At 70.5% G+C, this 57671-nt stretch carries 47 protein-coding genes (2 of these 47 cut by a window edge); 31 read left to right on the top strand and 16 right to left on the bottom strand.

Translation table 11 applies throughout. From position 1 onward, the window contains the following. Together IF64_RS0106065 and IF64_RS0106060 are read right to left on the bottom strand one after the other, a co-directional pair. Positions 1-67: the 5' end (the start) of a LytR/AlgR family response regulator transcription factor gene (locus tag IF64_RS0106065; protein ID WP_036875816.1), read on the bottom strand. The gene continues 764 nt to the left of window position 1, outside the view; 67 of the gene's 831 nt are visible here — the first part of the coding sequence; the start codon lies at positions 65-67; the stop codon falls past the left edge of the window. After that, the gene (locus IF64_RS0106060) at positions 64-1134 is read right to left on the bottom strand and encodes a sensor histidine kinase (protein ID WP_030531019.1); all 1071 of its coding nucleotides are present in this window, start codon (positions 1132-1134) and stop codon (positions 64-66) included. Before IF64_RS0106060 ends, IF64_RS0106065 begins: the two co-directional genes overlap by 4 nt. Before the next feature lie 260 nt (positions 1135-1394). Between IF64_RS0106060 and IF64_RS0106055 the strand changes: the two genes are divergently transcribed. The 7 genes from IF64_RS0106055 (at position 1395) to IF64_RS0106025 (ending at position 7871) form a co-directional block, all read left to right on the top strand. Beyond that, positions 1395-1751: a DUF3040 domain-containing protein gene (locus tag IF64_RS0106055; protein WP_084705686.1), complete on the top strand. Its 357-nt coding sequence runs from the start codon at positions 1395-1397 to the stop codon at positions 1749-1751. A gap of 304 nt (positions 1752-2055) precedes the next feature. Further along, positions 2056-3519 (top strand): trigger factor, encoded by a 1464-nt coding sequence (tig, locus tag IF64_RS0106050; RefSeq protein ID WP_030531017.1) that lies wholly within the window; start codon positions 2056-2058, stop codon positions 3517-3519. 108 nt (positions 3520-3627) lie between these two features. Continuing rightward, a complete protein-coding gene (locus IF64_RS0106045) occupies positions 3628-4233 on the top strand; it encodes a ClpP family protease (RefSeq protein WP_084705685.1) in 606 nt (201 codons plus the stop codon). Between the two features lie 25 nt (positions 4234-4258). Then, on the top strand, positions 4259-4885 hold the full coding sequence (locus tag IF64_RS0106040) for an ATP-dependent Clp protease proteolytic subunit (protein WP_030531015.1): 627 nt from the start codon (positions 4259-4261) through the stop codon (positions 4883-4885). A 223-nt stretch (positions 4886-5108) separates the two neighbouring features. Next, entirely contained in the window at positions 5109-6404 is a 1296-nt protein-coding gene (clpX, locus tag IF64_RS0106035) for an ATP-dependent Clp protease ATP-binding subunit ClpX (RefSeq protein ID WP_030531014.1), read from the top strand. Positions 6405-6500: 96 nt separating this feature from the next. Further along, positions 6501-6806 carry a hypothetical protein gene (locus IF64_RS0106030; protein WP_051757512.1) on the top strand — a complete coding sequence of 102 codons (306 nt, stop codon included), beginning with the start codon at positions 6501-6503 and terminating at the stop codon, positions 6804-6806. Positions 6807-6905: 99 nt separating this feature from the next. Next, the gene (locus IF64_RS0106025; RefSeq protein WP_246134742.1) at positions 6906-7871 is read left to right on the top strand and encodes an anti-sigma factor RsbA family regulatory protein; all 966 of its coding nucleotides are present in this window, start codon (positions 6906-6908) and stop codon (positions 7869-7871) included. Between the two features lie 33 nt (positions 7872-7904). Here IF64_RS0106025 and IF64_RS0106020 read toward each other — a convergent pair whose 3' ends face one another. After that, positions 7905-8789, bottom strand: coding sequence for an alpha/beta hydrolase (locus IF64_RS0106020; protein WP_030531011.1), 885 nt, complete (start codon positions 8787-8789; stop codon positions 7905-7907). Beyond that, on the bottom strand, positions 8776-9603 hold the full coding sequence (gene fdhD / locus IF64_RS0106015) for a formate dehydrogenase accessory sulfurtransferase FdhD (protein WP_030531010.1): 828 nt from the start codon (positions 9601-9603) through the stop codon (positions 8776-8778). The genes IF64_RS0106020 and fdhD overlap by 14 nt, the downstream gene beginning before the upstream one ends. Before the next feature lie 108 nt (positions 9604-9711). Between fdhD and IF64_RS0106010 the strand changes: the two genes are divergently transcribed. The 5 genes from IF64_RS0106010 (at position 9712) to IF64_RS0105990 (ending at position 17411) form a co-directional block, all read left to right on the top strand. Further along, positions 9712-11061, top strand: a complete 1350-nt coding sequence (locus tag IF64_RS0106010; RefSeq protein WP_030531009.1) for an L-lactate MFS transporter — start codon at positions 9712-9714, stop codon at positions 11059-11061. Further along, positions 11058-11180, top strand: coding sequence for an MFS transporter small subunit (locus IF64_RS28050; RefSeq protein WP_048808053.1), 123 nt, complete (start codon positions 11058-11060; stop codon positions 11178-11180). The genes IF64_RS0106010 and IF64_RS28050 overlap by 4 nt, the downstream gene beginning before the upstream one ends. Positions 11181-11351: 171 nt before the next feature. Next, on the top strand, positions 11352-13940 hold the full coding sequence (locus tag IF64_RS0106000) for a M14 family zinc carboxypeptidase (RefSeq protein WP_036875815.1): 2589 nt from the start codon (positions 11352-11354) through the stop codon (positions 13938-13940). A gap of 58 nt (positions 13941-13998) precedes the next feature. After that, positions 13999-14670 carry a GOLPH3/VPS74 family protein gene (locus tag IF64_RS0105995; protein ID WP_030531007.1) on the top strand — a complete coding sequence of 224 codons (672 nt, stop codon included), beginning with the start codon at positions 13999-14001 and terminating at the stop codon, positions 14668-14670. Positions 14671-14735: 65 nt separating this feature from the next. Beyond that, positions 14736-17411: a valine--tRNA ligase gene (locus IF64_RS0105990; RefSeq protein ID WP_030531006.1), complete on the top strand. Its 2676-nt coding sequence runs from the start codon at positions 14736-14738 to the stop codon at positions 17409-17411. Positions 17412-17530: 119 nt separating this feature from the next. On the opposite strand, the gene IF64_RS0105985 is transcribed toward IF64_RS0105990, so the two are convergent. After that, positions 17531-18442 carry an SGNH/GDSL hydrolase family protein gene (locus IF64_RS0105985; protein ID WP_030531005.1) on the bottom strand — a complete coding sequence of 304 codons (912 nt, stop codon included), beginning with the start codon at positions 18440-18442 and terminating at the stop codon, positions 17531-17533. Between the two features lie 635 nt (positions 18443-19077). Here IF64_RS0105985 and hflX point away from each other — a divergent pair. After that, a complete protein-coding gene (gene hflX / locus IF64_RS0105970; protein WP_030531003.1) occupies positions 19078-20499 on the top strand; it encodes a GTPase HflX in 1422 nt (473 codons plus the stop codon). A gap of 5 nt (positions 20500-20504) precedes the next feature. Beyond that, entirely contained in the window at positions 20505-21728 is a 1224-nt protein-coding gene (locus tag IF64_RS0105965) for a hypothetical protein (protein ID WP_084705683.1), read from the top strand. A gap of 30 nt (positions 21729-21758) precedes the next feature. On the opposite strand, the gene lexA is transcribed toward IF64_RS0105965, so the two are convergent. Further along, positions 21759-22466 carry a transcriptional repressor LexA gene (gene lexA, locus IF64_RS0105960; protein ID WP_030531001.1) on the bottom strand — a complete coding sequence of 236 codons (708 nt, stop codon included), beginning with the start codon at positions 22464-22466 and terminating at the stop codon, positions 21759-21761. A gap of 592 nt (positions 22467-23058) precedes the next feature. Here lexA and IF64_RS26455 point away from each other — a divergent pair. From IF64_RS26455 to IF64_RS25915, 4 genes are all read left to right on the top strand, one after another. Beyond that, a complete protein-coding gene (locus IF64_RS26455) occupies positions 23059-23613 on the top strand; it encodes a hypothetical protein (protein WP_145600392.1) in 555 nt (184 codons plus the stop codon). A gap of 819 nt (positions 23614-24432) precedes the next feature. Further along, positions 24433-24894 (top strand): transcriptional regulator NrdR, encoded by a 462-nt coding sequence (gene nrdR, locus IF64_RS0105950; RefSeq protein ID WP_030530999.1) that lies wholly within the window; start codon positions 24433-24435, stop codon positions 24892-24894. 79 nt (positions 24895-24973) lie between these two features. Next, positions 24974-27841: a vitamin B12-dependent ribonucleotide reductase gene (locus IF64_RS0105945; RefSeq protein ID WP_030530998.1), complete on the top strand. Its 2868-nt coding sequence runs from the start codon at positions 24974-24976 to the stop codon at positions 27839-27841. 405 nt (positions 27842-28246) lie between these two features. Next, positions 28247-28822: a hypothetical protein gene (locus IF64_RS25915; protein ID WP_048808058.1), complete on the top strand. Its 576-nt coding sequence runs from the start codon at positions 28247-28249 to the stop codon at positions 28820-28822. Positions 28823-28906: 84 nt separating this feature from the next. Here IF64_RS25915 and IF64_RS0105930 read toward each other — a convergent pair whose 3' ends face one another. After that, entirely contained in the window at positions 28907-30925 is a 2019-nt protein-coding gene (locus tag IF64_RS0105930) for a prolyl oligopeptidase family serine peptidase (protein ID WP_030530996.1), read from the bottom strand. Between the two features lie 29 nt (positions 30926-30954). Further along, complete coding sequence (locus IF64_RS25230; protein WP_051757510.1) at positions 30955-31875, bottom strand: hypothetical protein; 921 nt, start codon at positions 31873-31875, stop codon at positions 30955-30957. Between the two features lie 275 nt (positions 31876-32150). Between IF64_RS25230 and IF64_RS0105920 the strand changes: the two genes are divergently transcribed. Next, positions 32151-33914, top strand: coding sequence for a Xaa-Pro dipeptidyl-peptidase (locus IF64_RS0105920; protein ID WP_030530994.1), 1764 nt, complete (start codon positions 32151-32153; stop codon positions 33912-33914). Between the two features lie 194 nt (positions 33915-34108). After that, positions 34109-35272: a DUF4192 domain-containing protein gene (locus IF64_RS0105915; protein ID WP_030530993.1), complete on the top strand. Its 1164-nt coding sequence runs from the start codon at positions 34109-34111 to the stop codon at positions 35270-35272. A gap of 40 nt (positions 35273-35312) precedes the next feature. Here the strand turns inward: IF64_RS0105915 and galE are convergent, their stop codons facing one another. The 3 genes from galE to IF64_RS0105900 form a co-directional block, all read right to left on the bottom strand. Continuing rightward, complete coding sequence (gene galE, locus IF64_RS0105910) at positions 35313-36308, bottom strand: UDP-glucose 4-epimerase GalE (RefSeq protein WP_030530992.1); 996 nt, start codon at positions 36306-36308, stop codon at positions 35313-35315. A 324-nt stretch (positions 36309-36632) separates the two neighbouring features. Further along, complete coding sequence (gene galK, locus IF64_RS0105905) at positions 36633-37811, bottom strand: galactokinase (protein WP_036875814.1); 1179 nt, start codon at positions 37809-37811, stop codon at positions 36633-36635. Then, positions 37808-38500, bottom strand: a complete 693-nt coding sequence (locus IF64_RS0105900) for an iron-dependent transcriptional repressor DtxR (protein WP_030530990.1) — start codon at positions 38498-38500, stop codon at positions 37808-37810. Before IF64_RS0105900 ends, galK begins: the two co-directional genes overlap by 4 nt. A 259-nt stretch (positions 38501-38759) precedes the next feature. On the opposite strand from IF64_RS0105900, the gene IF64_RS0105895 reads away from it, so the two are divergent. Next, positions 38760-39821 carry a sulfurtransferase gene (locus tag IF64_RS0105895; protein ID WP_084705681.1) on the top strand — a complete coding sequence of 354 codons (1062 nt, stop codon included), beginning with the start codon at positions 38760-38762 and terminating at the stop codon, positions 39819-39821. Between the two features lie 19 nt (positions 39822-39840). On the opposite strand, the gene IF64_RS0105890 is transcribed toward IF64_RS0105895, so the two are convergent. Then, positions 39841-40554 (bottom strand): cupin domain-containing protein, encoded by a 714-nt coding sequence (locus tag IF64_RS0105890; protein WP_036875813.1) that lies wholly within the window; start codon positions 40552-40554, stop codon positions 39841-39843. A 194-nt stretch (positions 40555-40748) separates the two neighbouring features. Then, positions 40749-41609 (bottom strand): LysR family transcriptional regulator, encoded by an 861-nt coding sequence (locus IF64_RS0105885; protein WP_030530987.1) that lies wholly within the window; start codon positions 41607-41609, stop codon positions 40749-40751. A 121-nt stretch (positions 41610-41730) separates the two neighbouring features. Between IF64_RS0105885 and IF64_RS0105880 the strand changes: the two genes are divergently transcribed. Both IF64_RS0105880 and IF64_RS0105875 read left to right on the top strand, forming a co-directional pair. Beyond that, the gene (locus tag IF64_RS0105880) at positions 41731-42903 is read left to right on the top strand and encodes an acetoin utilization protein AcuC (protein WP_030530986.1); all 1173 of its coding nucleotides are present in this window, start codon (positions 41731-41733) and stop codon (positions 42901-42903) included. A gap of 14 nt (positions 42904-42917) precedes the next feature. Next, a complete protein-coding gene (locus IF64_RS0105875; protein ID WP_084705680.1) occupies positions 42918-45740 on the top strand; it encodes a bifunctional acetate--CoA ligase family protein/GNAT family N-acetyltransferase in 2823 nt (940 codons plus the stop codon). On the opposite strand, the gene IF64_RS0105870 is transcribed toward IF64_RS0105875, so the two are convergent. The 3 genes from IF64_RS0105870 to IF64_RS0105860 form a co-directional block, all read right to left on the bottom strand. Further along, positions 45721-47313, bottom strand: coding sequence for a long-chain-fatty-acid--CoA ligase (locus tag IF64_RS0105870; RefSeq protein WP_030530984.1), 1593 nt, complete (start codon positions 47311-47313; stop codon positions 45721-45723). The two genes, IF64_RS0105875 and IF64_RS0105870, sit on opposite strands and share 20 nt — an antisense overlap. Further along, positions 47310-48416 (bottom strand): acyl-CoA dehydrogenase family protein, encoded by a 1107-nt coding sequence (locus IF64_RS0105865; protein ID WP_030530983.1) that lies wholly within the window; start codon positions 48414-48416, stop codon positions 47310-47312. The genes IF64_RS0105870 and IF64_RS0105865 overlap by 4 nt, the downstream gene beginning before the upstream one ends. A gap of 100 nt (positions 48417-48516) precedes the next feature. Further along, on the bottom strand, positions 48517-49698 hold the full coding sequence (locus IF64_RS0105860) for an acyl-CoA dehydrogenase family protein (protein ID WP_030530982.1): 1182 nt from the start codon (positions 49696-49698) through the stop codon (positions 48517-48519). A 305-nt stretch (positions 49699-50003) separates the two neighbouring features. Here IF64_RS0105860 and IF64_RS0105855 point away from each other — a divergent pair, with 305 nt between their 5' ends. The 8 genes in view from IF64_RS0105855 to IF64_RS0105820 are tightly spaced (at most 29 nt apart) and all read left to right on the top strand, a layout consistent with a single transcriptional unit that may run on beyond the window. Continuing rightward, positions 50004-51092, top strand: coding sequence for a Zn-dependent alcohol dehydrogenase (locus IF64_RS0105855; RefSeq protein ID WP_030530981.1), 1089 nt, complete (start codon positions 50004-50006; stop codon positions 51090-51092). Between the two features lie 14 nt (positions 51093-51106). Further along, positions 51107-52015 carry a 3-oxoacyl-ACP reductase gene (locus tag IF64_RS0105850; RefSeq protein WP_030530980.1) on the top strand — a complete coding sequence of 303 codons (909 nt, stop codon included), beginning with the start codon at positions 51107-51109 and terminating at the stop codon, positions 52013-52015. Then, positions 52012-53526 (top strand): aldehyde dehydrogenase family protein, encoded by a 1515-nt coding sequence (locus tag IF64_RS0105845; RefSeq protein WP_030530979.1) that lies wholly within the window; start codon positions 52012-52014, stop codon positions 53524-53526. Before IF64_RS0105850 ends, IF64_RS0105845 begins: the two co-directional genes overlap by 4 nt. A 9-nt stretch (positions 53527-53535) precedes the next feature. Then, the gene (locus tag IF64_RS0105840) at positions 53536-54306 is read left to right on the top strand and encodes a glucose 1-dehydrogenase (protein ID WP_030530978.1); all 771 of its coding nucleotides are present in this window, start codon (positions 53536-53538) and stop codon (positions 54304-54306) included. Positions 54307-54335: 29 nt separating this feature from the next. Beyond that, positions 54336-55124 carry an MlaE family ABC transporter permease gene (locus IF64_RS0105835; protein WP_030530977.1) on the top strand — a complete coding sequence of 263 codons (789 nt, stop codon included), beginning with the start codon at positions 54336-54338 and terminating at the stop codon, positions 55122-55124. Positions 55125-55140: 16 nt separating this feature from the next. Continuing rightward, positions 55141-56025 carry an MlaE family ABC transporter permease gene (locus tag IF64_RS0105830; protein ID WP_030530976.1) on the top strand — a complete coding sequence of 295 codons (885 nt, stop codon included), beginning with the start codon at positions 55141-55143 and terminating at the stop codon, positions 56023-56025. Next, complete coding sequence (locus IF64_RS0105825) at positions 56022-57587, top strand: MCE family protein (RefSeq protein ID WP_030530975.1); 1566 nt, start codon at positions 56022-56024, stop codon at positions 57585-57587. The genes IF64_RS0105830 and IF64_RS0105825 overlap by 4 nt, the downstream gene beginning before the upstream one ends. After that, a protein-coding gene (locus IF64_RS0105820) for an MCE family protein (RefSeq protein WP_030530974.1) crosses the window boundary here: on the top strand, positions 57584-57671 show its 5' end (the start). 947 nt of this gene lie beyond the right edge of the window; only the first 88 of its 1035 coding nucleotides appear in the window; the start codon lies at positions 57584-57586; its stop codon lies off the right edge, out of view. The genes IF64_RS0105825 and IF64_RS0105820 overlap by 4 nt, the downstream gene beginning before the upstream one ends.

The raw sequence follows: 57671 nt of genomic DNA, 5'->3' as shown, positions 1-57671 counted from the left end.
CGACGGCCAGCACGCGCAGTCCGCTCGCGGCGGTGTGCAGCGCCTGCGGGTTCTCCTGCACCGTCATGGCACGACCCCCGGCTGGAATCGCGGGACGCGTGCCACCACCCGGGTGCCCGCGTCCTCGGCCGTCTCGATCACGAGGCCGAACCACGGCCCGTACACGTTGCGCAACCTCCGGTCCACGTTGGCCAGTCCCATTCCACCTGCGTCGGCGTCGCCTGCCAGGAGCCGCTGTGCCAGTTCCGGATCCATGCCCGCTCCGTCGTCCTCGACGCTGATGACGCAGTCCGATCCTTCCGCCTCGCCGAGCACGTGCACCGTGCCCCCCTCGGTCCGGCGTTCGATCCCGTGCCGCACCGCGTTCTCCACCAGCGGTTGCAGCACGAGATAGGGGATCGCCACGGCCAGCACCTCCGGCGCCACCCGCACCTGCACCTTGAGCCGGTCGCCGAGCACCGCGCGCTGCAGGGCCAGGTACGTCTCGATCGCGTGGAACTCGTCGGCCACCGTCGTGTACTCGCCGTGGCTGGCGAGGCTGTAGCGGATGTAGTCGGCGAAGTCGAGGAGCAGCTCACGCGAGCGTGCCGGATCGGGCCGCACCAGCCCGGCGACGACCGTGAGTGCGTTGTAGACGAAGTGCGGCGAGATCTCGGCGCGCAGCGCGCGCAGCTCGGCCTCGGCGGCCTCCTCGGCCGACGCCTCCAACCTTCCCCGTTCGAGCGCCGCCACGAGCAGCGCGGTGACCTCGCGCAGCGCCGACACGCGGGTCGTGCCCGCGACGACGAGGACACCCGCGAGCTCGTCGTGCACGATCAGCGGCTCGGCGACCACCTCGGCGTGCCTGCGCCGGCTCTCCGTGTGCAGCACGTCGTCGACCAGCTGGGCGGTGTCCACGTCCCGCGGAAGGGAACCCGACAGGGTGAGGCGCCCGGACAGATCGGCCAGCGCGACCCCCTCCGAGGCGAGCAGACGCCGGATCGCCCGCGTCGCCGACCGCACCCGGGGCCCGGTCAGCCCGTCGGCCAGATCCTCGGTCACGTGCCGGGCGACCTCGAGGATCGCCGCCGGGTCGCGCAGACGCCGCGACCAGACGATCCCCCTCTGGGGACCCTCCTGCGCGGGGACGGACATGCGCACTCCCGGTTTGCACCCGACGACATCGTCCGCCGGTGGGCCCGTCCGCGGCATCGCACCCGGCGTTCACACCGACGGTGTGAATCTAGTCGCCCCGGTGCGCGAGCGTGAAGGGCAGCCGATCGGCGCGGCCCGGCCCCGTCCGGAGCCGCGGGCGGGAACCGAGCGCACACGGGCGGGAACCCGCCGAAGTCGAGGCCCTCCGGGACTGTCCGCGGCGCGGAAGGTGATCCATAATCGGTGGTGGGTGATGCCGTATGGGCCTCCGGGACGAAGAACGGCGACAGCTCGCCGACATCGAACGCCGGTTGGGCGAGGACGATCCGCGCCTTGCCCAGCGTCTGACCACACTGCGGCCCGGACTGCCGCGCGTGCTCTGGACGATCGCCGCCCTCGCCGCACTGTTCATCGCGGGCGGAGTCCTCGTGGCCGTCGGTACCGGCGCCGACGCCCCCGTCGTCGTGGTCCTCGGCGTCGTGGTGGCCGTGGGCGTGCCCACGTTCATCATCTGGCGCCGATGGCTCCGGCGGCTCCGCCCACCGGCCGACCCCGCCGACTCCGCGGCCGGCGGCGAGACGGGCGGACGGCCGGGACGCGAACCGGACGGACGGTGACGCACCGGACGGCCCGCCTCCGGCGGTGTCCCTCCGGTGCCGTCCGGGCGTGGCTCGGTGCCCCGCGCCCACGCCCGCAGCGCCGCGCCCACCCGGTGAGGGGCGGCCCGGCCGCGCGGGTGAGGGGCGGCCCGGCCGTCGCGGGCCCGCTGACTTAGACTCGGACTCCGGTTCCCCCACGTCCACCTGCGGTGGACACCGGTGAACCCACGAACCACGCGTACGCACCCCGCGCCCCGGCGTGTACGGCGCGTACGCGACACGAGTACACAGTCCGATACACCTGTCCGCCTAGGAGAAAACGTTGAAGAGCACCGTCGAGCAGCTGAGCCCGACGCGCGTGAAGATCAATGTCGAGGTGCCGTTCGACGAGCTCAAACCGAACTTCGACCGCGCCTACCGCAAGATCGCTCAGCAGGTCCGGATCCCCGGCTTCCGCCCGGGCAAGGCCCCCGCGCCCGTCCTTGAGAGCCGGATCGGCCGTGCTCCGGTGCTCGACGAGGTCGTCAACGAGGCCATCCCCGCCAAGTACATGGAGGCCGTGCAGACCGGCGACGTCCGCACCCTCGGCCAGCCCGACTTCGAGATCACCAAGCTCGAGGACAAGGACGTGCTGGAGTTCACCGCCGAGGTCGACGTCCGTCCGGAGATCACGATCCCGGACCTGGACGACCTGTCGGTCACCGTCTCCGACATCGAGGTGACCGACGAGGAGGTGCAGGCCGAGCTCGACAACCTGCGCGCCCGCTTCGGCACCCTCACCGGTGTCGAGCGCCCGGCCCAGAACGGCGACTTCACCTCCATCGACCTGTCCGCCACCGTCGACGGCGAGGAGGTCCCCGGGGCCTCCACCACCGGCCTGTCCTACGAGATCGGCTCCGGCCAGCTCATCGACGGCATCGACGAGGCGCTCATCGGCCTGTCCGAAGGCGAGTCGAAGACCTTCACCACGCAGCTCGTCGCCGGTGAGTACGCCGGCAAGGACGCGGAGGTCACGGTCACGCTCGGCAGCGTCAAGGAACGCGAGCTGCCCGAGGCGGACGACGAGTTCGCCCAGATGGCCAGCGAGTTCGACACGATCGACGAGTTGACCGCGGACCTGCGCGAGCGCATCAGCCGCTCCAAGCGCATGCAGCAGGGCGTCGAGGCGCGGGACAAGGTGCTCGAGCAGCTGCTCGAGCGCGTCGAGGTCCCCGTGCCGGAGAAGGTCCTGCAGGGCGAGATCGACAACGCCAAGCACGACGCGATCCACCCGTACGACCACGACGAAGAGGCCTACAAGAAGGCGCTCGAGGCCGAGGGCCGCGACCCGCAGGAGTGGGAGGACGAGGTCCGCGCCGAGGCCGAGAAGTCGGTCCGCACCCAGCTGCTGCTCGACACCATCGCCGACGAGCGCGAGGTGCAGGTCGGTGACCAGGAGCTGACCGAGCGGATCATCTACCAGGCCCAGCGCTTCGGCGTCAGCCCCGACGAGTACATCCAGCGTGCCCAGCAGTCCGGCCAGCTCGGTGCGATCTTCGCCGACGTGCGCCGTGGCAAGGCGCTGGCGACCGTCGTCCGCGGCGCCACCGTCACCGACGAGTCCGGCGAGGCGCTCGACCTGACCGAGCTGTTCGGACCGGAGGACGACGAGGAAACCCCCGAGGTCCCCGAGGTCGTCGAGGCCGTCGAGGGTGCGGCCGCCGACAGCGACGGCGAGGAGACGGACGCCGAGGAGACGGACGCCGAGGGCGAGGCCGCCGACGCGGCACAGTCCTCGGACAAGTGATTTCTCTTCATGCTCTGAGCGAACTCGGGCGGCGTCAGGCATTCTGCGCCGCCCGAGTTCGTTAGGGTCGGATGCAAGATCTGAGACTTCGAAAAAAGGCAGGCAGACGTGACGCAGCACATGCCCGAGGGGCGCACCAGCACCGCGGGACTGAACCTGACCGACTCGGTGTACGAGCGGCTGCTCCAGGAACGCATCGTGGTGCTGGGTTCCGAGGTCAATGACGAGGTCGCCAACCGCATCACCGCGCAGCTGTTGCTGCTGTCGGCCGAGGACTCCCAGGCCGACATCCGCTTCTACATCAACTCGCCGGGCGGTTCGGTCACCGCCGGGTTCGCCATCTACGACACGATGCAGCTCATCGAGCCGGACGTGGCGACCTACGCGATGGGCATGGCGGCCTCCATGGGCCAGTTCCTTCTGTCGTCGGGCACGCCCGGCAAGCGGTACGCGCTGCAGCACGCGCGCATCCTGATGCACCAGCCGTCGGCCGGCGTCGGCGGCACCGCGTCGGACATCGCCATCCAGGCCGAGGTGTTCGGCAAGTGGAAGCAGGAGCTGGCGCGCATCACGGCCGAGCAGACCGGCCAGACGGTCGAGCAGGTCCTCGCCGACGGTGACCGCGACCGCTGGTTCACCGCGCAGGAGGCACTGGACTACGGCTTCGTGGACCAGGTTCTCACCCGCGAGAACCCGACTCCGAGCGCTAACTGACCGGGATCGGAGAAGGAGAACACCGATGAACAACTTCCAGCTTCCTCAGTCCCGGTACGTGATGCCCTCCTACGTGGAGCGCACCAGCTACGGGGTCAAGGAGTCGAACCCGTACAACAAGCTCTACGAAGAGCGTCAGATCATGCTCGGCGTGCAGGTGGACGACGCCTCCGCCAACGACGTGATGGCCCAGCTGCTGCACCTCGAGCACGAGGACCCGGACCGCGACATCACGATCTACATCAACTCGCCCGGCGGTTCCTTCACCGCTCTCATGGCGATCTACGACACGATGCAGTTCGTGCGGCCCGACATCCAGACCGTCGTGCTCGGCCAGGCCGCGTCCGCGGCGGCCGTGCTGCTGGCGGCGGGCACCAAGGGCAAGCGCATGGCGCTGCCGAACTCGCGCGTGCTGATCCACCAGCCGGCCACCGAAGGCACCTACGGCCAGGTGTCCGACCTGGAGATCCAGGCGGCCGAGATCCAGCGCATCCGCCGCCTCATGGAGACGACGCTGGCTCAGCACACCGACAAGAGCGAGGAAGAGGTCCGCAGGGACGTCGAGCGCGACAAGATCCTGACGGCCGAGGAGGCCAAGGAGTACGGGATCATCGACGAGGTCCTCGCGTACCGCAAGGGCGCAGGGAAGTGACCCACAGCCCGCCGGGCGGGAGCGTGTCGTCGCCAGACACGCCCCCGCCCGGCGGGCTATCGTGTCGGGAAGACCGTCCGAGTTGATGCGGCGGGCTCCCATCGGTCCCGGGTGACGGGTACCGTCAAGAGACAGCGCGTGGCGCCTGTTCACTGTGTTCACCAGGCGGCACCGAGACGAGTCAGGTGCGCCTGACGCACCGGAGGGGACGAGGTCAACGGCCATGGCACGCATCGGCGAGGGCGGCGACCTGCTCAAGTGCTCGTTCTGCGGTAAGAGCCAAAAACAGGTGAAGAAGCTCATCGCCGGACCCGGGGTCTACATCTGCGATGAGTGCATCGATCTCTGCAACGAGATCATCGAGGAGGAACTCGCCGAGGCGGGCGACGTCAAGCTCGACGAACTGCCCAAGCCCGCGGAGATCCACGAGTTCCTCGAGCAGTACATCATCGGCCAGGACGAGGCGAAGCGCGCGCTGGCCGTCGCGGTGTACAACCACTACAAGCGCATCCAGTCGCAGGGCAAGACGGGCCCCAAGGACTCGAAGGACGAGCCCGTCGAGCTCGCCAAGTCGAACATCCTCATGCTCGGGCCGACCGGCTGCGGCAAGACCTATCTCGCCCAGACGCTCGCGAAGATGCTGAACGTCCCGTTCGCTATCGCCGACGCGACGGCGCTGACCGAGGCGGGCTACGTCGGCGAGGATGTCGAGAACATCCTCCTCAAGCTCATCCAGGCCGCCGACTACGACGTCAAACGCGCCGAGACGGGCATCATCTACATCGACGAGGTCGACAAGATCGCCCGCAAGTCCGAGAACCCGTCCATCACGCGTGACGTGTCGGGCGAGGGCGTGCAGCAGGCGCTGCTGAAGATCCTGGAGGGAACGACCGCGGCGGTGCCCCCGCAGGGCGGCCGCAAGCACCCGCACCAGGAGTTCATCCAGATCGACACGACCAACGTGTTGTTCATCGTCGCCGGTGCCTTCGCCGGGCTGGAGCAGATCGTCAACGAACGCGTCGGCAAGCGTGGCCTCGGCTTCGGCGCGGAGATCCGTACCAAGCAGGAGATCGCGCAGAGCGACGTGTTCAGCGAGACGATGCCGGAGGACCTGATCAAGTTCGGGTTGATCCCCGAGTTCATCGGCCGAGTGCCGGTGATGGCGAGCGTGACCAACCTCGACAAGACGGCGCTGGTGAAGATCCTGACCGAGCCGCGCAACGCCCTGACGAAGCAGTACACGAAGCTGTTCGAGATGGACAACGTCGAGCTCGAGTTCACCGACACCGCGCTCGAGGCCATCGCCGACCAGGCGTTGCTGCGCGGCACCGGTGCGCGTGGACTGCGGGCGATCATGGAGGAGGTTCTCCAGCCGGTCATGTACGACATCCCGAGCAGGGAGGACGTGGCCAAGGTCGTCATCACCGAGCAGACGGTGCGGGAGAACGTGAACCCGACGATCGTGTCGCGGCAGCCGTCCCGTCGTCGCAGCGGTGAGCGCGGGGAGAAGTCCGCCTGACCAGGTGGACTTCCCGCACTCCGAGACACAATCCGCACATGACGACATCGCAGGACTCGGCGGCACGCGCGGCCTGCGCCGTGAATGCCTGGGGACATGGTGAGCGAATCCGGTGACGTGACGGCACGTCTGGTCGAAGCGCTCCGGCTGAGGCACCCGCGGGTGCAGCTGGTGCTCGCCGCCGCGCTGGGCGTGTTCATGCTGGTGTGCGTGGCCGCGATGATCACGCGCACGTCCCTGTGGCCGCTCCTGCCGCTGGCCTCGTTCGGGCTGGCCTCCTTCGGGGCGTGGCGGGCGCGGGGCGCATCCGACGACCGGCAGCGCCTCGGCTGGACCGCGCTCGTCGCGGCAGGGGTCGCGCTGGGATTCTGGTTGCTCGGCATCATCAACCGCGTGTGGTGAACCCCGTCGGAACAGTCCTCGGATGCGAGGTTTCGGCGCGTCGGTAGCGGGCTATCCGCTCCCCGGTAGGGTGCGTCGACGCGAAGAGGAATCCAGGCTGTGGTCAGCAGCAGCGGGATCGACGGTTCCGGTGTACGGGAATCCCTCGGGCTTTCGCACCAGGCACTGGTCTACCGGAACGACGTCGGCTATCTGAACACGATCGTTCCGTTCGTCCGCGACGGGATCGCGGCCGGTGAGCCGGTGGCCGTCGCGCTGCCGGGTGTACGCCTGGCGGCCGTGCGGCGCGCGCTCGGCACCGCCGACGCCACCGCCGTGGACCTCGTGGACATGGCCGAGGTGGCCCGCAATCCGACCGGGATCATCGGTGGACTTCTGCGCCCGTTCGCGGACGGGTACACCGGACACGTCCGGCTCGTCGGTGAGCCGATCTGGTCCGATCGGACCAGCACCGAGTACCTGGCGGCCCTCGAACACGAGGCGCTCATCAACGACGCGTTCGACGGCAGGCGCGCGACGATCCTGTGTCCCTACGACGCGACCACGCTCGCACCGTCGATCATCGCCGACGCGGCCGCCACCCACCCGGAACTGATCGACGAACACGGCCCCCACGCCAGCGGTACCTACGTGCCCGCCGGTGTCGTCGCGGGCTGCAATCGGCCGTTGACCCCGCCACCCGACGTCCCGGCGTTCGGCTTCGACCTGCACACGTTGGCCGAGGCCCGCCGGTACGCCACCGCGCACGCCGAGTGCTACGGGATCGCCCGGCATCGGCTCGAGGACGTCGCCGTCGTGGTGGGGGAGCTGACCGCCAACAGCGTCCAGCACGGCGGCGGATCCGGGACCCTGCGGGTGTGGCGGGAGCAGGACCCCGAGGACGGGGACTCGGTCGTGTGCCAGGTGGACGATGCCGGGCGGCACACCGATCCGCTCGCCGGCCGCGTGCCGCCTCCGCCCGACCGGCTGGGCGGCCGTGGTCTGTTCCTCGTGAACCGGCTGTCCGATTTGGTCCGTACCCACCGGGGAAGCGACCACACGGCCACCCGCGTCTGGTTCCGCTGACCCTGTCCGATCCCGCCGCGTCACGGGCGGGGGTCAGCTGCGCAGCTCGTCCAGATTCGGGGCGTGCCCGCCGAGGAACCGGACGACGTCCGGCACGACTCCGGTGTAGAAGTCGCCCGTGTGTCCGCCTTCGCCGAAATACACCACGTCCGGGCGGGCCTTGCGGACGAACCGCCGCGTGCCGTCGACGAACCAGTCGGACGTGCCGCACCACACGCCGAGTGCGGCATCGCCGAGGGCGTCGACGTTGCGCAGCGGATCGAGTTCGGCCCACTCGTCGGCGTTGCGGAACGCATCGCGTTCCTCCATCTCGGACCACTCGGTCATCAGCGCGGGAGCCACCACGCCCGCCGCCGTCACCGGATTGCCGCGTTCGTGCCGGAAGCGGGTGTAGACCAGCGCCCCGAACCCGCCCATCGACGTTCCGGTCACCGCGAACGGCTGCCCGTCGAGGCCGCCGAGGCCGCGTTCGGCCAGCCATCCGGGCAGTTCGTCGAGCAGCATGGCCATCGGATCGTCGCCGGGTGTCGACTCGTGCCAGTAGGAGTACTCGCCGCCGTCGACCGCGACCACGCCGAACGGCCGTACCGTGCCCGCGGCCACCTCCTGCGCCAGGTGCGGGACGAGGCCGTTCGGCGACGACCGCCGCGCGGTGCCGCCGCGCGCGTGCAGCTGCACCACCATGGGCAGATGCCGGGACGGCACGGCGCTGGGCAGCATCAGCACCATGTGCACGTGCTGGCCACGTGCCCGCGAGTAGACCTGTTCGGAGTGGATGTCGGGGGTGATCCGGGTCAGCGTCCCCTGCGCCGACGACGAGCCGCACAGTGTGGCGAATCCCGCCGTGGCGAGGGCCGCCGTCCCACCCAGCAGGAACGACCTCCGACTGGGCGATGCGGCAGCCCTATGTCTCGGCAACGCGGTTCCCTCCCGTGTAGATGTTCATGCTCGAGCCTCGCAGGAACCCGATCAGCGTCATACCCTGCTCGTCCGCCAGCTCCACGGCCAGTGAGGACGGAGCGGAGACGGCGGCCAGTAGCGGGATACCCGCCATCGCGGTCTTCTGCACCAGTTCGAACGAGGCACGTCCGGACACGAGCAGTCCACGGTCGTGTCCGGGCACGATCCCGTCGAGGAGTGCCTTGCCGAGCACCTTGTCGACCGCGTTGTGCCTGCCGACGTCCTCGCGTACGTCCGAAATCGTGCCGTCGGCGGTGAACAGGGCCGCCGCGTGCAGCCCGCCGGTCGAGGCGAACACCTTCTGCTTGGCGCGCAGTGTGTCCGGCAGTGTGGCGAGCATCTCCGGGGTCACGCTCAGCGAGGCGCCGGCGGGGGAGAAGCGGGTGCGCAGTTTCACCGCGTCGAGTGCCGCCTTGCCGCACACGCCGCACGAGGACGTCGTGTAGAAGTTCCGTTCCACGCCCGGATCGGGTGGTGCGACGCCGGGGGCGAGTGCGACGTCGAGGACGTTGTACGTATTACGTCCCTCGTCGTCGGTCCCCGCGCAGTACCGTGCCGTGGAGACGTCCTCCCTGGCGCCGATGACGCCTTCGGACAGGAGGAATCCGTGTGCGAGTTCCACGTCGTGGCCCGGCGTGCGCATCGTCACGGCGAGGGGTGATCCGGACACGCGCAGTTCGAGCGGTTCCTCGGCCGCGAGCGCGTCCGGCCTGGTTCGCGCCGTGTTCTCGGTGAGCATGCGCACCGGTCGGCGCACCGTCACTCTGCCCATCAGGGCGTCACTCCAGACATCGGTCGGGGGTTCGGGCTGTGCGCGGGCGGGCCGTTGGCATACGGTGGCCGCGCACACCTATGACTCCAGCGTAGGAGAGTGACGGACTTGGCCATCGGATTCCTCGACCGTTCTCGCACGATCGCACCGGCTGACTGGAGCCGGTGGCTGGTCCCACCTGCCGCGCTGGCCGTGCATCTGGCGATCGGGCAGGTGTACGCGTGGAGCGTGTTCAAGCCGCCGCTCGAGGGCTCCCTCGGGTTGAGCGGGACGCAGAGCGCGCTGCCCTTCCAGCTCGCGATCGTGATGCTGGGGCTGTCGGCCGCGTTCGGCGGCACCCTCGTGGAACGCAACGGCCCGCGCTGGGCGATGTTCGTGTCGATGACCTGCTTCTCGTCGGGTTTCCTCGTCTCGGCGCTCGGCGTGGCGACCGAGCAGTTCTGGCTCGTCGTGCTGGGCTACGGCGTCGTGGGCGGTGTCGGGCTCGGGATCGGGTACATCTCCCCGGTCTCCACGCTGATGAAGTGGTTCCCCGACCGGCCCGGTATGGCCACGGGAATCGCCATCATGGGCTTCGGTGGCGGGGCGCTGATCGCCTCGCCGTGGTCGAGTCAGATGCTCGACTGGTTCGGCACCGAGTCCGGCGGCATCGCCACGACGATGCTGGTGCACGGCATCGTCTACTTCGGATTCATGTCGCTGGGTGTGTTCCTGGTGCGCGTCCCGGCTCCCGATTGGACACCGCCGGGCAAGCCGATCGAGCAGGCCGGCGGGCGGTCCATCTCGGTCTCGGCCAACAACGCCCTGCGCACCCCGCAGTTCTGGCTGCTGTGGGTCGTGCTGTGCCTGAACGTCACCGCGGGCATCGGCATCCTGGAGAAGGCCTCGCCGATGATCAGCGAGTTCTTCCGTGAGACGTCGGCACCGGTGAGCGCCGCGGCCGCAGCCGGCTTCGTGGGACTGCTGTCGCTGACCAACATGCTCGGCCGCTTCGTGTGGTCGTCCACGTCGGACCTGGTGGGCCGCAAGAACATCTACCGGCTGTACCTCGGCGTGGGTGCGCTGCTGTATCTGGTGATCGCGCTGACCACCAACTCGTCGAAGTTCCTGTTCGTCGTGGCCGCGGCGCTGATCCTGTCGTTCTACGGCGGCGGATTCGCCACGATCCCGGCGTACCTGAAGGACCTGTTCGGCACGTACCAGGTCGGTGCCATCCACGGACGGCTGCTTACCGCGTGGTCGACCGCCGGTGTGCTCGGGCCGCTGATCGTCAACGCGATCGCCGACAGTCAGGAGGCGGCAGGCAAGCAGGGTCCGGACCTGTTCTCGATGTCGCTGCTGATCATGATGGGCCTGCTGATCGTCGGGTTCATCGCCAACGAGTTCGTGCGCCCGGTGAACCCGCGTTTCCACGAGCCGGAAGGTGAACCGGCCGACGCCACGAAGGAGACCCGATGAGCGAGATGTCGACACGGCGCAGGGGCCTGCTGATCGTCGCCTGGGTGTGGGTGGGCCTGCCGTTCGCCTACGGCGCGGTGGAGCTGGCTCGCAAGCTCGTCCAGTTGTTCGGCGGCTGACCCGCGGAACAGCGCGTGCGTCCACACCGGCCGGTCGGGGCGGACTGCTCCTTTACGTCGGCGTTACGCGCGGGCTCTTGCGGAGATCGTTAGCGGTGCGAAAGGCTGTGCCTCCGATTCGGGCCGTTCGGGACGTCCCGGACGTCATGTGCACGTCGGACAGGAGGCGCAGTGGCTCTCGCACGTTCGGTTCGCCGGGTATTCGCCGCGGTCGCCGTGGTGGCGACCCTGCCTGCACTCGCGGCGCCCGTGGGCGCACAGGAATCGGTCGGCGCGGGCCGGGCGAGCGACGGCCGCGACGGTGGGCATGTCCGCACGGCGGCCCCGGCTGAGCAGACCCGGTCCGTCGATGCGACCGGACAGAACCGCACGGTCGGGGACCACGAGGGTTATCCGCGCCGGACGCAGCTGCGCGAGTTCCCCGAGAACCCCGACGACAAGGCGGTCAAGCTCGGGCTCACGCCGTACCACGACATCGCTCCGCAGCTGAACGACCTGCAGGAGCGCAGTGATCGCGTGTCGGCCGAGGTGATCGGCCAGAGCACGCAGGGTCGCGATCTGTACCTGGTGACGTTGACCTCGCCGGAGTCCCCGCGGGAGGCCGCGCGGCAGGAGCGCTGGCGCGAGCTCATCGAACAGGACCCGAAGGCCGCTGCGGCCGACGAGCGGCTGGCGCGGGAGTACAAGGCGCCGGTGTGGATCAACGCCAACATCCACGGCGACGAGTGGGAGGGCACCGACGGCGCGCTCGACGTCATCGAACGGCTCGCCACCAGCAGGGACGCCGACGACCGCGCGTTGCTCGACTCGACCCGCGTGTACCTGACGGTGAGCAACAACCCGGACGGCCGGGTCGCGGGCACACGCGTCAACGCCGCCGGCTTCGACGTCAACCGGGACCACATCACCTCGACCCAGCCGGAGTCCCGTGCCGTGCGCGACGTGCTGATCGAGACCCAGCCACTGGTGATGATCGACGAGCACGGCTACACGGGCACCACGTTGATCGAACCCGGAACGCCGCCACACGGCCAGAACTACGAGTACGACCTGTACCTCAAGCACGCCTACGAGAACGCGCTCGGCATGGAACGGGCGATCGGCGAGCTCGGGCACGACGAGACGGCGCGCGCCGACATTCCCTTCCGTGACTTCGAACCCGGCGAGTGGGACGACTGGCCGCCGATCTTCACGCCGATGTACTCGATCTACCACGGCGCGGTCGGGCACACCGTCGAGGTGCCGCTGCGGGTCAACCGTGCCGAGTACGACGAACTGCCGGTCTCGGAGCTGCGCAGGCGCTCGGGCATCAACCGTGAGGTGGCGGGCGCGACGATCTCCGCGGCCGTCGAGTACGCGGACCGGAACCGACCGGAGTTGATCGACGACCAGATCGAGGTGTTCCGTCGCGGCTGGGCCGGTGAGCCCCAACGGGAGATCCCCGACGGCTACGTGCCCGGCTTCGGTGAGGAGGACCGTTACTCGGTCGCGTTCCCGCGGGCCTACGTGATCCCGGCGGGCGACGCGCAGCGTTCCGCGAAGGCCGCCGCGCGGCTGGTCGACCACCTCGTCGCCCACGACGTGCGGGTCCGGCGTGCCGAGCACACGTTCCACCTGGACGGTACGCGGTATCCGAAGGGCTCGTACGTCGTCGACATGCATCAGCCGAAACGCGGCCTGGCGAACGTGATGCTGGCCGACGGCAAGGACATCTCCGGCGACGTCCCGCAGATGTACGACATCTCCGGATGGAGTCACGGCCTGCTGTGGGGTGCCACGGTGAAGGCCGTCGGGGCCTCCGGCGACGAGGCTCCCGCGGTGCGCACCTCTCCGGTGCACGCGGCGGCACCGACCGGGTCGTTGCCGCCGTCGCCGCGAGCCGACCTGGCGCTGACCCTGACCGACGGCGCCGACGTGCGGGCCGCGACGTTCCTGCTGGACCGCGGCGTCCCGCTCACGCGCCGGGGCGACGGCACGCTCGTCGTGCCCGCGTCCGCGCGGGAGCACGCGGAGGTCGCGGCCGACCGGTTCGGAGTCGCCTTCGCCAAGGCGCGTACCGGCGGCAGTGAGGACGAAGGCGGGGATCACGGCGGCGGGGAACAGGTCGCCCGGCCGGTCGTGGCCGCGGCGGCCTCCGACGACGAGGTGGCCGTGCTGCGTGACCTCGGCTTCGACGTGCGCACCGTCTCCACCGACACGCTCAACGCCGGTTTCGACCTCGGCGAGATGTCGACGTTGTACGTCTCCACGGGCCTGGTCCACGGCGAGCTGAACGCCGAGGCGCGACGGTCCGTTGCCGCCTTCCTCGCCGACGGCGGCGGCCTGGTGACCCGTGGTGCCGGCGGTGCCGCGTTCAACGAGGCCGCCGGTGTCCTGCCCGTGACGGCGGTCGAGGGGCGCAGCGACGCCAACGGCGTGGTGCGGATGACCGGCGGGGACGGTCCCTCCGGCGCGGGAACGGGCGCTGACGCACCGGAGCACTCGTTCGTCTACTCGCCGTTGTGGTTCACCGGCCTCGGCGCCGACGTGCGGGCCGAACAGCGCTACGGCGACGATCCGCTCGTGTCGGGGCACTGGCTGCCCGCCGGCGACGCCGGGGGCGGCCCTGCGGACGCGGCGGGGCAGGCGTCCGTGGTCTCCGGCACCGGTCCGCAGGGCGCCAGGGCGGTGCTGTTCGGTACCGAACCGTTGTTCCGTGACCACCCGAAGGGGCTGTACGGACAGGTCGCCTCGGCGATGTTCTGGGCTTCGTCCACGTGACCTGACCCGCGCGGGTCACCCGGTGGTGAAGGCGGGTGGACGGGGCTAGGGTGCGGCCATGCTCATCGCGGAGGACCTGCTGCTCCTGGCGTTCGACGACACCGAGGGCAAACCCGTCTCGGGCATCGAGAACCTCGACCAGGCCGTCGCCGGGGCGCTCCTGCTCGAGCTCACCCTGCTCGGCAAGGTCGACGTGACCGGCGAGGCCGACGGGGGCAAGGCGGGCCGCATCGTCGTGCGAGACGCCACGCCCGTCGGGAACACCGAACTCGACGCGGCGCTGGCGGTGCTCGACGGCGAACAGGGCGCGAAACCGCAGGACGCCGTGGCGCGGCTGGCCAAGGACGACCCCGTCGACCGGCTGCTGTCCGGGCTCGCCGACCGCGGGGTACTGCGCAGGGAGAGCAGGAAGGTCCTCAAGCTGTTCCCCGTCACCCGCTGGCCCGCGGCCGATTCGCGGCACGAGGAGCAGCTGCGGGCCGAGCTGCACCGCGTTCTCGACGAGGGCGGCGAACCCGACGACCGGACCGCGGCCGTGATCGCGCTGCTCGTGGCCACGAAATCCGTCGAGCACGCACTGCCCACCGACGATCCCAAGGCCACCAGGAAACGCGCCGAGCAGATCGCCGAGGGCAACTGGGGCGGCGACGCCGTGCGCAAGGCCGTCGACGAGATCACCGCCGCCGTGATGGTCGCGGTGATGGCGGCCGTCGTGATCACCACCTCGTGACCGGCCGCGGGACGACCCGACGCCGGTGACGCGGCGCCGTGGGGCGGTTCGTAGACTTACCGGCTGTGACGGAGAACGCGAACCAGCAGCACACGGACCTGCCCACCGCCTGGAATCCGGCCGAGGAAGAGGCCGCCCTGTACCAGCGGTGGGTAGACGCCGGCTACTTCACGGCGGACGCGTCGTCGGACAAGCCGCCGTTCTCCATCGTGCTGCCGCCGCCGAACGTCACGGGCAGTCTGCACATGGGCCACGCCCTCAACCACACGCTGATGGACGCCATGAGCAGGCGGCGCCGCATGCAGGGCTACGAGGTCCTGTGGCTGCCGGGCATGGACCACGCGGGCATCGCCACGCAGAACGTGGTCGAGCGGGAGCTGGCCAAGGACGGCACGTCCCGCCACGACCTCGGCCGCGAGAAGTTCGTCGAACGCGTCTGGGACTGGAAGAACGAGTACGGCGGCAAGATCCTCGGCCAGATGCGGCGTCTGGGCGACGGCGTCGACTGGTCGCGTGAGCGCTTCACGATGGACGAGGGGCTCTCCCGCGCCGTCCAGACGATGTTCAAGCGGCTCTACGACGACGACCTCGTCTACCAGGCCGAGCGCATCATCAACTGGTGCCCGCGGTGCATGACGGCGCTGTCGGACATCGAGGTCGACCACTCCGACGACGACGGCGAGCTGGTGTCGATCCGCTACGGCGACGGGGATGCCTCGGTCGTCGTGGCCACGACCCGCGCCGAGACCATGCTGGGCGACACGGCGGTCGCCGTGCACCCCGACGACGAGCGCTACCGGCACCTCGTCGGCACCGAGGTCGAGCTGCCGCTGACCGGACGGCGCATCCCGATCGTGGCCGACGAGCACGTCGACCCCGAGTTCGGCACCGGCGCGGTGAAGGTGACCCCCGCGCACGACCCGAACGACTTCGAGATCGGCCGCAGGCACGATCTGCCGATGCCGTCGATCATGGACGAACGCGCGGTGATCACCGCGTCCGGGCCGTTCGAGGGCATGGACCGGTTCGAGGCGCGGCCCGCGATCGTGGCGGCACTGCGCGAGGACGGCCGGATCGTCGCCGAGAAGCGTCCGTACGTGCACGCGGTCGGGCACTGTTCCCGGTGCGACACCGTCGTCGAGCCGCGGCTGTCGCTGCAGTGGTGGGTCCGCGTCGGTCCGCTGGCCGAGGCCGCGGGCGACGCCGTCCGCGACGGCCGCGTGCAGGTCCACCCGCCGGAGTTGGCCAAACGCTACTTCGACTGGGTCGACAACATGCACGACTGGACGATCTCGCGCCAGCTGTGGTGGGGCCACCGCATCCCGGTCTGGTACGGCCCGAACGGGGAGAAGGTCTGCGTCGGCCCGGACGAGCAGCCGCCGTCGGGCGAGGGGTGGTACCAGGACTCCGACGTCCTGGACACGTGGTTCTCCTCGGGCCTGTGGCCGTTCTCCACGATGGGCTGGCCGGACGACACCGCCGATCTGGCCAAGTTCTATCCGACGAGCGTGCTGTCTACCGGCTACGACATCCTGTTCTTCTGGGTCGCGCGCATGATGATGTTCGGCCTCTACGGGATGCGCGAGCGCGGCGCCGAGGAGTCGGTGCCGTTCCAGCACATCTATCTGCACGGGCTGATCCGCGATCAGTTCGGCAAGAAGATGTCGAAGTCGCGGGGCAACGTGCTCGACCCCATCCAGTGGATGGACGAGTACGGCGCCGACGCCACCCGGTTCACCCTGGCCCGCGGCGCCAACCCGGGTACCGACATGGCGCTGGCCGAGGACTGGGCGGCCGGCTCGCGCAACTTCTGCACGAAGCTGTGGAACGCCACCCGGTTCGCGATCATGAACGGTGCGACGACGGCCCGCGCGCTGCCGCCCGTCGAGGAGATGACCGAGGCCGACCGCTGGATCCTGGGCCGCCTGTCCACGGTTCTGTCCGAAGTGGATGAACTGCTGGAGGAGTTCCAGTTCGCCAAGGCCACCAACACGCTCTACCACTTCACGTGGGGCGAGCTGTGCGACTGGTACATCGAACTGGCGAAGGTCCAGCTGTCCGGAGCCAAGGCCGATGCCACCCGTGCCGTGCTCGGCCACGCGCTCGACACGGTGCTGCGACTGCTCCACCCGTTCGTTCCCTTCATCACCGAACGGCTGTGGACCACGCTCACCGGCGCTGGCAGCGCCTCCGCCGAGGGTGCCGGTGCGGCGGAGTCGCTCGTCGTCGCCGCCTGGCCGAAGGGGGAGTCGCTGCCCGCCGCCGACCAGGCCGCCGAGCAGCGCATCGCCGACGTGCAGAAGCTCGTCACGGAGGTCCGCCGGTTCCGTTCCGACCAGGGCCTCAAGCCCGGCCAGAAGGTGGCGACGCGGCTGAGCGGTCCCGCGATGGACGCCCTCGTCGCGCACGAGGACGCGGTGCGTTCCCTGGCGAAGTTGACCGAACCGGGCGAGGACTTCTCGGCCACGGCGTCGCTCGAGGTGGCGCTCGCCGACGGCACGGTGACGGTCGAGGTCGACACGTCGGGCACGATCGACGTCGCTGCCGAGCGCAAGCGGTTGGAGAAGGACCTCGCGGCCGCCGAGAAGGAGTTCAAGCAGACCGAGGGCAAGCTGGGCAACCAGGCATTCCTCGACAAGGCGCCCGCCGACGTGGTCGACAAGATCCGGACGCGGCGTGACACCGCCGCCGCGGACATCGAGCGCATCAACGCCAGGCTCGACGCGCTGCCACCGGCCTGATCCACCCGCGCACGCGCCTGTGCCCCGCCCATTTCGGTGCGGGACACAGGCGCGTGCGCTGTCAGCGCCCTATCAGGAGATGCCCTGCCAGGACAGAGCTCTGTCCCGAAAGAACTCTGTCAGGAAAGAACTCTGTGGAGCTCGGCCGCGACGCCGCGCATGCCCGCGGCGTTGGGGTGGTAGGACATCGCGACGAGCGGGTTGGTGATCCTGCCCTGGATCCATGCGCCGTCCGCGGAGCAGGCGTCGTGTCCCTCCGACGCCGGATGCATGTCCACAAAGGACATTTCCGGGCCCGGCCCGTGTGCGGCGTTCGCCCGGTGGACCGCCTCGCGGAGTGCGTCGGCCAGCGCCGTCTCCACACCGTGCGCCCATTCCAGATCACCGTCGGCGAAGGGCAGGACCTTCGGACACGTGGTGCCCACGCCGGGGTCCGGGGTGATGCGCGGGTAGCCGACCACGAGGACCCGCGCCTCGGGGGAGCGGGTGCCGATCTCGCGCAGTACCGCCTCCACGCGGTCCCCGGTGCGTTCGACCGCGGCGAGCAGTTCGTCGGCACCGTCGCCGGTGAAATGCTCGCGGCACGGTGCGCCGGTGGGGTCGAGGTCGCGAAGCCCCGGGCACGTGCCGACGATGCCGCCGAACACGCTCTCGTCGTTGCCGCCGATGCCGAGTGTCACGAGGTCCGTGTCGGGCCGCAGGGCGTCGAGCTGCGGCGCGTTCGTGCCGAGCGGGGTGTGTTGCGGTGCGGTCATGTGCGAGGTCTCGGCGCCTCCGCAGCTGACGTCGTCGAACGAACCCGCGCGGGCCTTGACCGCCAGCAGCGTGGGGTAGTTGAGCATCGAGCGCACGCACCCGAGCGGAGGAGTGAGCTTGGGGACGGGGATGAGCGGGCCGGAGGTGTAGGAGTCGCCGAGAGCCACGTAGTGCTCGAACCGTGGCTTCCACATCGACGGCTTCCACATCGACGCCGATGCTGCGGGGGTGAGTGTGAGGGTCAGCGCCAGTGCTGCGCCGAACGCCCCGAGCACCGTGAGTCTCTGTCGGGATCGCCGTCCTGCCCGCTGTCGGAACCGCTGTCGGGACCGGTGTCGTGTTCGCAGTCGTAGTTGCGGTCGTAGTTGCTGCCGCTGTTGCTGCCGCTGTCGCTGTTGCTGTCGCGGGCGTGGTCGCAGTGGTAAGCGCATGGTGTCCCCTCGGATCCGTGTCCCCGATTCATCGGAGACGAACGCCGGATATGTCCTATCCGAGTGCGCGCGGGCCGCGACAGCCGTCGAACGGGTCGACCGGCGACGCGATCGGGTCACGGTGGTCGTCACGCAGCGCATGTGCCTCGTTCACGCCGTCGGCGGGCGCGGGTGCGGGGGAATACCGGCCGAGATCATCCGGTTGATCCGGTCGATGCGCGTACCGGCGCCCGCCCCTCGTGTTCCGGCGTTGTCCTGCGTGTTCGGCACGGACGCGGCTGAAGGACGGCTGAAGGACGGCTAAAGGACTCGGAGTTTCGGCTCGAGTCGTGGGACCATGGGGGTGAGCGCGCGAGGGCGCGTTCCCGACACCGACCTGGAGGCTTGTGAGTAACCCCGATCGCGGCGACGTGCTGACGTCGCAGGCGGACCTTTCTGCGGACTCGTTCGACGAGGTCGTCGACGAGGCGCTCGGTGCAATGCCGGGCACGTCGCCGTCGACAGGTGAATTGGAACTCGAGGACCGTGCGTCGTTGCGCCGGGTCGCGGGGCTGTCCACCGAACTGTCCGACATCACCGAGGTCGAGTACCGGCAGCTGCGTCTCGAGCGGGTCGTGCTCGTGGGCGTGTGGACGGAGGGTACGGCCGCCCAGTCCGAGGCCTCGCTCGAGGAGCTCGCCCGGCTTGCCGAGACCGCCGGTTCCACCGTGCTGGAAGGCGTTGTCCAGCGCCGCAACCGGCCCGACCCGGCCACGTACGTGGGTTCGGGGAAGGTACGCGAACTGTTCGACATCGTGGCCTCCACGGGCGCGGACACCGTCATCTGCGACGGTGAACTGTCGCCGGGCCAGCTGCGCCAGCTCGAGGAGAAGCTGAAGGTCAAGGTCATCGACCGGACCGCGCTCATCCTCGACATCTTCGCCCAGCATGCCCGGTCGAAGGAGGGCAAGGCGCAGGTCGAGCTCGCTCAGCTGCAGTACCTGATTCCCCGGCTGCGGGGCTGGGGTGCGGCGCTGTCCCGGCAGGCCGGCGGCCGAGCGGGCAGCAACGGCGGTGTGGGTCTGCGTGGTCCCGGTGAGACCAAGCTCGAGACCGACCGCAGGCGGATCAGCAAGCGGGTCGCCAAGCTGCGGCGCGAGATCGCGGCCATGGACACGATCCGGGAGACCAAACGTGGTCGGCGCGTGGCCAATGCGGTGCCGAGCGTGGCCATCGTCGGCTACACGAACGCGGGCAAGTCCAGTCTGCTCAATGCCGTGACCGACGCCGGGGTGCTCGTCGAGGACGCGTTGTTCGCGACCCTCGACCCGACCACGCGGCGCGCCGTCACCCCGGACGGCAGGGCCTACACCCTGACCGACACCGTGGGATTCGTCCGCCACCTGCCGCACCAGCTCGTCGATGCGTTCCGTTCGACGCTGGACGAGGCCGCCGACGCCGACCTGTTGCTGCACGTCGTCGACGGCTCCGATCCGGCACCGGAGGAGCAGGTGCAGGCCGTGCGGGAGGTGCTCGCCGAGATCGGCAGCAAGCGGGCCGAGGCGCTTCCGCCCGAGCTGATCGTGATCAACAAGTCGGACGCGTCGGACGAGGTGTCACTGGCCCGGCTGCGGCACCTGCTGCCCGAGGCCCACGTCGTGTCGGCGCACACCCGCCAGGGTGTGCCGGAGCTCGTCGCCACGCTCTCCGAGCGGCTGCCGCGGCCGGACACGGTGGTCGATGTGCTGGTGCCCTACGCCCGTGGTGAGCTCGTCGCACGGGCACACGCCGACGGCGAGGTGTTGAGCGAGGAGCACACGGCGGACGGGACACGGCTGTGCGCCCGGGTCCACGCGGACCTGGCAGGGGCGTTGGAGCCGTACCGGATGAGCGCCGAAGCGGTCGGCGATCCGGTGGTCTGACGTCCGTGCGGATCCAGTCGGCGGTGGCGCGGCGCGCCCGTGTCCTGGGTGCGTGCGCCACCGTCGCTCTGTTCGGGGCGGCCGGCCCGGTCGGTGTTGCCGCCGCGGCGCCGCCGGTGCCGCAGACGCAGTGTTCGTTGGCCGATCCTGCGCTCGCCGAGGTCTCGGGACTCGTCGCCGACGGTGAGCGGTGGTACGTCGTCAACGACGGGGGCAGCGATCTCCGGGTGTACGTGCTGGCCCGTGACTGCACGCTCCTCGACGTGATCGTCGACGACGCCGACCCCTTCGACGTCGAGGATCTCGCCCGCGGGCGGGACGGCACGTTCTGGCTCGCCGACGTCGGTGACAACCGTGGGGCCCGGGACACGGTCGCGGTGCACGCGTTGCGTCCGGGCGGTGGGTCGGCAGCGGAGTCGGAGTCGGGGCCGGGGCCGGGTCCGGGTTCGGGTTCGGGTTCGGGTTCGGTGTCGACGCTGTACCGCATGACCTATCCCGACGGTGCCCACGACGCCGAGGCGCTCCTGCTGGACCGCTCGGGCACGCCGCACATCATCACGAAGAGCGTCACGGGGGCGTCGGCGATCTATCGCCCGGCGCAGCGACTCCGCGCGCCAGGGCCGACTCCGCTCGAGAAGGTAGGCGACGTGCCGTTGTCGTTGACCGGTACTCCCGGCGGTCCGGTGGCCGTGGGTGGTTCGCTGATGGTCACCGGCGCGGCCACGAGTCACGACGGCCGTGTCGTCGCCCTCCGGACCTACACCGACGCGTACCTGTACGCCGTGCCGGCTGACGGCGACGTCGTCGCCGCGCTGACCGGTGAGGGCGGCAGCGAACCCGTGCGCGTCCCACTGCCGGACGAACCGCAGGGGGAGGCGCTCGCCTTCGAACCGGACGGCACGCTCGTGTCCATGAGTGAGGGATCCGGAACGGCGGTGCGTACCGTTCCCGGCGCTGCCTCGCTCGTCACCGACGCGGCCCCGCAGCAGCGTGGACCCGGCCGGTCCGGGGATGCCCGGCCCCGCGATCCCGCATCGTCCGACGACGACGGTGGCCGTGGCGCCGCCGCGGAAGCCGGCAGCCGTGCCCGCGACAGCGAGAGCGGAAGCGACGGCCACGAGGACGGCGGTGCCGAGGGTTTCCCGGCCGGTGCGGTCACTGTCGGAGCTCTCGCGGCCGTGGCCGTGGCGGCGGGGACGGTCGGCATCCTCCGTCGCCGACGGTCCTGACGCACTGCGTTCCCGCGGCCGTGCGCGGCGTCAGAGCCGCCGCAGGACCGCCACGACCTTGCCCAGGATCTGCGCCTCGTCACCGGGAATGGGTTCGTAGGCCTCGTTGTGCGGCAGCAACCAGACGTGACCGTCCTTGCGCTTGAACGTCTTGACGGTGGCCTCGCCGTCGATCATCGCGGCGACGATCTCGCCGTTCTCGGCGTCCTCCTGCTGTCGGACGACGACCCAGTCGCCGTCGGTGATGGCGGCGTCGACCATCGAGTCACCGGTCACGCTGAGCAGGAAGAGTGCGCCTTCGCCGACCAGTTCCTTCGGCAGCGGGAAGACGTCCTCGACGGCCTGCTCGGCCAGAACCGGACCACCGGCCGCGATCCGGCCCAGGATCGGAACGAACGCCGGCGTCGGCCGGTCGTCGGCGGGTGCGACCTTCGACATCGCGTCGGAGGTCAACATGCCCACCGCGCGGGGACGGTTGGGGTCCCGCCGCAGGAACCCCTTCTTCTGCAGTGTCTGCAATTGGTAGGAGACGGACGAGGTGGAGGTCAGGCCGACGGCCTCGCCGATCTCGCGGACGCTCGGCGGGTAGCCATAACGGTCGACCCACCACCGGATGACGGCGAGGACCCGCTGCTGTCGCGGCGTGAGCGTCTCGTCGGTGACCTCCGGCAGGTCGTGGATGGTCCCCCCGGTGGGTCCGCGCTTGTCGCCGGTCTCGTCGTGTGTCTTGGGTGCCACCGTGTCGCCTCCCAGTCGTGGACGGCTGGCCCGTCCGCGGTGTCGTCGCTGTCGTCTGTCGGTGCCGTTGGTGCTGTGGGTGCTGTGTGGAGCTATGGGTGCTATGGGTGCTGTGTGGACGCTGCCGTCCGGTCCGCGGTACCAGGCGGGCGACGGCCGGCGGGAGTCCGTGCCTCCCGGTTGGCCCGCGTCCCGGTAATCGCCCTGTCCTGGTAATTGCCGTGTCCCGGTAATCACCGTGTCTTGTGTTGTCCGGCCGGTGTCGCGTCCACGAGGAAGCCTGCGCGGGGAGCGTCCGGGCTCGGCGCCGTGCTGCACGGGCTGTGAGGACCGTGTGGCACGCCGTGTTGTCCTCCGACGCTAGCCTGCTCGCCCGACAATCTCAAACATTTGTTCGACGACACGCCGCGTCCCTCTCGATTTTGTCGGACCCGGCTGGTACACATCGTACAGGCGTTCGATCGACCGCGTGTTCGAGGAGGTGGCCATGTCGATGTTACTGGAGCGGGCCGTCCTGAGGAGGACTCTCCCGCTGGGTTCCGACCCGAAGAGGGCTGCTCCGAGGGGCGGCGCGCCGGGGAGAGGTGGCCCTGTGGGGTCAGCGTCCCGGACGGGCCGCCGTCGGGCGCCGGTGCGCGGGTACGACGACGTGGACGACCTGTCGGCACCTGCGGGCGCCCCGGAGGGTGAGCCCGGCACCGCCGCGCCGTCGGGTGTCCGCGGGCGTCGTTCGGTCGGTTGGGTGCGCGTCGTGCCGGCGGGAGAGGTGCGCCGTCCGCCGAGTCGTGCGGGCGTGCCGCGGCCGTACGGACGTGCGCGGGTCCGGCCGTGCGCGCCCTCGCGGGTCGTTCCCGAACGCGTCGTGCCGCGCGGGCGACTGCTCGCCGCCGTCGCCGCGGTTGTCTTCCTCGGCGTGGTCGGCCTCGGACTGACGGTCGACGCACTCGCCGGAGCGGGTGAGGCGCCCGTGCCGTCCGGCACGGAGGTGGTGTCCGTGGGCGCGGGGGAGTCGTTGTGGGACGTGGCCGAACGCGCCGTGCCCGAGGTGGAGCCGTCCGCGGTCGTGGCCCGTATTCAGGAACTCAACGATCTGGCCGGTGGCGAGGTGGCTGCCGGGACGCCTCTCGTCGTACCGGCGAGCCGCTGACCCACCGATCCGCCCCGCCGGCACATCGGTGTGGTCAAACACGTTCGGGTGGGGCTGCCCGTGACTGCACTGCCCATGACTGCGGCGCTCGTGACTCCGGCGCTCATGACTCTGGAGTGCGGATGTACCGTTCGTCCTTCGCGTGGCGGCGTCGCCTGAGCTTCAGCAGCCTCGAACCGCCTGGGCGTCGCCTGTGCGCCCCGCCCCGCGGCGGTGGCGTCTCGTCAAGGCACCGGCGTCTCCGCAAGCCCCGCAAGTCCCTCAAGATCCGCAAACCCCGCAAACCCCGCAAGATCCGCAAGACCCCAAGGCCCCAAGGCCCCAAGGCCCCAAGGCCCCAAGGCCCCAAGGCCGGGGCACCGTCGTCTGCCGCGGCGCTGGGCGACGGCGTGATCGCGGCCCGTGGCGGCGACGTCGAGGCAGCTGTCCGGTTCGCCCGGCGCTGCGCGGCAAAGCTCACCCGTGGCGGTGAGCTATGTCGGTGATCACGTGTCGGAAGGCTGTGTCAGCTTGCGCGACGCCTGGGTCCGCTCTTAAGGTCAACCCCCACATCTAGTAGTTACACGGCTGTAGTTGGTCCACAAGTTGGGGTACACTCGTCAGAGTTATCCACAGTTCGCTGGACTTCACCCACCGGGTATCCACAGATCGATCACCAGTCGCGAGGTCGGGTGATCGAGTGTCGATGGAGCTGAAATAGCTCTGCGGAGAGTCGCCGGCGGCCCGCCACGATCGTGACGGTGTCGTGGACGGCACAGCGGCGATCACCGGCCACCGAGATGGTGACCGGGTCGAAACGTGAAGGGGAGGTGTTCGGTCATGCGATGCCCGTTCTGCAGGCATGCCGAATCCCGCGTCGTCGACTCCCGTGAGGTGGACGAAGGACAGGCGATCCGGCGCCGGCGTTCGTGCTCGAAGTGCGGCCGCCGGTTCACGACCTCGGAGTCGATGGTGCTCGCCGTCGTCAAACGATCCGGGGTCACGGAACAGTTCAGCAGGGACAAGGTGGTTCGGGGAGTGCGCCGGGCCTGCCAGGGCCGTCCCGTCGACGACGACGCGTTGCAGCAGCTCGCGCAGCGCGTCGAGGAGTCGGTGCGGGCGGCCGGTGTGGCGGAGATTCCGAGCCACGAGGTGGGACTGGCGATCCTCGGTCCGCTGCAGGAACTGGACGCTGTGGCATATCTGCGCTTCGCGAGCGTGTACCGCTCGTTCTCCTCCATCGAGGACTTCGAGAAGGAGATCACGGACCTTCGCCAGGCGATTGCGGATTCGACCGACTGAGTCGTCTCAGCCGGTCAGCGGGAAGAACGCGGACGACGACTGACGTCGCCGCTTGGTGCCAATCGCGGGAGTGGGAGTCATGACAGAAACGGTCGGGGCCGAGGCCGCCAAGACATCGAAGAAGCGGTCCGGCAGTGGCGCGCGCAAGGGACTGAAGGTCCAGCGCGTGTTCACGACCGAGGGGGTGCACCCGTACGACGAGGTCGCGTGGGAGAAGCGGGACGTCGTCATGACGAACTGGCGCGACGGGACGGTGAACTTCGAGCAGCGGGGCGTGGAGTTCCCCGACTCCTGGTCGATCAACGCCACGAACATCGTCACCAGCAAGTACTTCCGGGGTGCCGTCGGCAGCCCCGAGCGGGAGAGCAGCCTCAAGCAGCTGATCGACCGCGTGGTGAAGACCTACGTCGCCTCCGGCACGGAGAACGGCTACTTCGCCTCCTCCGCCGACGCGGAGATCTTCGAACACGAGCTCACCTGGATGCTGCTGCACCAGGTGTTCAGCTTCAACTCGCCGGTGTGGTTCAACGTCGGCACCACGTCGAAGCAGCAGGTCTCGGCCTGCTTCATCCTGTCGGTCGACGACACGATGGAGTCGATCCTCGACTGGTACAAGGAAGAGGGCCGCATCTTCAAGGGCGGCTCCGGTGCCGGTCTGAACCTCTCGCGTATCCGTTCCTCCAAGGAACTGCTCTCCTCCGGTGGCACGGCGTCCGGTCCGGTGTCGTTCATGCGCGGCGCCGACGCCTCCGCGGGCACCATCAAGTCCGGCGGCGCGACCCGCAGGGCCGCAAAGATGGTCGTTCTCGACGTCGACCACCCGGACGTCGAGGAGTTCATCGAGACCAAGGCCAAGGAGGAGCACAAGATCCGCGTGCTCCGCGACGCCGGTTTCGACATGGACCTGGGCGGCGCCGACATCGCCTCGGTGCAGTACCAGAACGCGAACAACTCGGTCCGCGTGTCGGACGAGTTCATGCGTGCGGTCGAGTCTGACGACAAGTTCGGCCTCCGCGCCCGCACCACCGGTGAGGTGATCGAGGAGACCGACGCCAAGCCGCTGTTCCGCAAGATGGCCAAGGCGGCGTGGGAGTGCGCCGACCCGGGCCTGCAGTACGACGACACCATCAACGACTGGCACACGTGCCCCGAGTCCGGCCGCATCACGGCGTCCAACCCGTGCTCGGAGTACATGCACCTCGACAACTCGAGCTGCAACCTGGCCTCGCTGAACCTGCTGAAGTTCCTGTCCGACGACGGCTCGTTCGACGCGCAGCAGTTCGCCAAGGCCGTCGAGCTGGTCATCACCGCGATGGACATCTCGATCTGCTTCGCGGACTTCCCGACCGAGTCGATCGGCGAGACCACCCGCAAGTTCCGCCAGCTGGGCATCGGCTACGCCAACCTGGGCGCGCTGCTGATGGCGACGGGGCACGCCTACGACTCCGACGGCGGCCGCGCGCTCGCCGCCGCGATCACCTCGCTCATGACGGCCGTGTCCTACCGTCGCTCCGCCGAGCTCGCCGGCGTCGTCGGTCCGTACGAGGGCTACGCCCGTAACGCCGAGGGCCACCAGCGCGTCATGCGCAAGCACGCCGCGGCCAACGAGCTCGTCCGTACCCTCCACGAGAACGACGCCAACGTGCGCGCGTTGGCGACCGACGAGTGGAAGCGCGGCATCGAGATCGGTGAGCGTTTGGGCTGGCGCAACGCGCAGGCCAGCGTGCTCGCCCCGACCGGCACCATCGGCTTCATGATGGACTGCGACACGACGGGCATCGAGCCGGACTTCTCGCTGGTGAAGTTCAAGAAGCTCGTCGGCGGCGGTTCGATGCAGATCGTGAACAACGCCGTGCCGCGCGCCCTGCGTGCCCTGGGCTACCAGGAGGAGCAGGTCGAGGCGATCGTCGACTACATCGCCCAGCACGGCCACGTCATCGACGCGCCGGGGCTGCGGACCGAGCACTACGAGGTGTTCGACTGCGCGGTCGGCGAGCGGTCGATCGCGCCGATGGGCCACGTGCGGATGATGGCCGCGGTGCAGCCGTTCATCTCCGGTGCTATCTCCAAGACCGTCAACATGCCGGAGTCGGCGACGATCGAGGACGTCGAGGAGATCTACTTCGAGGGCTGGAAGCTCGGACTGAAGGCGCTCGCGATCTACCGCGACAACTGCAAGGTGGGCCAGCCGCTGTCCACGGGCAAGCAGGAGAAGGCCGACGCCGAGCCGGAGAAGGTCGTCGAGTACCGCCCGGTGCGCAAGCGCCTGCCGAAGAAGCGTCCGAGCCAGACCGTGTCGTTCACGGTCGCCGGTGCCGAGGGCTACCTGACCGCGGGGTCCTACCCGGACGACGGGCTCGGCGAGATCTTCGTCAAGCTCGGCAAGCAGGGTTCGACGCTCGCGGGCGTGATGGACGCCTTCTCGATGTCGATCTCGGTGGGTCTGCAGTACGGCATCCCGCTCGAGTTCTACGTGCAGAAGTTCCAGAACCTGCGCTTCGAACCGGCCGGCATGACCGACGACCCGGACGTGCGCATGGCCACGAGCGTGCTGGACTACCTGTTCCGCAGGCTCGCCCTGGACTACCTGCCGTACGACAAGCGGGCCCAGCTCGGCATCTTCACCGCCGACGAGCGCTCGGCCCAGGTCGAGGCCGACTACAACGGTGGCGGACAGTCCGACGGTGTCGACCTCGACACCCTGCGCAGCACCGTCGACGCCGGTGGCACGCAGGTCGCGGAGCGGTCGGCCGAAACGCCGGCTCCGTCGTCGCAGTCGAACTCCGGCGGTGCCGCCGCCGAGGCCCACACCACGACCGAGCTCGTCGAACTGCAGCTGGGCAAGGCCGCCGACGCTCCGCTGTGCATGACCTGCGGAACGAAGATGCGCCCCGCCGGCTCGTGCTACGCCTGCGAGGGCTGCGGCGCGACCTCGGGCTGCAGCTGACCAACCGGCAGTCACAGAGGAAACCGGTGAACCGCCGGTGACGAACCACCGGTGAGCCGGCCCGACGCGGGCAGGAGATCACGCCGATCTCCTGCCCGCGTTGTCGTATGCGCAGGTTCTCGCCGGTGTGGTCGAAGCGGCCCACGCCGTTCGTCGCGATCCCGGCACACCGCCGCCAACCGGACACGAACGGGCGCAATATGCCCTCGGTCGTGTGACTTTCGCGGGGTGTGCGTTCTGCGAGTTAGGAACTTTCGTGTGTATTCGGCGGGTACCGGTCGCCCATAGCGTGAGGGCGGTCACGGCATCGGCGGTACCGACTCCACGGAGTGACCACCGACGCCGGCGACTCGAGCACGTCACTTCACCTGCTCGTAGGACTACCCCACCTATGGAAGGGACGGCATGAAGAAACTGACAACCGGGCTGCTCACCGGTGTGGCCGCGTCGGCGATGGCGCTCGGCATGGCGGCACCGGCGGCGGCGAGCGAGGGCTACGACGCGCTGCTGGCTCCCGGCAACCACATCCCGGCCACCGAGGGCTCCGTGCACATGAACTGCGAGGTGCCGCCGGACGCCGACGACAACGTTCTCATCGTCATCGAGAACGTGCTCGACGCCGAGGAAGCCACCGACAAGGTGCGCCTGGCGACGTACGAGGCGGCCTGGGTGGAATCCCACGCCAACGACCTCGACTGCGGCGACCAGTCGTCGATCGGTGTGTTCCAGCAGCGGCCGGACTTCGGTTGGGTCAACGCCGGCGACCCCGAGCTGGCGACCTACGACTTCCTGCACGGCAACCCGTCGGACAGCACGCCGGGCGCCATCGAGGTCGACGCCGCCAACCCGGACTACACCGCGGGTCAGGTCGCGCAGACCGTGCAGCGGTCGGCCTACCCCGACCGGTACGACGAGGCCGAGCCGATCGCGCTCGAGCTGCAGGCGCGCGCGCAGGAACTGACCGGCGAAGCGGCATCCTGATCCGCCCCGCGGACCGGCACGGGCCGGGAACCACGCCACGACGTGGTTCCCGGCCCGTTCTCCGTCGGCCGGTCGGGTGTGCCGTCAGTCGGAGAGGCGCTCCCACAGGAACTCGTAGGCGAGTGCCGACTTGAACGCGAGCTGTGCGTTGTCGGCGGCGCCGCCGTGGCCGCCCTCGATGTTCTCGTAGTAGCGGACGTTCTCGGGCGAGTAGCCCTCGGCCAACAGTCGCGCCACCATCTTGCGGGCGTGCGCGGGATGCACCCGGTCGTCGCGTGTGGATGTCAGCATGAGCAGTGGCGGATACGACTGTCCACCTCGGACGTTGTGGTAGGGCGAGTACGCGCTGAGGTAGGCCCACTGGTCGGGGTCGTCGGGATCGCCGTACTCGGCCATCCACGAGGCACCCGCCAGCAGCCGGTGGTAACGGCGCATGTCGAGCAGCGGCACCTGGCACACGACGGCGCCGAACAGTTCGGGGTAGCGCGTGAGCATCACGCCCATCAGGAGGCCGCCGTTGCTGCCGCCCTGGATGCCGAGCCGGTTCGGGGTCGTGATGCCGCGTTCGGACAGATCCCGTGCCACGGCGGCGAAATCCTCGTACACGCGGTGCCGGTGCTGTTTGATCGCCTGGTTGTGCCAGTCCGGCCCGTACTCGCCGCCGCCCCGGATGTTCGCCAGCACGTAGGTGCCCCCGCGGGCCAGCCAGGCCCGGCCGATGATGGCGCTGTAGTACGGCGTCTGCGACACCTCGAACCCGCCGTACCCGCCGAGCAGCGTGGGCCCCGGTTCGGCGCCGGGCCTGCGCACCACGAAGTAGGGGATGCGCGTTCCGTCGTCGGACGTGGCGAAGTGCTGTTCGGTGGTGAGCCCGTCCGCGTCGAACCGGGCGGGAGCCTGTTTGAGCGTCTCGCGTTCGCCGCCGACGACGCCGCGCACGAGTGACGACGGCTGGGTGAACCCGGTGACCTCGAGCAGGAACTCGTCGTCGGCGTCGGGCTCGGTGTCGACGAGGTCGACGCTGCCGACGTCCGGAACGCCGGTGAGCGGTTCGTCCCGCCAGCCGCCCGCCTCGGGGGTGAGCACTCGCAGCCGGGTCTTGACGTCGCTGAGCGTGCCGACGATCAGGTGGTTCCGGGTCCAGGCGTAGTAGTCGAGCGAGGTGCCCGCCTGCGGTTCGAACAGGACGGTCATGGTGCGGTCACCGGCCATGAAGTCGTCGAACCGCGCCGCCAGCAGCGCACCGGCCGGATAGTCGCCCCACGGACTGCGGGTGCGCACCAGCAGCCACTCGCGGTGCACCGAAGCCACGGCGTCGTCCGGGACGTCGACCCGGGTCAGCTCGTCGCCGGAGAGCAGGTACAGCTCGCTGCGGTAGAACTCCACGGCGCGGCGGACGAAGTCGCGTTCCCAGTCTTCGGTCGGGTCGTGGAAGGCTCGCACGGCGACGTCCTCGGGCTTGCCCTCGAACACGGTCTCGGCCTCGGCGAGGGGCGTACCGCGGCGCCAACGTTTCACCACCCGCGGGTAGCCCGAGTCGGTGAGGGAGCCCTCGCCGGTGTCGGTGCCCACGTAGATGTGGTCGGCGTCGATCCAGCTCACCGAGCTCTTGGCCTCCGGCAGTTGGAAGCCGTCCTCGACGAACTCCCTGCGCTCCAGGTCGAACTCGCGCACCACCGTGGCATCGGCCCCACCCCGGGACAGTTCGACGAGGCAGCGGTCGAACGTGGGCCGCAGCACGGCCGCGCCCTGCCACACCCAGTTCTCGCCCTCCGCCTCGGCGAGTGCGTCGACGTCGATGAGCACGTCCCATTCCGGGGCCGCTTCGCGGTACTGCTCCAAGGTGGTGCGGCGCCACAGACCTCGTGGGTGGTCGGCATCGCGCCAGAAGTTGTAGAGGAACTCACCGCGCCTGCGCACGTACGGGATGCGGTCGTCGGCGTCGAGGGCCTCGCGGATCTCGTCGCGGAGTGCGGCGAACCGCGGCCGGTCGGTGTAGGTCGCCGTCGTCTCCGCGTTGCGGGCACGCACCCAGTCGAGGGCGTCGTCGCCGGTGACGTCCTCGAGCCAGAGATAGGGATCGTCGGGGGCTTCGTCGGTCATGCGGCCAGTCTGCCAGGACGGCGGCCGGGTCAGCGGGTGACCAGCGCTGCGGCCAGCCGGTCGGCACCGCTCGTCAGCGCGGCGCGCGCGGTGCCGAAGTCCGTGCCTGCGGGGAACTCGGCCAGCAGTGCCACGAGGTATCGGCTGCCGGATCCGACGACGCCGGTGGTGTTGAGCACGACCTCGCCGCTGACCGGCATCCACCCCTGTTTGACCGCCCACGTCCGCTCGCCGAACGCGGCGGGCAGGCCGAACCGCTGGTCGAACCCGTCGCTGGCGGTGGCGGCGAAGTTGTCGAGCGCGTCGAGCACCAGGTCGCGGGCCGGGCGGGGCATGTGGGCCTCGACGTAGGCGTAGGTGCGCACGATGTCGGTGGGGCTCATGCGGGTGAGCTCCCATTGTTCGGGGTCGTCGGGAGGCGTGGTGTCCGACAGCCGCAGCAGCGCCGCGGCACGGTCGACGACGGCGACGTCCCCGTGGCGCGACCACAGCGCCGTGGCTGCGGTGTCGTCGCTGGCGGCCAGCATGGTCGTCACGTCCCTGGCCGTGGCCGCATCGGGCGTGCGCCAGTCGTGCCGGCTCAGCACGTCGATCGCGATGAGCAGTTTGACGACGGAGGCGGTGCGGAACGGCCGGTCGGCCTCGGAGCCGACGACGACCGAGTCCTCGTCGCGGTCGTAGACGGCGAGTCCCGTCGTCGTTCCGGGCACGGCCGCGGTCACGGCGCCGGTGACGGCCTCGGCGGTCCGCCGTCGTTGGTCCGGGGAGGACAGGGCCTCGGGGGTACGTCCCTGGCTCGCGCGGGAGTCCGGGGTGCGCGGTGGGGCCGCGGCGACGGCCGAACGGTCCCCGGATTCCGCGTTCTCGGCCCCGTTCTCGGTCGCGACCGTGACACCCGCCGCCAGCACCGCTCCGGCGAGCACCCCCGCGGTGACGACGCGAAGTCTCATACCTCCATCGTCCAGGCACGGGGCCGATCGCGCTCGGGGCAGCGAGCACACCCGTTCGGCCCGCGACGTACGTCGGTGATTTCCCCGCTACGGCCCCACAATGCGCATTCTTGACACCACGGGCGGATCCGGGAACAGTCGACCCGCTCGAGGACGGGACGGCGGTGGTGTGGGACGCCGATCGCGGGACGAACGGGAACGGCGCCGCGATCGCGTGACCGCGCACGCGTCGCCCGGTCCGATTCCGTCCCACGATCCAATCGAGGTGCCCTGCGTTGAGATCCCGACGTCTCGTTCCGATCATCGCCCCCGTGGTGGCCGCCGTCCTGACCGCGGCGCTGACGGCCCCCGCCGTCCACGCCGCACCTCCGGGCGGGCCGGTGTTCTCCGGTGGACAGGCCCAGCCCGTGTTCGATCCGGACGACGTCGTGCGCGACGAACTGTGGGTACGGGCCCCGGTCGACAGCGACCGCGACGGCCAGGACGACGAGGTCCACGTGCGCGTGGTCCGCCCGCGGGCGACCGAGGGTGGGCTGCGCGTCCCGGTGGTCTACACCGCCAGTCCGTACTTCTCCGGTGGCAACGAGGTGGAGAACCACGACGTCGACGTCGAACTGCATGTGCCGCGCGCCGAGATGACGTCGGTCTACGAGGACTACCTGCTGGCTCGCGGGTTCGCCGTGGTGTACGCGGAATCGCTCGGCACCGGGGCCTCGACGGGGTGCCCCACCACCGGCGGGGAGAACGAGACGATCGGAGCCCGGTCCGTCGTGGACTGGTTGAACGGCAGGGCAGCGGCACGGACGGGGTCGGGGGAGCCGGCATCCGCGGACTGGACCACCGGGAAGACCGCCATGATGGGCGTGTCCTACAACGGCACGCTGCCGAACGCGGTGGCCGCTACGGGGGTCGAGGGCCTCGAGACGATCGTGCCGATCGCGGCGATCTCCGAGTGGTACGGCTACTACCGCGAGAACGGTGCCGTCGTGGCGCCCGGCGGGTATCAGGGTGAGGACGCCGATGTGCTCGCCGAGTACGTCCACACCCGCGACGACCGCGAGATCTGCCGTCCCGTGATCGACGATCTGGCGGATCGGCAGGACCGGGTCACCGGCGACGACAACGAGTTCTGGCAGCATCGGTCCTATCTGGACAAGGCGGGCGACGTGCGCGCGTCGGTGCTCGCCGTCCACGGACTCTCCGACTGGAACGTGAAGGTCGGGCAGACGGCGCAGTGGTACTCGGCACTCGCGCGACACGGCGTCGAACGGAAGATCTGGCTGCATCAGTTCGACCACACCGACCCCTACACGGTGCGCAAGGACGAGTGGTTGCGCACGCTGAACCGCTGGTTCTCGCACTACCTGTACGACGTCGACAACGGGATCGACACCGAACCGCGGGCCACGGTGCAGCGCGAGGACGAGACGTGGCACGACGAGGCGGACTGGCCCGCGGCCGGTGCCGCCGACACCGAGCTGCACCTGCGGCCCGGAGGTGACCGGGTCGGGGGACTGGTACCGGACGGTCCGCTGCGCGGGCGCCCGGTGACCGAGTCGCTGACCGACGATGCGACGAAGAAGGTCGAGAACCTCGTCGATGCCGAGGCCTCACCGCACCGCTTGCGCTACGCCACCGGGGCGATGCACCGGGACGTACGTCTGAGCGGCACGCCGTCGGTCGACCTGCGGCTCGCGTTCGACCGGCCCGCGGCGAACGTGACCGGCGTTCTCGTCGACCGCGCGCCCGACGGCACGGCGCGGATCGTCACACGTGGCTGGGCGGATCCGCAGAATCGGCACGACCGCGGTGAGACGACGCCGATCCGCCCCGGTCAGCAGTACCGCCTGTCGTTCGACCTGCAGCCGCAGGACTACGTCGTGCGGGAGGGCCATGCGCTCGAGTTCGCCGTGCTCTCGAGCGACCACGACTTCACGCTGCGGCCCGACCCGGGTGCCGGGATCACGGTGAACGTGAAGCGTTCCTCGGTCACGGTGCCGGCCGTGGGCGGACAGGACGCGCTGGGCGCCGGAGCCTGACGTCCCGTCGTCGGTGGCGGGCGCGGCAGCCGGCGCGACAAGGACGCGACAAGGGCGCGGCAGCCTAGCGTCCGCCACCGACATCCGGACCGTGCGCGAGCGCCGGTCTGGCCGAGTTGTCCACGTCGGCTCCGGCGGTCCACAGATTTCCCCGCTCCCCGCTGGACGCCGCGTCCCGGCGCCATCGTGGAGGCATGACCACTTCATCGCCCTCCACCCCGATTCCGGATTCCGTCTCCGACACGCGGATCGATCTGAGCAGTCCCGCACACCTGATCGCCGCGGTGCCCTACCTGCTGGGCTTTCGTCCCGTCGACTCGGTCGTCGTGGTGGCACACGCCGCGGACACGTCTCACGCGTCCCGTTCCGGCACGATCAGCCACGTCATGCGGATGGACATCCCACCGGCCGAGGCCGTCGCGGAGTTGGAACCCGTACTGCGGCCCCCGCTGTCCGGAGCCGCGGCCGTCACGCTGGTGGTCGTCGGCGGGACCGCACCGCCGGACGGAGGTCCTGCGCACCGGGACGTCGTCAGCGCGCTCGCCGCCGTGATGACCGCCCTCGGCGTGCCGATCGCGCACGCACTCTGGACACCCGCGATCGAGGTCGGCTCGCCGTGGTGTTGCTACGGCGCGGACCGCTGCGGCGGGGTCGTGCCCGATCCGTCGGCGTCCACGATGGCCGCGGCGACCGCGCACGCCGGCCACGTCACCTACTCCAGCAGGGAGGCGATGGAACGCAGCCTGGACCCCGATGACGACGGCGCACTCGCACGACGGGCGGCGTTGCTGGAGCTCGCCGTGTCCCGTCGGGAGACCGGCTTTGATGATGGTGCCGAATCGATCGTGGGAGCACTGGCCGTCGTGCGGGACGCCCTGCGCCGTTTCCGTAGTGGTCTCGACGGCCGCGATGCGGACGCGGAGTCATCCACCGGTGCCGAAGGCCGAGGCGGCTCCGCCGTGCTGACCGACCAGGAGATCGCCGACCTGGCCATGGCGCTGAGTCGCCACGAGGTGCGCGATGCGTGCCTGGGGCTGGCGTGGCCGGCGGGAGAACCCCGTGCGCTGGCGGCGGAACGGCTCTGGTCGGCCCTGGTTCGCGCGACGCCCGAACCCGAACGCGCCGAGCCCGCGGCGCTGCTGGCCTACTCCGCCTACCTGCGGGGCGACGGGGCGCTGGCGGGCATGGCGGTGCGCAAGGCGAAGGACGCCGATCCCGGACACCTGTTCGCCAAACTGCTCGATCAGGTTCTGGCGCGCGGCATGCCGCCGGAGCGGCTGGCCGGGTTGGCCCAGGCCTACGGCGCACCGGCGCTGTTCGACCCGCACTCCGACGGCGACATGGAGGACGGCGGGTGACCGCGTGTCGCCGGCCGGGCGAGGGATTCTCAGACGCGACCTACGCTCGCGCGCGCTGCTGCGTGAAGCGCCAGGCGTCGGACACGATGCCCTGCAGGTCGGTGTGCTGCGGCGTCCAGCCGAGCTCGGCGCGGGCCTTCTCGGCCGAGGCGACGAGCACGGCGGGATCCCCGGAGCGGCGCGGAGCCACCGCCGCGGGGATGTCGTGGCCGGTCACCGCGCGGCAGGCGTCGATCACCTCCCGCACGGAGAAGCCGGTGCCGTTGCCCAGGTTGTAGATCTCGTGCCTGCCCTCGGTCGCGTGCTCGAGCGCCAGCAGGTGCGCGTCGGCGAGGTCGTGGACGTGGATGTAGTCGCGGACGGCGGTTCCGTCGGGCGTCGGGTAGTCCTCACCGAAGATCTGCACCCGGTCGCGGTCGCCGGTGGCGACCTGCAGCACGATCGGGATCAGGTGCGTCTCGGTGGCGTGCCGCTCGCCGTAGCGGCCGTAGGCGCCGGCGACGTTGAAGTAGCGCAGGCTCGTGGCCGCCAGCCCGTGGGCGCGCGCGTAACTGGTGATGGCGTAGTCGATCGCCAACTTGGTGGCGCCGTAGGTGTTCGTGGGACCGGTCGGTGCCGTCTCCGGGATCGGGCTGACCTCCGGCTCGCCGTACGTCGCCGCCGTGGAGGAGAACACCAGGCGCGGGGTGCCGTGCTTGCGCATCGCCTCGAGTAGACGCAGGGAGGTGAGTACGTTGCCACGCCAGTAGAGCCCCGGGTCCTGCATGGACTCGCCGACCAGTGACTTGGCGGCGAAGTGCAGCACACCGTCGAAGCCCTGGCTGAGGAGCGTCTCGGCGACGTCGGCCGCATCGCCCTGGATGAACCGGACGCCGTCGGGGACCGCGTCGGCGTGGCCGGTCGACAGGTCGTCGACGACGGTGACGTCGTGCCCGGCCTCGACGAGGCGGGCGGCGCACACGCTGCCGACGTAACCGGCGCCGCCGGTGACGACGAGTTTCATGGGTGCGCTGGACGTGGCCGTGTCGGTGGGCATTCTCTCCGAGCCTTCCTGATCGGGCGGTCTGGTCGAACGGTCTGAACGGCGGTGACGAGCGGCGGCACGCAGCTGCGTCGAGCACGCGGTGGAACCGCCCGGCGGCCCTGCGGGATCCGGCGCGGGAGCCGGCCGGGACCGCCGGTACGTGCGCCGGGCACGGTGCGGCGGAGCACAGTGTGCCGCACCGCCTCGGCGGTACCCCGCGAGGGCGGGGTTCACCGGTCCGGCACCGGTCCGTGGCCGCGGGCGAGCGCGATCCGAGGGCGAACGCGATGCTGGAGCGGCGCCGGCCCCTGGGGACGGGGCCGGCGCCGCCCGGGATCAGGCGTCCCGGCCCGCTCCCGCGGAGGGGACGGCGACGAACAGCCGGGGAGCGCGGTAGCCCGCAGTCTCGAACGCCGTGGTCACGGCGGTCTCGACCGCGTGCCGGTCGGACTCGCGCACGAGGGCGATCGCCGAGCCGCCGAAGCCGCCACCGGTCATGCGCGCACCCAGCGCGCCGGCGGTGCGTGCGGTGTCGACCGCGAGGTCGAGCTCGGGGCAGGAGATGCGGTAGTCGTCGCGCATGCTCACGTGCGAGGCGTCCAGGACGGGCCCGATGTCGGCGATGCGACCGCGGCGCAGGTGTTCGACGGCTTCGAGCACACGCGCGTTCTCCGTGACCACGTGCCGCACGAGGGGCACGAGGTCCTCGGGCAGCCGGCGCAGCGCCTCGTCCATCGTCTCGGGCGTGACGTCACGAAGGGCGTCCAGCCCCAGCAGGCGGGCGGCCTTCTCCGTGCCCTCACGCCGGTCGCCGTACTCGGAGCCGCCCAGCGAGTGCTTCACGCGCGTGTCGATGACGAGCACGGACAGGCCCGCGCCCGCGGCGTTGAACGGCACCTGCTCGGTGTGGCCCGAGCGCACGTCGAGGAACAGCACGTGGCCCTCGACGCAGCACATCGACGCCGTCTGGTCGAGCACGCCGGTGGGCACGCCGACGAACTCGTTCTCGGCGCGTTGGCACCACCGCGCGATCTCGGCGCGGCGCTCGGCGTCCTGATCGTCCTCGCCGGTGAGGCCGAGCAGAGCGATGGCCGAGGCGCATTCGATCGCCGCCGACGACGACAGACCCGCACCGGTCGGCACGTCGCCCGCGATCACCAGGTCGGCACCGCGGTCGATGCCGTACTCGCGCAGGACCCACGCGACGCCCGCGGGGTAGGCGGCCCAGTCCTCGGGGTTGCCCGGTTTGAGCTCGTCGAGGCCGATCGGTTCCTCGGACTGGACGCGGCCGTCCGAGCCGACGGTCGCGAGGCTCAGCATGCGGTCGTCGCGTGGAGCGGCCGCCACGGCCAGACGGTGGGGCAGCGCGAACGGAAGGACGAACCCGTCGTTGTAGTCGGTGTGCTCGCCGATGAGGTTCACGCGTCCCGGCGCCGACCACACGCCGGTGGGCGGCGTGCCGTGGACGGACCGGAACGCGCGTGCGGCGATCTCCGACGGATGCCCGGCCGTCACCGGGTCTGAGCCAGGACGGCGTGCAGGACGCTCGTGGCGACCGTGCCCGTCGTCGCGTCGTCGGACACCTCGACGGAGGTGCCGGCGTTCTTACCGACGTGAACGGTCCGGCCCGGCACGATGCCGACCGCCTTGAGCTGCGACATCAGCCCTTCGTCGCTCTGCACGTGCTCGGCGATACGGCGGATCTCCACCTTGCCGCCGCCCGAGCGGGCCACGTCGTCGAGCCGCACGAGGTCCGACTCGGCGGGCGGAGCGGGTTCACCGCCCTCGCCGAGCTTGTCGAGTCCGGGAATGGGGTTGCCGTACGGCGAGGTCGTCGGGTGGTCCAGCAGCGCGACGAGCTTGCGTTCGACGGCCTCGCTCATCACGTGCTCCCAGCGGCACGCCTCGGCGTGGACGTGCTCCCATTCGAGGCCGATCACGTCGACGAGCAGGCGCTCGGCGAGCCGGTGCTTGCGCATCACGGCGATCGCCAGCTCACGCCCGTGCTCGGTCAGCTGCAGGTGCCGGTCGTCGGCGACGACGACCAGGCCGTCCCGTTCCATACGCGCCACGGTCTGACTGACCGTCGGCCCGCTCTGCTCAAGCCGCTCCGCGATCCGGGCGCGCAGCGGGGTGACACCTTCCTCTTCGAGCTCGAAGATGGTGCGCAAGTACATCTCGGTGGTGTCGATGAGATCGTTCACGCCTGTCCCCTTTGTTCGCCTGACTCATGGTAGTCGTTACGCCCGACAGGACAGGCAGCCGTCACGCAGCGGGCCGACGTGGGCATCGTGTTAGGCGCAACGGGTACGCGCCCGGTGCCCACCTGGTGCACACGGATGGACGCACCCGAGGCACCCACCCGAGGCACGCTGGATGGACCAGGCCCACCGGGCCACCGGACCATCAAGATCACGCAGGACCACCCGAGCACCCAGGACCGTCACGGAAAGGTCGCAGGCCATGCCGGAGCAGAGCGAGTCGAGCCGGTCCACCGGCCTCACCGGGGACGACGGGCTCACTGGGCTCACCGGGCTCACCGATCCGGTCGTCAGCGTCGCGCGGCTGGCCGAGCTGCTGGCAGCGCCCGCGGAGGAACGGCCGGTCGTGCTGGACGTGCGCTGGCGGCTGTTGGGCCCGCCGGGTGTCGAGTCGTACCGCGAGGGCCACGTTCCCGGTGCGGTGTTCGTCGACGTCGACACCGAGCTCGCGGGCACACCGGGCACGGCGGGCAGGCACCCGCTTCCGGATCCGGAGGACCTGCAACGCGTGTTGCGCGCCGCGGGGGTGCGGACCGGTGCTCCGGTGGTGGCCTACGACGACGCCGACTCCTCGGTCGCCGCGCGTGCCTGGTGGCTGCTGCGCTGGGCTGGTCACGAGCAGGTGGCCGTCCTCGACGGCGGGTTCGCGGCCTGGCAGGCCGCGGGCATGCCCGTCACGGCCGAGGCTCCGCAGCCGGCCGAGGGCGACGTCACGGTGCGACCGGGCGGCATGCCGGTGCTCGACGCCGACGAGGCGGCGGCGTGTGCCAGGGAAGGGGTGCTGCTGGACGCCCGGGCCCACGAGCGCTACACGGGCGAGTACGAACCGGTCGATCCGCGGGGCGGGCACATTCCGGGGGCGCGGAACGCGCCGTTCGCCGCGCACGTGGACGCCGAAGGCCGGTGGCTGTCTCCGGAGAGTCTGCGCAGGCACTTCGCCGACCTCGGCGTACCCACCGCTCCGGACAGCGCCAGGGACAGCAACACGGACCGGGACACGGACAGGGACACGGACCGGCCGGACGGCACACGCGGCACACACGGCAGTACCGCCACCGCCACCGCCACCGGCACCGACGCCGAGGGCGACGCCGGTCCGGTGGCGGTCGGTGCGTACTGCGGTTCGGGGATCACGGCCAGCTCGGTGGTGCTCGCACTGCACCGAGCAGGGCTGTCCCGGCCGGCCGCGTTGTACGCCGGGTCGTGGTCGAACTGGTCGGCCGACCCCGATCGCCCCGCGGCCACGGGCGGCGAACCGGGCTGAGCGGGGTGCGGCGATCGCCTCAGCGGTGCCGCGTGATCACGACCTCGTCGACCTCGGTGGGCAGCTGGTCCAACGCCGAGACCGGGACGCCCAACGAGGCGGCGAGCACGTCCCGCGGCAACGCGTTGACGGTCGCGAGGATGCCGATGTCGTCGTCGGGTTCCTCGGCGCTGGTGTTGAACATGACGAGCACCTCGAGCGGTTCGTCGCCGGAGGCGTTCTCGAAGTAGTGCAGGAAGCCCTGCGGGGCGAACACGAGATCGCCCTTGCCGACCTCGAACGTGCGGTGGTCGTATCCGCCGCCGCCCCTGGTGCCGAGCATCGTCCACTTGGCGCGGCCGGTGATGACGTAGTTCAGCTCCCACGCCGTCGGATGCCAGTGCGGTTCGCGGATGCCGCCGACGTCGAGGTGCACGTAGTACACTGACGCGTCCTCGCCGTCGAGGATGGGGAAGTTGCCTGCGTGGGCGCCACGCAGGTTGCCGCCGTCGTACTCGCCGGGCTCGGCCTCGGACAGCGCGAACACGTAGTCCACGCCGTCCTGGCCGGAGTTCGCGGCGGCCGCGGCCGTGGCCGAGCCGGTTGCCGCGCCGGTTGCGGTGTTCGCTGCCGAGCCTGCTGCCGTGTCCGCTGCCGCGCCGGCCGGAGCGGCCTGGGCCGAGCCGCCGAGCGCCATCGCGACGACCATGCCCGCGCCCGCGGTCCCCAGTGCCTTCCTCCGATTGATCTTCACGATGCCGTCCCTGCGCGCTGGTCGTTGCCGGGATCACCGCCGAGTCTTCCGACACATGGCGTGATCGGCGAGACACCGACCGTGATTCTTGCGATCGGCCGACGCGATAGCCCCCGAGGCGACAGCCCGCCGCGCGATAGCTCTCCGCGCGACAGCTCTCAGCGCTGGGCGGTCCCCGGGGGCAGTTCGCCCGGTCAGTGCGCCGTGGGCCTGCGCTCGGAGGCGGCGCGGGTGATGAGCTCGGCGAGCGCGGCCGTCGGGGTGCCGCGCACGGTCGCGCGGCTGCGCAGGACGAAGTCGACCCCGTCGAGCTCGGGCAACGCGTCGGTGAGCCGGACGAGGCCATCGGGGATGACACTGTCGGCGAGGACCGCCACCCCGGCACCGGCTCGCACGGTGGTGCACAGCGCGCTCAGCCGGTCGACGGTGCAGCTGACGCGCCATGCCCGCGAGGTGCGCCGAAGGGCGGCGAACGCCCGCTCCCGGGTGATGCTCGGCTCCGGGTAGGTCACCAGGGGGAGCGGTTCGCGGGGGTCGGGGCGGAAGTCCGGTGCGGCGACCCAGGTGAGCGCGTCCCGCCACAGCACGTGCCGGGGCACGGCGGGCTGCGAGGTCTTCACGACGGCGAGTTCGAGTTCGCCGTGTGCGAGCCGATGGGCCAGCGGGGCGCTGAGCCCGGCGGCGATGTCCAGGTCGACGCGTGGATACCGCTGCCGGAACCGCTGTGCGATGCCGGCGAACCAGCCGTGCTGCATGAGGTCCTCGGACACGCCGACGCGGACCCTGCCGCTCGTGTGGTCGACGGCGAAGTAGTCGAGTGCCTGCCGTTCGTGACCCAGGATCGTGCGGGCGAAGCCCACCATCGCCTCGCCGTCGCCGGTCAGCGCGACGGTGTGGCTGTCGCGGTCGAGCAGCCGCCTGCCGACCGTGTCCTCGAGTTTGCGCACGTGCTGGCTGACGGTCGCCTGACCCAGCCCGAGATTCCTGGCCGCGCGGCTGAAGCCGCCGGTGCGGGCGACCTCGAGGAAGGTGCGCAGCCACACGAGGTCCAACACGGGAACCGGATTACCAGAGCCCAACCGGATTCCGGGAACAACCGAAACGATCATCACATCGGCGGGACCCCGGCGCTGCGACGAGGTCCCGAGGAGATCGATCACCGCGTATCCTCTGCGCATGTCTCCCTCCGCCGTCGTCTGGGACTCCGCGCTTCTCGCCTACGACATGGGCGAGGGCCACCCGTTCAACCCTGTGCGGTTGCACCTGACGATGCGGCTGGCCACCGCGCTCGGCGTACTGGACGACGTGCCGCTGTTGTGCCCGGAGACCGCGGGCGCGGGGGATCTCTACCGCGTGCACTCGGCGGACTACCTCGAGGCGGTCCGCCAGGCGCCCATGGCGGGCTGGGACGTCGGCCACGGGCTGGGCACCGACGACAACCCGATCTTCGCCGACATGCACGACGCGGCATCGCTCGTCGTCGGCTCCACGCTGCTGGGCGCGCGGTGCATCGCCGAGGGCCGCGCGCAGCGCGCCGTCAACATCGCGGGCGGTCACCACCACGCGATGCGGGACCGGGCCGCGGGGTTCTGCGTCTACAACGACTGTGCGGTCGCGATCTCGTGGCTGCTCGATCAGGGGTACGACCGCATCGCGTACGTCGACACCGACGTGCACCACGGTGACGGTGTGCAGTCGGCCTTCTTCGGTGATCCGCGCGTGCTGACGGTGTCGCTGCATCAGCATCCGTTCACGCTGTTTCCCGGCACCGGATACTCGGCCGAGGTCGGCGTCGACGGGGCCGAGGGCAGTGCGGTCAACGTGCCGCTGCCGCCTGCGACCAAGGATGCGGGCTGGTTGCGCGCGTTCCACGCGGTCGTGCCGTCCCTCGTCGAGGAGTTCCGCCCGCAGATCCTCGTCACGCAGTGCGGGGTCGACTCGCACGAGGAGGACCCGCTGGCCGACCTGTCGCTGACCGTCGACGGGCACCGCGCCATCTACCGTGAGCTGCGTGCATTGGCCGACCGGGTCACCGAGGGCCGGTGGCTGGCGGTCGGCGGTGGCGGTTACCAGCTGCTACGGGTCGTCCCCCGCTCGTGGACGCACCTGATCGCCACCGTGCTGGACCACGACGTCGATCCCGACACACCGCTGCCCGCCGAGTGGACCGACATGGTCCACGACGTCGCCCCGTCGGCCGAGTTGCCGCTGACGATGTCCGACGGCGGGGACACCGGGTACTCGCCCTGGGGCGACGGGATGGACGACGCCGTGGACATCGCCGTTCGTGACACCCGTCGTGCCGTGTTCCCGCTGCACGGACTGGATCCCGACGACCCGCGGGATTGAGTGAGGGACTGACCATGACCGAGCAGACCACAGACGGCGCTGACAACACCGACAACGCCGACAAGACCGACAACGCCGCCGGCACCGACAGCGCCGTTGGCGCCCACAACACCGACGGCACCGAAGGCACCGACGGTGCCGTCGGGACCACCGAGCCGAACCCGTTCGACTACCCGCGCGGCTGGGAGGCCGACGTGGTGCTCTCGGACGGCGGCACCGTGCACCTGCGGCCCATCGTGCCCAGCGACGCCGACCGCATCGTCGCGCTGCACAGCAGGTTGTCCGAACGCACCCGGTACCTGCGCTACTTCGGCGCCTACCCGCGGATCCCGGCCAGGGACCTGAAGCGCTTCACGACCGTCGACCACCGCAAGCGGGTCGCGTTCGTCGCTCTGCTCGGCGACGACGCGGTGGCGGTGGGCCGTTACGAGGGCCTGGACAGCGACTCGGCCGAGGTGGCGTTCGTCGTGGACGACGCCCACCAGGGCCGCGGTCTCGGGTCGATCCTGCTCGAGCACCTCGCCGCCGCGGCACGGGAATCGGGTCTGCGCCGGTTCGTCGCCGAGGTGCTGGCGGAGAACTCGGCGATGGTGCGGGTGTTCCGCGACGCCGGGTACCAGGTCAGCCGCGCCTTCGAGGAGGGCGTGGTGCATCTGGAGTTCGACATCGACCCCACCGAGGACTCGCTCGAGGTGGCCAGGGCCAGGGAACAGGCGGCGGAGGCGCGCAGCGTGCACAACCTGCTGCACCCGCGGTCCGTGGCCGTGATTGGTGCCTCGACCGATCCGACGAAGATCGGCTACGCGGTCCTGACCAACCTGCTGGGGGCGGACTTCTCCGGCCCGGTGTACCCGGTCAACGCCGAGCACGCGTCGGTGCGCGGCGTGCGGGCCTACCGGTCGGTGCTCGACATCCCCGACCCCGTCGACCTCGCCGTCGTCGCGGTGCCTGCCGACCAGGTCGAGGCGGTGCTCGACGGGGCGCTGGCGAAGGAGGTCAAGACCCTCGTCATCGTCTCGGCGGGCTTCGCCGAGGCCGGGCCGCACGGATTGCACGCCGAGCTGCAACTCGTCGGCGAGGCGCGGGCACACGGTATGCGCGTCGTCGGTCCGAACGCGCTGGGCGTGCTCAACACCGACCGCAAGGTGCGGCTCAACGCGACGCTGGCCCCGCGGCTGCCGAAACCCGGGCGCACCGGCTTCTTCTGCCAGTCCGGTTCGCTCGGCACGGCCATCCTCGCGGACGCCGAGGCGCGCGGTCTCGGGCTGTCGACGTTCGTGTCCGCGGGAAACCGCGCCGACGTCTCCGGCAATGACCTGCTGCAGTACTGGGAGACCGACCCCCACACCGACGTCGTGTTGCTGTACCTCGAATCGTTCGGCAACCCGCGCAAGTTCGCCCGCCTGGCGAGGCGGCTCGCGCGGACGAAACCGATCGTGGCCGTGAAATCGGGGCGGCACGCGGTGCGGCCGCAGCTCGCCGCGACGTCGACCGAGATCGACGAGTCGAGCGTGCAGGCGCTGTTCGAGCAGGCAGGTGTGGTCCGGGTCGACTCGCTGGCGCAGCTGTTCGACACCGCGCTGGTGTTCGCCCACCAGCCGTTGCCGTCGGGGACACGTGTCGGCATCGTCGGCAACTCGAGTGCGATCGGGCTGCTGGCCGCCGACACGGCGCGGGCCAACGGTCTGGAGCTCGGCATCGACCCGGTCGACATCGGGCCGCAGGCCTCGCCCGAGGAGTTCGCGGCGGCCGTCGGCGAGGCACTCGACTCCCCGCAGGTCGACGCGCTCGTGGCGGTGTTCGCCCCGCCGGTGGCGATCCCGGGGACGGCCTACGCCCGCGCGCTGCGTGAGGCCGTCCACGCGCGCGGGCGAGCGCTCGACAAACCGATCGTCTCGACGTTCCTCGCCGCCGAGGGCGTGCCAGCGGAACTGGCCATGGTCGGCGAGCAGGACGAGCCCGTGTTCGGCTCCATCCCGAGTTATCCCAGCCCGGAACGGGCGGTCAACGCGCTCGCCCGGGTGGTGCGGTACGCGCAGTGGCGGGAACGTCCACAAGGGACCGTCGTCACGCCGCAGGGCGTGCACACCGAACGCGCCCGCGGTCTGGTGCGGGAGTGGTTCCACGAGGGAACCGATCGTGACACGGTGCGGCTGACCGACGACGAACTGGTGCAGCTGCTGGACTGCTACGGCATCGACGTCGTGCCGTTCCGCGTGGTGTCCACCGAGGACGATGCCGCCGCGGTCTCGGCGGAACTCGGTTATCCGGTGACGCTGAAGGCGTTCGACGACAGTCTCCGCGGCAGGCCCGACCTCGCGGGGGTGCGGCTCGACCTGACCTCGGAGGACTCGGTGCGCACCGGTTATCGGGATCTGCGCCGCACCGCGGGGTCCGACGAGGTGTACGTCCAGCGCATGGCGCCCAAGGGAATCTCGTGCGTGATCGGGCTCCAGGACGACCCGTCGTTCGGCACGCTGCTCTCGTTCGGTCTGTCGGGTGTCGTCAGCACGTTGTTGGGAGACAGGGCATTCCGTGCGGTGCCCCTGACCGATGTGGACGCCGCGACGCTCGTCCGCGAGCCCAGGACCGCCCCGTTGCTGACCGGCTACCGCGGCGACGAACCCGCCGATCTCGAGGCGTTGCAGGACCTGATGCTGCGGGTCGCCGTGTTGGCCGAGGACAACCCGGAGGTGCGCTCGTTGGCCCTCGACCCGATCCTCGCCTCGCCGGAGGGCGTGTTCGTGACCAACGCGCGGATCGTGCTCGGTTCTCCGCCCTCGCGGCCCGACAGTGGGCCGCGCAGACTCCGGCAGATCACGACTCCGCGGACGTGACCGCGCGATAGGTGGTGCCGTCGCGGCGCCACACGGGATCGCCGCAGCGGCTGCCCTCGGCCGCCAGCGCACGTTTGACCACCTTGAACGTTGCGGTCCTGGGCAGGGACGGGGTGATGCGCACGTACCGGGGATGCTGCTTCGGCCCCAGGTCGTCCTGGCTCTCGAGGAACGCGGCGAACTCGTCGGGGAGGAGGGTCGCGCCGGGCACCGGTACGACGGCGACCATGACGGCGTCGCCGATCCGGTCGGCGACGCCGTACACCGCGGCCTCGGCGACAGCGGGATGTCGCGTCAGGACACGTTCGATCGGTGCGGTGCCGAGGTTCTCGCCGTCGACGCGTACCCAGTCGGAGGTCCGGCCCGCGAAGTAGACGTAGCCTTCGGCGTCGGCGTAGGCCAGGTCGCCGGTGTGGTAGCGGCCGCTGCGCATCCTTTCCGCGTCGGCGTCCGGGTCGTTGTAGTACCCGGCGAACCAGCCGGGACCGTCGACGTTGACGAGTTCGCCGACGGCGACGTCGGCATTGCGCAGCGATCCGTCGGACGCGAACTCGGCGGGCGGGCACGGCTCGGCGGTGTCGGGGTGCAGGATGCGGACGCCGTCGGCGCGCCGGCCCAGTGATCCGGGCGGGGTGTCGGGCGTGCGGGCGAAACCGATACCGCCCTCGGTGGAGCCGAACGCGTCGACGACCCGGCAGCCGAACCGCCGCGCGAACTCCGCGAGGTCCTCCTCGGCGCCCTCGTTGCCGTAGACCAGACGCAGCGGGTTGTCGGCGTCGTCGGGAGCTTCGGGGGTGGCCAGCACATACGACAGGGGAGTGCCGACGTAGTTGGCGTAGGTCGCGCCGAACCTGCGGACGTCGGGAAGGAATCCGCTCGCCGAGAACCGGTCGCGCAGCGCCACGGTCGCACCCGCGGCCACGCCGACCGACCATCCGGCCATGATCGCGTTCGAGTGGAACAGCGGCATCGCCACGTAGACGGTGTCGGCGGGGGACAGGCCGAAGCGCCGTGCGAGCATGCGGCCGGGGAAGGCGATCTTGCCGTGGGTGCAGCGCACGGCCTTCGGCTCACCGCTGGTGCCGGAGGTGAAGATGAGCATCAGCAGGTCGTCGGGCGACGCGGGAACCGGCTCCGTTCCGGCTCCGGAGTGTGCGGCGATCAGCTCCGTCCATTCCGGACCGCCGAGGTCGAGGACGGGCACGTCGACATCGCTCAGCAGCGCGCGATAGTGCGGTTGGGTGAGGACGAGGCGGCAGTCGGTCGCGTGTACGTCCCTGGCGAGCGCCGGCCCCCGTCGCGTCGGGTTGAGCCCGACGAGGACGGTGCCGCGCAGTGCGGAGCCACCGAGCAGGAACGCGAACTCGGGACCGTTGTCGGCGAGCAGGCCGATGTGCGGGGGTCCGCCGCCGGGACGGTGGTTCCGTAGCAGGTCCTGCAGCACCGCGCCGCGCACGGCAGAGGCACTCACGACCTCGCCCCAGGTCCACGACGCGTCGCAGAAGCGCAGCCCGGGCCTCGTGTCGTGCGCGTGTGCGGTCAGCAGGTCGGTGACGGTCGGGACCTCGCTCATGCCAGGACGTCCCCCAGCCGGTTCAGGTGGGCCGTCGCGCCGCCGAAGGCGAACTCGCCGCGTTTCGCGGCGACGAAGTAGCGGTGGACCTCGTGCTCGACGTCGATACCGACCCCGCCGTGCAGGTGCACCGCCGTGTGTGCCACCCGATGTCCCGCCTCGGCCGCCCAGTACTTCGCGGTGGCAATCGCGGCCTCCAATTCGGCCTCCAATTCGGCCTCCGCCGGGGCGGACGGGTCCGATGTGGAGGCCGATCCGGTGTGCTCGGTCAGCAACCACGCGGCCTGCCACAGCGTGAGGCGCACCGCGTCGACGTCGAGGTAGCCGTCGGCCAGACGGTGCCGCACGGCCTGGAAACCACCGATCGGCCTGCCGAACTGGGTGCGTTCGGCGGCATAGGCGGCGGTGAGTTCCAACGCCCTCTCGAGCACGCCCAGCTGCCGGGCGCACGCGCCGAGGAGACCGCGGCGGCGCAGCCACGGCACCGACGCCGGCGGCAGCACCGTGTCCGGGCGCGCGCCGGAGACCTCGACCAGCGCCCCATCGGCACGGTCGACCATCTCCTGTGCCGACACCGCGACGCCCGGCGCATCGGCGGGCACCAGCGCGAGTACGTCGCCCTCGGCCGACGAGGCCGCGACGAGGAACCCGTCGGCGAACGCACCCGCCTCGACGGCCGTGGCCTGCCCCGACAGTCGTCCGGACGCGTCGAGGGTGAACGACACGGGGGCTCCGGTATCGGGGAGTGCGGCGGCGACGATGCGTGCGCCGCGCACGATCGGCACGAGCCAGCGTTCGAGGGTCTCGCCGTCGGCGTGCTCGGCGAGCGTGGTGGCGGCCATGGCGATCGTCGGCAGGTACGGCACGGCTGCGACCGCTCGGCCGAGCTCGGCCAGCACGGAACACTGTTCGAGCACGCCGAACCCGCCGCCCCCGACGTGCGCGGGCAACGCGGCGTCGAGCACGCCCGCGGAGGTCAGGGACGCCCACAGCGCGCGGTCGAACCCGCCGGAACCCACGGCGTCCTGCGGTGGGTGGTCGACCGCGATCCGGCGGGTCAGCTCGGCGAGGTCACGCTGGGCCTCGGTGGGGGTGAAGTCCATCGGTGCGACTCCCTTGTCGGCAGTTCCGGAACGTGGGCGGGGAGTGCTCCCAAGGGCCCCATGGTTGCGTTCAACGCGACCATGGGGCCCTTGGGAGTTTTCAACGGGTGACGGGGAGGTTCAGCGCGGTGGCTGCGATGATGTCGCGTTGCACCTCGTTGGTGCCGCCGCCGAAGGTGAGGATCAGCGCGGACCGGTGGGCGCGTTCGATGCGCCCGCGCAGGACGGCGCCCGGTGAGCCGGTGCGGACCAGACCGCCCGCGCCGAGGACCTCGAGCAGCAGCCGGTAGGCGTCGGTGGCCAGTTCGGTGCCGAAGACCTTCGTGGCCGACGCGTCGGCGGGGGTCACGCCGCCGCCGTCGGCCGACGAGGCGATCTTCCAGTTGCGCAGGGTCAGGTACGCGGTGTGGGCGTGCACGCGGGCGAGGTGCCCGCGGACCCAGTGCTGGTCGATGACGCGGGTGCCGTCGGGTCTCGTGGTCTCCCGCGCCCACTCCAGGACGTCGTCGAGTGCCGAGCGCAACGGGGCCGCGGAGGTCAGCGCGACCCGCTCGTGGTTGAGCTGGTTGGTGATGAGCGGCCAGCCCGCGTTCTCCTCGGCGATGCGCGCGCTCACGGGGACCCGCACGTCGGAGTAGTAGGTCGCGCTGGTTCCGGGACCCGCCACGGTGCGGACCTTGGTCCAGGAGAAACCGTCGGCGTTGGTCGGCACGGCGAGCACGCTGATGCCCTTGTGGCGAGGAGCGTCCGGGTCGGTGCGCGCGGCCAGCCACACGTAGTCGGCGTACTCGATCAGGCTGGTCCACATCTTCTGGCCGTTGATCACGTAGTCGTCGCCGTCGCGGACCGCCCTGGTGCGCAGTGCGGCGAGGTCCGTACCGGCCTCCGGCTCGGAGTAGCCGATGGAGAAGTGCAGCCTGCCGGCGGCGATCCGGGGCAGGAAGTACTCGCGCTGCTGCTCGGTGCCGTAGCGCATGATCGTGGGGCCGACCGTGTTGATCGTCAGGAACGGCACGGGCACACCGGCGATCGCGGCCTCGTCGGTGAAGATCAGCTGCTCGAGCATCGTCCCGCCGCGGCCGCCGTACTCGCGGGGCCAGCCCAGGGCGAGCCAGCGGTCCTCGCCGAGCTGCCGGACGATCTCGGTGTAGGCCGTACCGTCGCCGTACTCGCCGCCCTCGGTCTGCAGGCCCTCGCGGCGCTCCGGGGTCATCAGCTCGCCGAAGTACCCGCGGAGCTCCGTGCGCAGCCGCTCGTGCTCGGGTGCGTAGGCGATGCGCATCCGATCCTCCCGTTCTCCGTTGGACGTAATGCGGACCCGTGCAGCCGGTCAGGGCCGAACCAGTGCCGAACCACCGATGGTTGATTGTAGAACAGGTTCTAATTTAGGGAAGGGCTGTCCGGGCGGTAGTTGCGGGACGACTGTGTGTCCACGCCGCTCATAGCTGTGTCGCTGGCCGATTCGGTCGGCGGTGAACGGTGTGAACCGACCCTTGCCACTGGCGAGAACAAATTCTATTGTCGGTCCCTGACGTGAGCCAGGCCACGCGCACGTCCACCGAGCAGGCTTCGACGAGGAGGCAGCACGTGAGAGCGGCCGTTCTGCACGAGATCGGAACAGACAAGCTCGATCTGCGCGACGACGTCACCGTCGTCGGGCCCGGGCCCGGTGAGGTGCGCGTGCGCGTACGTGCCTCGGGCATCTGCCACAGCGATCTGTCCGCGATGAACGGCACGCTTCCCGCCATGGCACCGGGCGTGGTCGGGCACGAGGGGGCAGGCGAGATCGTCGCCGTGGGCGACGGTGTCGACCACCTCGCGGTCGGTGACCACGTGACGGTGTCGTTCGTGCCGCCCTGCGGTCACTGCCCGGACTGCGTACGCGGCGAACTCAACCTGTGTGCCGTGCACGTCGTCGAGGCGTTCACCACCGCCCGGTTCCGGCTCGGCGACCAGCAGCTGTTCGGCTTCTCCGGACTCGGGACGTTCGCCGAGGAACTGGTGATTCCCGCCCCCGCGGCGGTCAAGGTGGACGCGGACGTGCCGTTCGAGACGGCCGCGCTCATCGCCTGCGGGGTGCTGACCGGTGTCGGTGCGGTGCTCAACACCGCGCAGGTGCGCCCCGGTTCGACCGCCGTCGTGTTCGGCTGCGGCGGTGTGGGCATCTCGGTGATCCAGGGACTGCGCATCGCCGGTGCCACGACGATCGTCGCCGTCGACCCGGTCGAGGAGAAGCACGCCGTCGCGCGCCGCTTCGGTGCGACGCACGCCGTGACCCCGGACCAGGTCGAGGCCGTCAAGCACGAACTCACCGCCTCCCAGGGATTCGACTACGCCTTCGACGTCGTCGGGGCGCCCGCGACCATCCGCGCGGGCTGGGACCACGTGCGGCGCGGGGGCTCGGTGATCGTCGTCGGCGCGGGCAGGGCCGACGCCATGGTCGAGTTCAGCGCACAGGAACTGTTCCTGCACGACAAGAAGATCCTGGGTTCGCTGTACGGCTCGGCCCACGTCGAACGGGACACCGCGGCGATGATCCGGTTCTGGCGCGCGGGCATGCTCGATCTGGACGGCATGATCTCCCGGCGCATCGACTTCGACGACCTCAACGGTGGGCTCGAGGTCCTCCGGGCGGGTGCGGGCGACGTGATTCGTCAGGTGGTGACGCTGGCGTGAGCCCGCAGCGGGACCTGTCCCTCGAGGGGAAGGTTGCGGTGGTCACCGGCGCGGGGGCGGGCCTCGGCAGGGCCGAGGCGCTCGAACTGGCGCGACACGGTGCCGCGGTCGTGGTCAACGACGTGGCCGCCGACGCCGCACACGACACGGTGGCCGCCGTCGAGGAACGCGGCGGCAAGGCCGTCGCCGTGGCCGGGGACGTCGGCGACCGTGGGACGACCGACGCACTGCTGACGACGGCGGTCGAACACCTCGGCGGTCTGCACGTGGTGGTCAACAACGCCGGCCTCGTCCGCGACAAGATGCTGTTCAACCTCACCGACGACGACTGGGACACCGTGCTGCGCGTGCACCTGCGCGGCCATTTCCTGCTCAGCAGAGGTGCGGTGCAGCACTGGCGCAGCGTGGTCAAGGCGGGCGGTGCCGCATACGGGCGGATCGTCAACACCTCGTCGGAGGCGTTCCTGTCCGGGCCCGCAGGCCAGGCCAACTACGGGGCAGCGAAGGCGGGTATCACGTCGCTGACCGTCTCGACCGCACGAGCGGGTGCGCGGTACGGGATGCGTGCCAACGCCATCTGCCCTCGTGCGCGGACCGCGATGACCGCGGACACGTTCGGGGCCGACGCCCCACCCGGCGTCGATCCACTGTCGACCGACCACGTCGCACCCGTGGTCGCGTACCTCGCCGCGCCCGCGTCCGAGGCGATCAACGGTCAGGTCCTCGTCGTCCACGGTGGACACGTGGCGCTGCTGCGACCGCCGTCCATTGAGCGGGATTTCGTGCCCACCGGCGATTTCTGGACCCTCGACGAGCTCGACGATCGGCTCGGCCACCACTTCGACGACCGCGACCCCGCACGCATGTTCTCCGCGACCGACGTGCTGGAACTGGGACAACCCGGACAGGAGACGCGCTCATGACCCTGACCATGCGATCGCACCTCGAGGACGTCGGGCTCAAGCCGGGCCTGCTGTACATCGACGGTGAGTGGGGCGGTGCCGTCGACGGCGCGACCTGGACCCACCACCATCCCGCCACGGGCGAGGAGGTCGCCGACCTCGCCGTCGCCTCGGCATCCGATGTGGACTCCGCGGTGGCGGCCGCCCGGCGCGCCTTCGACGAGAGCGACTGGGCGGGGTGGCGCGCCCAGCGGCGTATCGCACTGCTGCGGCGGTGCGGCGCACTGCTGCGCGAGCACGCCGACGAGCTGCGGGCGGTGCAGGCGCTGGACAACTCCGTGCCCGTCGGCTTCGGCGCGGGCGTGTACGCCGTGTCGGTCGAGGTGGCCGCCGACGTGTTCGACCACCACGCCGGATGGGTGGACAAGCTCGGCGGCGAGACGCTCGCGCCGTACCAGGGCGGCGACCACCTGGCGATGACCTTTCGCGAGCCGATCGGCGTCGTCGCGGCGATCCTGCCGTGGAACGCACCGTTCCTGCTGCTTGCCCAGAAGGTCGCTCCGGCGCTCGCGACGGGGTGCACCGTGGTGCTCAAACCGTCGGAGTACTGCACGTTCACGGTGCTGCGCATGGTCGAGCTGCTGGAGTCGGCGGGGGTTCCGAAGGGCGTGCTCAACGTCGTCACCGGCCCGGGCGATCCGACCGGGGAGCGGCTGATCACCCACCCCGACGTCGACAAGATCAGCTTCACCGGCTCGCGTGCGGTCGGTAGCCGCATCGTCGAGGCCTCCGCGTCGACGATGACGCGCGTGTCCCTCGAACTCGGCGGCAAGAGCCCCGCGGTGGTGTTCGACGACGCCGCCGACGTCGGTCTCGCCGCCGCCACCACGATCGGCGCGGTGACGCTCGGGCTGTCGGGACAGGCGTGCGTCGCCAACACCAGGGCGCTCGTGCACCGCAGCGTGTACGACGAGTTCCTCGCCGCCGCCGAGGGTATGGCTGGCATGGTCAGTTACGGCGATCCGTTCGATCCCGCCGTCATGTCGGCACCGCTGATCAACGGCAGGCAGCTCGACCGCGTGCTGGGCTACATCGACAAGGGCACGGCCGAGGGCGCCCGGCTGGTCACCGGGGGCGAGCGGCTGGGCGGTGACTACGCGGGCGGCAACTTCGTCGCGCCGACGATCTTCGCCGACGTCGACAACTCCTCGACCCTGGCCCAGGAGGAGATCTTCGGGCCGGTGCTGGCCGTCGTGCCGTTCGACGACGAGGACGAGGCCGTGGCGATGGCCAACGACACCGAGTACGGCCTCGGCGCGAGCGTGTTCAGCGCCGATGCGCAACGCACCTTCCGCATGGCCCGCCGGATCCGCGCCGGCACGGTGTGCCTCAACGGCTTCCAGATCGAACCGCACCTTCCGTTCGGCGGGTTCAAGCAGTCGGGCCTGGGGCGCGAGGGCGGGCGGTCGTCGATCGAGGCGTACACCGAGCTGAAGACCGTGCTCATGCCGCTCGGCGACGAGATGATGTGAGGCGCGGCCATGACACGACTCGAGGGCAAGGTCGCCCTGATCACCGGCGCCGCGCGCGGGCAGGGCGCCGCGTTCGCGCGGCGGCTGGTCGCCGACGGCGCACGGGTGCTCGTCACCGACGTCAACGACACCGGCGGAAAGGAGACCGTGGAGCGGTTGTGCGCCGAGCGTGCGGGTTCGGCCGCCTACCAACGGCTCGACGTCTCGTCCGAAGAGGACTGGACGGCCGCGATCGACCGCGTGACGGGCGAGTTCGGTGCGCTGAACGTACTCGTCAACAACGCGGGACTGTTGCACTTCTCCGAGGTGGAGCACACCACGTTGGCCGACTACCGGCGACTGGTCGCGGTGAACCAGGTCGGGACGTTCCTGGGCATGCGCGCGGCGGTGGCTCCGATGACCGAGGCGGGAGGCGGGTCGATCATCAACCTCTCCTCGGTCGAGGGCCTCGCGGGCATGCCGGGCGTGACGGCCTACACGGCCACGAAGTTCGCCATCCGCGGCATGACGAAGGTGGCCGCGCTGGAGCTGGGCGCGAAGGGGATCCGGGTGAACTCCGTGCATCCCGGCATGATCGACACGGCAATGATCCGCCAGTTCACCGGTGAGGACACGGACCTGTCCCCGGTGGGGGCGAAGGTCGCGCTCGGCAGGGTCGGCAGACCGGAGGAGATCGCCGGCCTGGTCGCGTTCCTCGCCAGCGACGACAGCTCGTACAGCACGGGTGCCGAGTTCGTCGCCGACGGCGGTGCCACGGCGACCCACGCGCTGAAGGTGTAGGGCGCGGGCCGGCCGACACAGGAGGTGGCATGACCGCACGGGTGGGGTCCATCCCGGGTACCGCCGCGCTCAGCCAGGTCGGCCGGCTGGCGACCCTCTCGTGGGAGGTGCTCGTCGCCATCCCGCGCAGGCCGTTCCAGTGGCGCGAGTGGATTCAGCAGTGCTGGTTCTTCGCCAGCGTCACGATCCTGCCGACCGCGTTGGTGGCCATCCCGTTCGGCGCGGTGATCGCACTGCAGCTCGGGTCGCTCACGCAGCAGATCGGCGCGCAGTCGTTCACCGGTGCCGCGAGTGCGCTGGCGATCGTGCAGCAGGCGAGTCCGCTCATCACGGCGCTGCTCGTGGCCGGCGCGGGTGGCAGCGCGGTCTGCGCCGACATCGGAGCGCGCAAGATCCGCGAGGAGATCGACGCGATGGAGGTGCTCGGGGTCAACCCGATCCAGCGGCTCGTCGTGCCGAGGGTGCTGGCCGCGATCGTCGTGTCGGTGTTGCTCAACGGGCTCGTGAGCGTCGTCGGAGTGCTCGGCGGCTACTTCTTCAACGTCGTGATGCAGGGCGGCACTCCGGGTGCCTACCTGGCGAGCTTCAACGCGCTCGCCCAGCTGCCCGACCTGTGGATCAGCGAGTTCAAGGCGGTGATCTACGGATTCTTCGCCGGTGTCGTCGCCGCCTTCCGCGGCCTGAACCCCGCGGGCGGCCCGAAGGGGGTCGGCGACGCGGTCAACCAGGCGGTCGTCATCACGTTCCTGCTGCTGTTCCTCATCAACGTCGTCCTCACCGCCGTGTACCTGAAGATCGTCCCCCCGAAGGCCCTGTGAGAGGTGCGGTGAGGCCATGACGACCACCCGGGTCCGACCGGACAGCGCGCCCACGGGCGATCGACGCAGCACCGACGAGCGTGTGCTGGAGGCGATCGCCCGTCCCGGCGCGATGCTCGAGGGGCTCGGCACCCAGTTGTTGTTCTACGTCAAGGTGCTGGCGTGGGTGCCGCGGACGATCCGCCGCTACAGCAAGGAAACGCTGCGGCTGCTGACGGAGGTGTGCTTCGGCACCGGGGGCCTGGCCGTCATCGGCGGCACGCTCGGCGTGATGGTGGGCATGACCCTGTTCACCGGCCTCATCGTCGGCATCCAGGGCTACGCCGCCCTCGAACAGCTCGGCACGGCCGCGCTGACGGGGTTCATCTCGGCGTACTTCAACACCCGCGAGGTCGCACCGCTGGCCGCCGGGTTGGCGCTCTCGTCCACTGTGGGCTGCGGGTTCACGGCCCAGCTGGGCGCGATGCGGATCTCCGAGGAGATCGACGCGATGGAGGTCATGGGCGTGCCGAGCCTGCCATACCTCGTGACCACCCGCGTGATCGCGGGCGTGACGGCCGTGATCCCGCTGTACGCCGTGGGTCTGCTGTCGTCGTACCTGGCGTCCCGGCAGGTGACGATCTGGATGTACGGCCAGTCCGCGGGCACCTACGACCACTACTTCCACCTGTTCCTGCCACCGGAGGACGTGCTGTGGTCCTTCGGCAAGGTGATCATCTTCAGCACGATCGTGATCATGTCGCACTGCTTCTACGGCTACTTCGCGCGCGGCGGGCCCGCGGGGGTCGGCGTCGCGGTCGGCAGGGCGGTACGGACGTCGATCGTGCTGGTCGCGGTGCTGGACTTCTTCCTGAGCCTGGCCATCTGGGGCGCGACCACGACGGTGAGGTTGTCGGGATGACGGCCACGCGCTCGGCGGTGTTGCGCAGGCTCGGGCTCCAGGTTCTGGGGCTCGTGTTCCTCGTGGTGTCCGCACTGTTCATCGCCACCACCGTGGCGATCTACAACAAGGAGTTCTCCGACGACGTGCTGGTACGGCTCGAGACCGACACGGCGGGGAACCAGATGCGCGAGGGCGCCGACGTGAAGGTACGCGGCCTTCGGGTCGGGGAGGTGCGTTCCATCACCACCGACTCGTCGAAGGCCGTGCTGGAGTTGGCGATCGAACGCGACCGCATCGGCGCCGTGCCGTCGAACGTGTCGGCAAGGCTGCTGCCGAAGACGCTGTTCGGGGAACGCTACGTGGCCCTCCGGATTCCCGGCGACGGCAGTGACGCCAGCGAAACCGACTCCGCCGAAACCGACTCCGCCGTAAGCGACACGGGTGGTTCCCGGCCGCTCGCGGAGGGGGACGTCATCCCCCAGGACCGCAGCGAATCGGCGGTGGAACTCGAACGCGTGCTGTCCAATGTGCTCCCCCTGTTGCAGGCGGTCGAACCGCAGAAGCTGGCGGGAACCCTGTCCGCGGTGTCGACGGCGCTGGAGGGGCGCGGCGAGCAGCTGGGCGAGACGCTCGTGGACCTGTCGGACTACCTGCGGGAGTTCAACCCCTCCCTGCCGGATCTGTCCCACGACATCGAGGCGGTCGCCGACGTCGCGGGGGCCTACGATGCGGCGGCCCCCGATTTCCTCGCCGCCATGCGGGATCTGACGACGACCACCCGCACGATCGTGGAGAAGCGGAAGGGCCTCGCCGCGGTGTACGACAGCGTCTCGGGTGCCTCCGGGGATCTCGAGCGGTTCCTGTCCGCCAACGAGCACAACATCATCCACCTCTCGGCCAGCTCCCAGTCCACACTGGACGTCCTGGCGAAGTATGCCCCGCAGTACCCGTGCATGTTCCGGCAGTTCGCCGAGGCGGTGCCCAACGCCAAGCGGGCGTTCGGTACCGGCGACGACGAGATGAACCACGTCGTCATCCGGATGCTGGCCGACAACAGGGGCAAGTACGAACCGGGTGTCGACGAACCCCGGTACGACGACAAACGCGGACCGCGCTGCTATCCGCAGATGGTCCCGCCGGACCGGTTCCCGCAGTACCCGCCGGAGGGGCCGCTCGAGGACGGTTCGACGCATCCCGCGCCGTCGAAGAACTCCGGGCCGCTGCCGGGTCCGGTCCTCGGGTACGACGTGCCGTTCCCCGCCGACGGGGACGACGAGGCCGCCCTGCGCGGAGGGTCCGGCGGCGGCCACCAGAACGATGGCCACCAGAACGACGGCGCGCAGAACGACGGAGCGCAGGACGAGGGCCAGCAGAACGACGGCCAGCAGGGAGCCGGCGCACAGGGAGGTGGCGCGTCCGGACCGGGCAGAGTGTCCTCACCGGCCAACTCGCCGGAGGAACTGCGCCTGATCGCCGTGTTGCAGTCCGCGCAGACGGGGATCGCGCCGGACGAGCTGCCGGGTTGGGGCGGCGTGCTGCTCGGGCCGCTGTACCGAGGGGCCACGGTGGAGCTGCGATGAGAAGCTACGTGCCTGCCCTGATCCGGATCGCGGTGTTCGCCGCGGTGACCGTGCTGCTGACCGGGATCCTGGCCGCGACCATCG

Origin of the sequence: Prauserella rugosa (assembly GCF_000719975.1) — a bacterium.
Classification (GTDB): Bacteria; Actinomycetota; Actinomycetes; order Mycobacteriales; family Pseudonocardiaceae; genus Prauserella; species Prauserella rugosa.
Note: the sequence above shows the minus strand (reverse complement) of the source record. Positions and strands in the feature narration are given on the sequence as shown.

Bases quoted from the DNA above. Each gene is read 5' to 3' on its own strand.
- IF64_RS0106060 (WP_030531019.1), bottom strand. From the start codon at position 1,134: ATGTCCGTCCCCGCGCAGGAGGGTCCCCAGAGGGGGATCGTCTGGTCG.
- IF64_RS0106055 (WP_084705686.1), top strand. From the start codon at position 1,395: ATGGGCCTCCGGGACGAAGAACGGCGACAGCTCGCCGACATCGAACGC.
- IF64_RS0106040 (WP_030531015.1), top strand. From the start codon at position 4,259: ATGAACAACTTCCAGCTTCCTCAGTCCCGGTACGTGATGCCCTCCTAC.
- clpX (WP_030531014.1), top strand. From the start codon at position 5,109: ATGGCACGCATCGGCGAGGGCGGCGACCTGCTCAAGTGCTCGTTCTGC.
- IF64_RS0106030 (WP_051757512.1), top strand. From the start codon at position 6,501: ATGGTGAGCGAATCCGGTGACGTGACGGCACGTCTGGTCGAAGCGCTC.
- fdhD (WP_030531010.1), bottom strand. From the start codon at position 9,603: ATGGGCAGAGTGACGGTGCGCCGACCGGTGCGCATGCTCACCGAGAAC.
- IF64_RS28050 (WP_048808053.1), top strand. From the start codon at position 11,058: ATGAGCGAGATGTCGACACGGCGCAGGGGCCTGCTGATCGTCGCCTGG.
- IF64_RS0105995 (WP_030531007.1), top strand. From the start codon at position 13,999: ATGCTCATCGCGGAGGACCTGCTGCTCCTGGCGTTCGACGACACCGAG.
- hflX (WP_030531003.1), top strand. From the start codon at position 19,078: ATGCCGGGCACGTCGCCGTCGACAGGTGAATTGGAACTCGAGGACCGT.
- nrdR (WP_030530999.1), top strand. From the start codon at position 24,433: ATGCGATGCCCGTTCTGCAGGCATGCCGAATCCCGCGTCGTCGACTCC.
- IF64_RS0105945 (WP_030530998.1), top strand. From the start codon at position 24,974: ATGACAGAAACGGTCGGGGCCGAGGCCGCCAAGACATCGAAGAAGCGG.
- IF64_RS25915 (WP_048808058.1), top strand. From the start codon at position 28,247: ATGAAGAAACTGACAACCGGGCTGCTCACCGGTGTGGCCGCGTCGGCG.
- IF64_RS0105930 (WP_030530996.1), bottom strand. From the start codon at position 30,925: ATGACCGACGAAGCCCCCGACGATCCCTATCTCTGGCTCGAGGACGTC.
- IF64_RS25230 (WP_051757510.1), bottom strand. From the start codon at position 31,875: ATGAGACTTCGCGTCGTCACCGCGGGGGTGCTCGCCGGAGCGGTGCTG.
- IF64_RS0105915 (WP_030530993.1), top strand. From the start codon at position 34,109: ATGACCACTTCATCGCCCTCCACCCCGATTCCGGATTCCGTCTCCGAC.
- galE (WP_030530992.1), bottom strand. From the start codon at position 36,308: ATGCCCACCGACACGGCCACGTCCAGCGCACCCATGAAACTCGTCGTC.
- IF64_RS0105895 (WP_084705681.1), top strand. From the start codon at position 38,760: ATGCCGGAGCAGAGCGAGTCGAGCCGGTCCACCGGCCTCACCGGGGAC.
- IF64_RS0105880 (WP_030530986.1), top strand. From the start codon at position 41,731: ATGTCTCCCTCCGCCGTCGTCTGGGACTCCGCGCTTCTCGCCTACGAC.
- IF64_RS0105875 (WP_084705680.1), top strand. From the start codon at position 42,918: ATGACCGAGCAGACCACAGACGGCGCTGACAACACCGACAACGCCGAC.
- IF64_RS0105870 (WP_030530984.1), bottom strand. From the start codon at position 47,313: ATGAGCGAGGTCCCGACCGTCACCGACCTGCTGACCGCACACGCGCAC.
- IF64_RS0105865 (WP_030530983.1), bottom strand. From the start codon at position 48,416: ATGGACTTCACCCCCACCGAGGCCCAGCGTGACCTCGCCGAGCTGACC.
- IF64_RS0105860 (WP_030530982.1), bottom strand. From the start codon at position 49,698: ATGCGCATCGCCTACGCACCCGAGCACGAGCGGCTGCGCACGGAGCTC.
- IF64_RS0105845 (WP_030530979.1), top strand. From the start codon at position 52,012: ATGACCCTGACCATGCGATCGCACCTCGAGGACGTCGGGCTCAAGCCG.
- IF64_RS0105840 (WP_030530978.1), top strand. From the start codon at position 53,536: ATGACACGACTCGAGGGCAAGGTCGCCCTGATCACCGGCGCCGCGCGC.
- IF64_RS0105835 (WP_030530977.1), top strand. From the start codon at position 54,336: ATGACCGCACGGGTGGGGTCCATCCCGGGTACCGCCGCGCTCAGCCAG.
- IF64_RS0105830 (WP_030530976.1), top strand. From the start codon at position 55,141: ATGACGACCACCCGGGTCCGACCGGACAGCGCGCCCACGGGCGATCGA.
- IF64_RS0105825 (WP_030530975.1), top strand. From the start codon at position 56,022: ATGACGGCCACGCGCTCGGCGGTGTTGCGCAGGCTCGGGCTCCAGGTT.